Annotated in this window: 39 protein-coding genes; 32 read left to right on the forward strand and 7 right to left on the reverse strand. The window is 63.6% G+C overall.

Annotated features, from left to right (window positions below; all coding sequences use genetic code 11):
• The 5 genes from KGZ40_04000 to KGZ40_04020 all read left to right on the forward strand — a co-directional run.
• On the forward strand, positions 1-290 hold a 290-nt coding region (locus tag KGZ40_04000), incomplete at its 5' end, for a hypothetical protein (GenBank protein MBS3956677.1).
• Positions 291-488: 198 nt separating this feature from the next.
• Complete coding sequence (locus KGZ40_04005; GenBank protein MBS3956678.1) at positions 489-1,631, forward strand: 4Fe-4S binding protein; 1,143 nt, start codon at positions 489-491, stop codon at positions 1,629-1,631.
• 43 nt (positions 1,632-1,674) lie between these two features.
• The gene (locus tag KGZ40_04010; protein ID MBS3956679.1) at positions 1,675-2,337 is read left to right on the forward strand and encodes a tetratricopeptide repeat protein; all 663 of its coding nucleotides are present in this window, start codon (positions 1,675-1,677) and stop codon (positions 2,335-2,337) included.
• Positions 2,338-2,375: 38 nt separating this feature from the next.
• Positions 2,376-3,461, forward strand: coding sequence for an NHL repeat-containing protein (locus KGZ40_04015; GenBank protein MBS3956680.1), 1,086 nt, complete (start codon positions 2,376-2,378; stop codon positions 3,459-3,461).
• Entirely contained in the window at positions 3,454-4,002 is a 549-nt protein-coding gene (locus tag KGZ40_04020; protein ID MBS3956681.1) for a hypothetical protein, read from the forward strand. The genes KGZ40_04015 and KGZ40_04020 overlap by 8 nt, the downstream gene beginning before the upstream one ends.
• 976 nt (positions 4,003-4,978) lie before the next feature.
• Here the strand turns inward: KGZ40_04020 and KGZ40_04025 are convergent.
• On the reverse strand, positions 4,979-5,194 hold the full coding sequence (locus KGZ40_04025; protein MBS3956682.1) for a hypothetical protein: 216 nt from the start codon (positions 5,192-5,194) through the stop codon (positions 4,979-4,981).
• Positions 5,195-5,372: 178 nt separating this feature from the next.
• Here KGZ40_04025 and KGZ40_04030 point away from each other — a divergent pair, with 178 nt between their 5' ends.
• The 11 genes from KGZ40_04030 to KGZ40_04080 all read left to right on the forward strand — a co-directional run bounded on the left by KGZ40_04030 (position 5,373) and on the right by KGZ40_04080 (position 16,709).
• Positions 5,373-6,155 (forward strand): hypothetical protein, encoded by a 783-nt coding sequence (locus KGZ40_04030; GenBank protein ID MBS3956683.1) that lies wholly within the window; start codon positions 5,373-5,375, stop codon positions 6,153-6,155.
• Positions 6,156-6,159: 4 nt separating this feature from the next.
• Positions 6,160-8,226 (forward strand): cell wall-binding repeat-containing protein, encoded by a 2,067-nt coding sequence (locus tag KGZ40_04035; GenBank protein MBS3956684.1) that lies wholly within the window; start codon positions 6,160-6,162, stop codon positions 8,224-8,226.
• Between the two features lie 59 nt (positions 8,227-8,285).
• Positions 8,286-8,801 (forward strand): nitroreductase family protein, encoded by a 516-nt coding sequence (locus KGZ40_04040; protein ID MBS3956685.1) that lies wholly within the window; start codon positions 8,286-8,288, stop codon positions 8,799-8,801.
• A 14-nt stretch (positions 8,802-8,815) separates the two neighbouring features.
• The gene (locus KGZ40_04045) at positions 8,816-9,400 is read left to right on the forward strand and encodes a uracil-DNA glycosylase (GenBank protein MBS3956686.1); all 585 of its coding nucleotides are present in this window, start codon (positions 8,816-8,818) and stop codon (positions 9,398-9,400) included.
• Positions 9,397-9,906: a tRNA (adenosine(37)-N6)-threonylcarbamoyltransferase complex ATPase subunit type 1 TsaE gene (gene tsaE / locus KGZ40_04050; protein MBS3956687.1), complete on the forward strand. Its 510-nt coding sequence runs from the start codon at positions 9,397-9,399 to the stop codon at positions 9,904-9,906. Before KGZ40_04045 ends, tsaE begins: the two co-directional genes overlap by 4 nt.
• Positions 9,903-10,682, forward strand: coding sequence for a tRNA (adenosine(37)-N6)-threonylcarbamoyltransferase complex dimerization subunit type 1 TsaB (gene tsaB / locus KGZ40_04055; GenBank protein ID MBS3956688.1), 780 nt, complete (start codon positions 9,903-9,905; stop codon positions 10,680-10,682). The genes tsaE and tsaB overlap by 4 nt, the downstream gene beginning before the upstream one ends.
• Positions 10,679-12,196: a tRNA (adenosine(37)-N6)-threonylcarbamoyltransferase complex transferase subunit TsaD gene (gene tsaD, locus KGZ40_04060; protein MBS3956689.1), complete on the forward strand. Its 1,518-nt coding sequence runs from the start codon at positions 10,679-10,681 to the stop codon at positions 12,194-12,196. Before tsaB ends, tsaD begins: the two co-directional genes overlap by 4 nt.
• 173 nt (positions 12,197-12,369) lie before the next feature.
• Positions 12,370-13,911: a cell wall-binding repeat-containing protein gene (locus KGZ40_04065; GenBank protein ID MBS3956690.1), complete on the forward strand. Its 1,542-nt coding sequence runs from the start codon at positions 12,370-12,372 to the stop codon at positions 13,909-13,911.
• Positions 13,912-14,250: 339 nt separating this feature from the next.
• Positions 14,251-14,538: a co-chaperone GroES gene (groES, locus tag KGZ40_04070; protein ID MBS3956691.1), complete on the forward strand. Its 288-nt coding sequence runs from the start codon at positions 14,251-14,253 to the stop codon at positions 14,536-14,538.
• Positions 14,539-14,595: 57 nt separating this feature from the next.
• Positions 14,596-16,221, forward strand: coding sequence for a chaperonin GroEL (groL, locus tag KGZ40_04075; GenBank protein MBS3956692.1), 1,626 nt, complete (start codon positions 14,596-14,598; stop codon positions 16,219-16,221).
• A 152-nt stretch (positions 16,222-16,373) separates the two neighbouring features.
• The gene (locus KGZ40_04080; GenBank protein MBS3956693.1) at positions 16,374-16,709 is read left to right on the forward strand and encodes a hypothetical protein; all 336 of its coding nucleotides are present in this window, start codon (positions 16,374-16,376) and stop codon (positions 16,707-16,709) included.
• 6 nt (positions 16,710-16,715) lie between these two features.
• Here the strand turns inward: KGZ40_04080 and KGZ40_04085 are convergent, their stop codons facing one another.
• The gene (locus tag KGZ40_04085; GenBank protein MBS3956694.1) at positions 16,716-17,969 is read right to left on the reverse strand and encodes a glycosyltransferase; all 1,254 of its coding nucleotides are present in this window, start codon (positions 17,967-17,969) and stop codon (positions 16,716-16,718) included.
• Between the two features lie 87 nt (positions 17,970-18,056).
• Positions 18,057-19,718: an N-acetylmuramoyl-L-alanine amidase gene (locus tag KGZ40_04090; GenBank protein ID MBS3956695.1), complete on the reverse strand. Its 1,662-nt coding sequence runs from the start codon at positions 19,716-19,718 to the stop codon at positions 18,057-18,059.
• Positions 19,719-19,924: 206 nt separating this feature from the next.
• Here KGZ40_04090 and KGZ40_04095 point away from each other — a divergent pair, with 206 nt between their 5' ends.
• The 8 genes from KGZ40_04095 to KGZ40_04130 all read left to right on the forward strand — a co-directional run bounded on the left by KGZ40_04095 (position 19,925) and on the right by KGZ40_04130 (position 30,034).
• Complete coding sequence (locus KGZ40_04095; GenBank protein MBS3956696.1) at positions 19,925-21,100, forward strand: GuaB3 family IMP dehydrogenase-related protein; 1,176 nt, start codon at positions 19,925-19,927, stop codon at positions 21,098-21,100.
• 9 nt (positions 21,101-21,109) lie between these two features.
• Positions 21,110-22,663: a glutamine-hydrolyzing GMP synthase gene (guaA, locus tag KGZ40_04100; protein MBS3956697.1), complete on the forward strand. Its 1,554-nt coding sequence runs from the start codon at positions 21,110-21,112 to the stop codon at positions 22,661-22,663.
• Between the two features lie 46 nt (positions 22,664-22,709).
• A complete protein-coding gene (locus KGZ40_04105; protein ID MBS3956698.1) occupies positions 22,710-23,750 on the forward strand; it encodes a YchF family ATPase in 1,041 nt (346 codons plus the stop codon).
• Between the two features lie 206 nt (positions 23,751-23,956).
• Positions 23,957-24,244 carry a chorismate mutase gene (locus KGZ40_04110; protein MBS3956699.1) on the forward strand — a complete coding sequence of 96 codons (288 nt, stop codon included), beginning with the start codon at positions 23,957-23,959 and terminating at the stop codon, positions 24,242-24,244.
• Entirely contained in the window at positions 24,241-25,050 is an 810-nt protein-coding gene (gene aroF, locus KGZ40_04115) for a 3-deoxy-7-phosphoheptulonate synthase (GenBank protein ID MBS3956700.1), read from the forward strand. The genes KGZ40_04110 and aroF overlap by 4 nt, the downstream gene beginning before the upstream one ends.
• A 357-nt stretch (positions 25,051-25,407) precedes the next feature.
• Positions 25,408-27,675, forward strand: a complete 2,268-nt coding sequence (locus tag KGZ40_04120; protein ID MBS3956701.1) for a UvrD-helicase domain-containing protein — start codon at positions 25,408-25,410, stop codon at positions 27,673-27,675.
• A 37-nt stretch (positions 27,676-27,712) separates the two neighbouring features.
• On the forward strand, positions 27,713-29,338 hold the full coding sequence (locus tag KGZ40_04125; GenBank protein ID MBS3956702.1) for a putative manganese-dependent inorganic diphosphatase: 1,626 nt from the start codon (positions 27,713-27,715) through the stop codon (positions 29,336-29,338).
• 9 nt (positions 29,339-29,347) lie between these two features.
• The gene (locus KGZ40_04130; GenBank protein MBS3956703.1) at positions 29,348-30,034 is read left to right on the forward strand and encodes a phosphatase PAP2 family protein; all 687 of its coding nucleotides are present in this window, start codon (positions 29,348-29,350) and stop codon (positions 30,032-30,034) included.
• Between the two features lie 51 nt (positions 30,035-30,085).
• On the opposite strand, the gene KGZ40_04135 is transcribed toward KGZ40_04130, so the two are convergent.
• Positions 30,086-31,450: a hypothetical protein gene (locus tag KGZ40_04135; protein ID MBS3956704.1), complete on the reverse strand. Its 1,365-nt coding sequence runs from the start codon at positions 31,448-31,450 to the stop codon at positions 30,086-30,088.
• An 8-nt stretch (positions 31,451-31,458) separates the two neighbouring features.
• A complete protein-coding gene (locus tag KGZ40_04140; GenBank protein ID MBS3956705.1) occupies positions 31,459-32,187 on the reverse strand; it encodes a response regulator transcription factor in 729 nt (242 codons plus the stop codon).
• A 212-nt stretch (positions 32,188-32,399) separates the two neighbouring features.
• Here KGZ40_04140 and KGZ40_04145 point away from each other — a divergent pair, with 212 nt between their 5' ends.
• Genes KGZ40_04145 through pstB form a run of 4 tightly spaced genes read left to right on the forward strand, consistent with a single transcriptional unit; the run spans position 32,400 to position 35,877 of the window.
• Positions 32,400-33,284, forward strand: a complete 885-nt coding sequence (locus KGZ40_04145) for a phosphate ABC transporter substrate-binding protein (GenBank protein ID MBS3956706.1) — start codon at positions 32,400-32,402, stop codon at positions 33,282-33,284.
• Positions 33,285-33,287: 3 nt separating this feature from the next.
• A complete protein-coding gene (gene pstC, locus KGZ40_04150) occupies positions 33,288-34,220 on the forward strand; it encodes a phosphate ABC transporter permease subunit PstC (protein MBS3956707.1) in 933 nt (310 codons plus the stop codon).
• Positions 34,221-34,231: 11 nt separating this feature from the next.
• The gene (gene pstA / locus KGZ40_04155) at positions 34,232-35,080 is read left to right on the forward strand and encodes a phosphate ABC transporter permease PstA (GenBank protein MBS3956708.1); all 849 of its coding nucleotides are present in this window, start codon (positions 34,232-34,234) and stop codon (positions 35,078-35,080) included.
• Positions 35,074-35,877 carry a phosphate ABC transporter ATP-binding protein gene (gene pstB, locus KGZ40_04160; protein ID MBS3956709.1) on the forward strand — a complete coding sequence of 268 codons (804 nt, stop codon included), beginning with the start codon at positions 35,074-35,076 and terminating at the stop codon, positions 35,875-35,877. Before pstA ends, pstB begins: the two co-directional genes overlap by 7 nt.
• 169 nt (positions 35,878-36,046) lie before the next feature.
• On the opposite strand, the gene KGZ40_04165 is transcribed toward pstB, so the two are convergent.
• Entirely contained in the window at positions 36,047-36,811 is a 765-nt protein-coding gene (locus tag KGZ40_04165) for an SDR family oxidoreductase (protein MBS3956710.1), read from the reverse strand.
• Between the two features lie 92 nt (positions 36,812-36,903).
• Between KGZ40_04165 and KGZ40_04170 the strand changes: the two genes are divergently transcribed.
• The 3 genes from KGZ40_04170 to KGZ40_04180 are packed head-to-tail and all read left to right on the forward strand — an operon-like array spanning position 36,904 to position 40,636.
• Complete coding sequence (locus tag KGZ40_04170; GenBank protein ID MBS3956711.1) at positions 36,904-37,704, forward strand: N-formylglutamate amidohydrolase; 801 nt, start codon at positions 36,904-36,906, stop codon at positions 37,702-37,704.
• The gene (locus KGZ40_04175) at positions 37,701-39,596 is read left to right on the forward strand and encodes a DUF1704 domain-containing protein (protein ID MBS3956712.1); all 1,896 of its coding nucleotides are present in this window, start codon (positions 37,701-37,703) and stop codon (positions 39,594-39,596) included. The genes KGZ40_04170 and KGZ40_04175 overlap by 4 nt, the downstream gene beginning before the upstream one ends.
• On the forward strand, positions 39,593-40,636 hold the full coding sequence (locus KGZ40_04180) for a glutathione synthase (GenBank protein MBS3956713.1): 1,044 nt from the start codon (positions 39,593-39,595) through the stop codon (positions 40,634-40,636). The genes KGZ40_04175 and KGZ40_04180 overlap by 4 nt, the downstream gene beginning before the upstream one ends.
• A gap of 12 nt (positions 40,637-40,648) precedes the next feature.
• Here KGZ40_04180 and gdhA read toward each other — a convergent pair whose 3' ends face one another.
• Positions 40,649-42,010 carry an NADP-specific glutamate dehydrogenase gene (gene gdhA / locus KGZ40_04185; GenBank protein ID MBS3956714.1) on the reverse strand — a complete coding sequence of 454 codons (1,362 nt, stop codon included), beginning with the start codon at positions 42,008-42,010 and terminating at the stop codon, positions 40,649-40,651.
• A 127-nt stretch (positions 42,011-42,137) separates the two neighbouring features.
• Here gdhA and KGZ40_04190 point away from each other — a divergent pair, with 127 nt between their 5' ends.
• On the forward strand, positions 42,138-43,466 hold the full coding sequence (locus KGZ40_04190) for a glutamine synthetase (GenBank protein MBS3956715.1): 1,329 nt from the start codon (positions 42,138-42,140) through the stop codon (positions 43,464-43,466).
• Positions 43,467-43,559 lie beyond the last annotated feature (93 nt).

Below are 43,559 nucleotides of genomic sequence, written 5' to 3' on the forward strand. Positions count from 1 at the left end.
GCTGTCGTCGCTGCGAGTGGGCGTGTCCGTACGGTGCCATGGTGCTTCAACCGGACACCAAGAAAATGGATAAGTGTGACGCATGCGCTGGGTTTAGCGTTGCTGCGGGCGTGCCATCTGGCCCTCGTTGCGTTGAGGCGTGTCATGCGAAAGCGCTTGCCTGGGTTGACAAGGGCAGTGATTTTACAGTGGACGCAGCGGAGCTACGGGTGGGCGGTGAGCACCTTGTGGCGAGGAGCGTGCTGACCAAGCCCAGTGTCAAGTTCATCAAAGTTCCAGGAGTTGACTGATCTCGATAGGTCAGCGGCACGGGTACACCCGGTTGGCAGAACCTGCGGGCCGGGTGTACCCGCTCCCGTCACTGATCGGATAGGCGGAATGTTCGGTTGATCTGGAAGAGCACCGACATAATGTCACGAACCTTCGATCAGGCATCGATGCGGATCGATCGTTCTCGGTGCCTGAATCTTGGTTCCCGTGTGGAGTGCATGCGCTGCAGAGACGCATGTGTCGAGGGGCTCCCCGATCCTCAATCGCTAGAGATCGTCGGCGAGCACCATAGGGCACGGTGCGACAGATGCGGTGCGTGCGCTTCTGAGTGCCCGACGGGAGTCATAGAGCTACCGGATGATGGGTATGCTCGACGGTTGCCTCGATTGTCGCGATCTCTCATGCAGTGCTTGAGCGGAGATGGGGACGGAAACGACACGCCGCTGATTGTCTCGTGTGGCGAATCGAGTTCGAGCGGGGAGCCTGGCGCTCACGGGGGATGCGTCTCATGGCTCGATCGGTCAGCTCTGCTGCACCTGCTTGCGACCGTCGGCCGTCCGCTTCGCGTTGAGATTGGAGCCTGCGCCGAGGTTCAAGGCGTGAGGGCACGTGCGTGTGCTGAGAGGCTTACGCGGTATGCGGATTCGTGCAACACCCTGATGGAATCAATCGGGGTCCGATCAAGAATCACGGTGTCCCAAGGCGTGTTCTCGGCCCACTCACCGGCAGTTGATCTCGGAGAACGCCTGGATCGCGCCACGGCCATCCGTGAGGTGTTGCGGTGGGGTGTGACTGTACTGGACTGGAGAGGCGATCGCGATCAACTCACGAGCGCGCTGGGGGACGGGCATCGCGGGTCTGACAAGGTGAATAGACGGTTTGTCGCTGTGCTGGCCGTACGAAACCTGCTCGAACGAACAGGCGGGAGGGTCGCAACGGGTGATGGCCGTGAGGAATCCTCCGTCGGAGTGCTTTCCACCAGGGGGCCAAGAATCAACAGTGAGTGTTGTGTGGCCTGTGGTGCGTGTTCCCTTCTCTGTCCCACCGGCGCCTTACGCAGGATCGAAACAGAGGGTGACGCTGCGAGCGACTGGATGCTCACGCTTGATGTGAGGCAGTGTGTAGGCTGTGGTATTTGTGAGAAACAATGCGAGACTCCCGGCGCGATACGTCTGGCGGATCGTGGGACATCTGGAATGTGGAGAGATAGACCCATCATCTTGATTCGACGCGATCGCGTTGTCTGCGACACTTGTGGTAGCGCGTTTCCGATCAGCCATGCGCCAGTAGACTCACCCGCCAAGGCAGCCCGATGTCCATCGTGTAGTGCGCGGGAGTCTCGGTTCAATGGATTTTACTAGTCGAGCGCGCGAACGTTCTCGCGCACGTTTCACGGAGCGGGGCATGGAAGCGAGACAAAAACATGGCCGCACATATGCGCTTTCGAGCACGTCATCGAAGGTGGCGGCGGTTCTGCTTGTGCTGATAGCGCTGAACGCGGCTCTCCTAGCCTGGCGTTGGGCGTCGGAAGCCAATCTGCCGCCCGGAAGCTACCATGAGTTTCACATCTCCGAGTGGCAACAAGCCAGCATCGCACGTCCCGACGATCCGATAGTCTGGTCAACATTGGGCGGCCTTTATGCAGCCGCTGGTCAACCGAGTAAGGCGCGGGCTGCGTTCACCAGGGCGGTGGAGCTTGACCATCGGAATTCGGCGGCGCAGATGTACCTGGCAGAGGTCGACATGCAAAACGAGGACTACGAGAGCGCACGTACTCGTCTACTGATTGCGGCCGAAGCTTTGCCTGATGGGGGCGCTCACCTGGCGTACTATCGACTGGGAGAGCTCGAAGAAGCGACCGGAGACTTCGAGAAGGCGCTCGAACACTATGAGGCATCCATCTCGCAAAGTTCCACATACTGGAACGCGCACTTCCGGGTAGCTGTGCTTCATGAGAGGGCCGGCAGGGAATCTGAGGCATTGGAGTCTGCGCAAAGAGCCGCACGTCTGGTACCGGACAATGACGAAGTGCGTGAGATGCTGTCCCGACTTCGAACAACCCCGTGATGCATTCGATGGGCGGCCGACACCGATCAGGAGACTGAATGAGTACTGAGGATCAAGCCGACATACAAAAACGGCCGGAAGCTGCACTTCAGGACTCACGCCAATCACGGAAACGCGCACGTGGCTGGATCATCGTCTTGCTGCTACTGCTGTTGCTGCTCACTTGCGTGTTTATGCAACTCTTGTTTCCTAGCAGACGCGGGCCGCTGGTGACCACGCCCGCCGAGGGACTCGTCCCGGTCTTCAGCATCTATGGACTCAACGAACCCAGAGGAGTCGCATCGTTGCCGGACGGACGGGTCTTGATATCTGATACTGGAGCCCAGCGGGCGTATATCTACGACTCAAACGGAGTGCTTGTGACACGCCTGGGAGGAGAGCTTCCGGCAAATCGTGTCTTCTCGGTCACGGGGTCGATGTATCAAGACGGCGTGGCGTACATATGCGACTGGGGTCTCAGGCGGGTATGGATGTTCGCAGAGGATGGCTCTGTAATCGGACACTTTCCGGAAGACCCATTGGCATCCGTCTATGGCGAAGGGGGATTCTTTCCCTATGACATCGATCGCATGGGCGATGAGTATCTCGTCGCCACTAGGACAGGGGTATTCCGGTTCGACCAGGCTGGAGCGTTGATCGGAAGATTCGACAGGGGCGAAGTGGATGGCTTCGCTCCGAGACACATCACTGGACTGGAAGTCGATCCGCACGGGGAGTACGTGTGGGTCGCTGATTCGTTCAACAGGCGAGTGATCGCGTATGACCGTTCTGGAAATCCGGTGTGGTCGCTGGGTCGTCCGGACGTTGACGGGGAGATCGTCAGCTTCTTCGGTCTACCCCGCGACGTAGCGTACACAGACAGGGGACTTCTCGTAGCCGACGCGTTCCGGCACGAGCTTTATCTGTTCGACAGAGCGGGTTCCCTCATCGGCGTATATGGTAGACGGGGGACGGCGGACGCAGAATTCAACTTCCCGGAATCGATCTCGATTGCGTACGACGGTTTGCTGAACGTCGCTGATCGTGCCAACGATAGGGTACAGGTGTTGAGGCTAGGTGACCCGCTCGTTCCTGGGTCCGAGCTGGTCGAGAAGTGGAAACAGGGAATCACCCGGTATGAATGAGCCGCGGAAGCGTTTGGGTACCAACAGGCGGGGCACGCATCCATGGCTGAGGACGCTGCTGGTCTTGTTGGTGGTCTTGCTTGTGACGTCCTGCGGTTTGGCGCTGTTGTGGCCTGTCCCGGTAGAGATGCAGGCCGATAGACGTGGTGAAGCGCGTCCGATCGCAGGCACCGGAACTGTGAGCATCGTCGAAGCACAGGTGCGAATCGCGGAAGAGGTCCCGCTCAGCAGCCGAGCGCTTCCGCTTGCGGTGTCAGTAAGGCTCAACAATGCTGGCGCGGTTCGCGCCTTCGACTCCAACTGGGTTCGAATCGAGATTGATGGCACGACGTTGCTCCCGCTCTCGGAGGGCCGGGACGGAGTCTCCCTGGTTGCTCGGGTGCCATCTAGCCTGAAGGAGGGCGTGTCCGAGGCGATCACCGTGGTGTTTGCGGTTCCCGCAGGTTCCACCGAAGCAACCGTCGTCGTGCAGCCAGGGGAAGTGCGGCAGGCCGATGCGAGTAGAGTCGCTGTGAGCATTGTGGCGGTGACCGGGCGATGAGCGTGATAACGGTTAGGGCCCTGTCCGCCACAGTCTGGGCTGCGATTGGCATTGCGGCGGTCGCATCGCTGGTCGTCACCTCTTGGTATGCGGTGGCCGAACAGCGTCCCGAGAACCATACGTCGCAGTGGCAGTGGCTTCATGGTCGAGAGGCCGTTCGAAATCTGGAAAGCTGTAACACGTGCCACGATTGGTTCTCGTGTCAGACATGCCACTTGGCGCAGTGGCCACACGAAGAGGACTGGCAGGAGGTGCACGGACCGGAGGCGCAAAGGCTCGAAGGGCGAGGCTGCTACATGTGCCACAGGGAGTCGTACTGCAACCCGTGTCACGGCGGGGTGAGAATGCCTCATCCCGACTCTTTCCTCAGCACACACCCGGATTCCGGCTATCCCGAACAGGCGTGTCAAGTCTGTCATCTCCAGCGGGAGTGCGAAACATGCCATCGGGAGCATGACGCGCATCGTTCAGGGGGCGTGAAAGGACCATGAGCCAAGGGCGTACGAGGACCCTATACGCAGTGGCCGGGATACTGGGGCTCTTCGCGCTCATTCTCGGTGTTGCCCTGGCTATGGCCATCGCGTATCCGAAGGCATCCCGAGCATTGTTCGCTGAGGCCGTGGCGATTCACCCATCGCTCACGTTGGCCGTCGCGAGGGTGAATGAAATTGGAGACGCGCTACTCCTGCGGGCACAAGAAGGATGGGAGTACAGGTTCGTTGGAACATATCGGAGCGTGATTGGCGTGCCGGTGACGGTGATAGACGAACAAGAGCCGCACGATACATTCCCGGAACAGGAGTGTCTTGAGTGCCACCCGTACTTTCGTGAGCGCCCATTGTTCTCCGTGGTCTACTTCTCCCACGAGTCTCACGCTCCCGGCGGATCGCGTTGTACGAGCTGCCACGTTCTTGACGGCCCGTTGCGCTGTGTTCCTCCAAAGATGTCTGGTTGCGGCGAATGTCATATCGAGGTCTCAGACGGGGAGTCGTGCAACACGTGTCATCCGTACGGCAGTCTCTTCCATGGAGCTGCGCTGGCGGGAGACCGAGAGATCGGCACGCAGTGCGTGACGTGCCATCTTCCGGCTCGGCTGGTGGACGGTGCCCGAGAGATGGGTCTGCCCGCGCTCGATGCGCCCCAGGAGTCCTGCCGCCACTGCCATCAGTCCGCCTTCTGTGGCAGTTGTCATCCCTCAGGTCACCAGAGGACATACGCAAGAAGTCACGCCGCGGAGATGCGCGAGGGTGAAACGACTCCTACGCAGTGCTACGGGTGTCACTCGCCGAGAGGCTGCGTGAGTTGTCACTCTGGGATCAGACGGTGATGTTTTACTTGGTTTGCACGGTTATGACAGGGAGCGATAAGTGATGCGACAGTCGTGTGGACGTGGATTACTCAACCGGCCGATTCTGTACGCGGGTCTGGTGTTGCTCTTTCTGGGCGGCCTTGGGGTGGGATGGCTGGTGTTCTGGAATGCAGACGAGAGGGCGACGGACGGTTTGACACGCGAGGGGGGGCTTGCCGAGGGGAATCAGGCGAACCGTGTGCAGGGCTCGGAAGGTGGGCCCGATGAGCCACCAGATCGCGGCGCGGCGGCCACCGGTACTACTGAGGAGACGCCGCAGGGTTCGGCGACAGGCGCCCCCGCTGAGGTGTCGAGTGACCAGGAGCAGGCAGCTGAGCCTCCGGCCGGAGGCGGCAGTCCCCGGCGGCCAGCTCCGTCTGGCTTCTTGCAGACGGGGTTCGGACCTGCCGCGGCGCAGTCGAACCTTGCGGGGGCGACTCGCATTGGCGAGGTGTCGGTCGATGGCGACACGCTGACTGCGGAGTACTCTGGGGGAGAGGCGGTAGGATTCGACATGCTGTTCTTATCGGTGAAACGAACCGCTTCGGCGGCTGACGCATCGTCCGAAGCAGAGACGCTCATCCACTCGTTTCCGGTGAAACAGCTGTCATATACGTGGGGAGGCAGGAAGATTCGCCAGGCCATGAATGACGAAGGAAGACCGACCCAGTTTCCGCCGCTGGTCTGTTTCGTGTGGACTGAAGGGCGCTTCGCAATCAGGGTGGTCGTTGCGCCACTCGCGCCGGATCGGGTCGTCGACGCACGGCAATCCGCCCTAAAGTTCATCGACGCGTTGCCGTACTAGGGAGGTGAGAGGGCTGATTTCTCAGCGGTTTCCCAAGGCGTACAGCGTTGCGCGGATCACCCTTGCTTTGGCTCTCGCTACTCTGCTGCAAGTAATACTAGTGCCTGAGTCAACATATGCGTTTCTGGCCGAACCAACAGTGACCCCGCTTCTCAATCAGCAGACTAATCCGGTGCTCGGCGACGGATTCATACTATTCGAGCAGCGGATACGCTCCGATGAGCCCGCCGATCTTTGGGCGCTATGGCCCGCAACAGGGGTTCGCGCTGTCGTCGCGGACGGCCCCGGAAGTCAATATGCGGCGACCGCGTTCGATCGCTACGTCGTGTTCATCGATGAGCAACAAGTCGGTCAAACCAACACGTTTCGGCTCAATATTGTCGATATGACGAACCGGTCACGCCGGGCTACGATCGTATCGGCAACTACCACGCCCTTGTGGACCCCTTCGATCAGCGAGGGCATTCTGACGTGGGCGCAGGGTCCATTGGGAAGCCGAGCGATCTATGGCTTGCGGCTCGATCTGGATGGGAACGGGGTTCCTGACGTACTGGAGGGTGGTCCCGTATCCACCGCCGTCGTGTTGGCGGCCGATCCCGGCGCCGATGTTTTTTCTCCGGTCCTCGGGCCAGGCCGCTTGGTGTTCGCAAGTCGACTGAGCGTAGGAAGCGCGAGGATCATCAGCATGTCGGTCAGCGCGGATTCGACGCGGATTGTCGATCCGGGTGGTACCGCTACGCTATCCGAGGACACAGCCAACAGGGATCCCGACCCCGCGACTGCAGGTGTTCTTGCGGTTTGGAGGCACTCGGCTGATAGGGTTCGCATCTATGATTTTGTTGCCGGTACGAGCGTCGACGCGACATCGGGGCCTGGATGGAGCATCGTGGTCTCCCCTTCGACCGACGGCGTTCACGTGGCATGGCAAGCGTTCGGCCTTCCTCCAGGCAGTCAGGGCGACCCGATCCACCAGGTTTTCATGCGCGACACTACCGGCGCGATCTTCAGGGCGTCTCCTGTGCTCGCTAGTCAGCACGCTCCGGCTCTTGGTCGCGGAATACTGGCCTGGGGCGACTCGCGTCAGACGCACACGGGGCAGACCCCGAACCTTGCATTTGTATCTCTTGCCTCACGCAGGGTTCAAGGAGCCGACAGATTCGAGACGGCGGCGCGCTCCTCGGAGCTCGCCTTTCCGCAAGGTTCTGAGCACGTGCTCATAGCCACTGGACACAACTGGCCGGACGCGCTTGGCGGCTCAGCCCTGGCGGGGGTGCTCGACGCACCCATTCTCTTGGTGGAACGGGACTCGGTTCCAGCGGCAACCAGGGCCGAGATTGCTCGACTGGGTGCGAGGAGAGCATTGATCCTTGGAGGGACAGGAGCGGTTGGCGCTCGGGTTCAGTCCCAACTTGAGGGGATGGGTGTGGTCGTCGATCGCCTTGGAGGCGACAATCGCTATCAGACCGCCGAGAGAATCGCCACACGGGTGATCTCCCTCCTGGGAACTCGGCATGACGGCACTTTGTTCCTGGCCACAGGGCGTGATTTTCCCGATGCGCTTTCGGCCGCTCCGATTGCGGTTAGGCAGCGATGGCCCGTGGTGCTTGTCGATCCAGGGGCGACTCGGCTTGGCGATGGTGTAAGAGGGCTCGTGAGGGACTCTAGCTTGGTCATCGTCCTTGGTGGACTCGGCGCTGTGCCCACGAGTGTCGAGGATGAGGTCCGTGCACTTGGCGTGCCGGATGTCGTTCGGCTGGAAGGCCCCGACCGTTACGACACCGCGGTCGCCATCGCCAGGTTCGCCACCACACACACTGCCGTGAGAGAGAGGCATCGATGGGATCGTGTCGGGATCTCTACAGGCACGCGCTTTCCAGATGCGCTTAGTGGGGGGGTGCTTCAGGGCAGGACCGGCAGCGTCATGATGCTCACCCGTCCCGACGTATTGCCCGAGTCGGTTGCGGTGACTCTGAGAGACAATGCGCTCGCGATTGACACCGTTGTCTTTTTCGGGGGCACGGTTGCTGTGAATCAGAATGTTCGCGATTCGGTCTTGGGCAACGTGCGCTAACATTCAGGGTGAGTATCCGGCGGCCATCGCGCTCGCCGTCCCTGATGAAAGGTATTCCCATGGAGTTCACGGAAGTCATCGCGTCCAGACGCAGCGTGCGGCATTTCTCCAACCGCCTGGCCGTCAAAGACGAGGACATCCGCGCACTGCTTCTCGCGGCGATCAGCGCCCCCACAGCGGGAAACATCCAGCCGTGGCGCTTTACCGTGGTGCGTAGCGCGAACGCGCGGGAGCGTCTTGCTGCCGCGCTCGCGCAGCGGTGGGCCGCGGCGGCGCCTGTGGTGATCGTTGTCTCTGTCGATCCGCGGCCGTGCGCGGCGCGCTACGGTGATCGGGGCGAGATGCTCTACTCTATCCAGGACACTGCTGCGGCTGTGCAAAATATGTTGCTTGCCGCGGTCGACAGGGGACTTGCCTCATGCTGGATCGGCGCGTTTGACGAGCGCGCGGTTCGCGCCGCACTTGACATTCCTGACGCGATCACGCCGGTGGCCATCTTGCCGATCGGCCACTGTGCCGAGTCAGGTGCGCGCCCCAAAAGGCGTCCCTTAGAAGAGGTCACCACGTGGCTGTGAGCCGTTTTGCAGCGCTGGCCGAGCTCCGCGAGCATATCGGAGAGTGCCGCCGCTGTCCGCTCGGCGAGACACGCACGCACATCGTATTCGGGGTGGGCCGAGAAGACGCCGACGTGATGCTCATCGGTGAGGCGCCGGGGCGAAACGAAGACCTCAAGGGTGAACCGTTCGTCGGTGCCGCGGGCAGAGTGCTCGACGAGCTGCTTGCCTCGATTGGCATGAGGCGCGCCGATGTCTACATCGCCAACATTCTCAAATGTCGGCCTCCGGGCAATCGCGATCCCCTGTCAGACGAGATCGAGACGTGCACGCCATTCCTGCGCGACCAGGTCCGGCTCGTTGAGCCACGCGTGATCGTCCCCCTGGGCAACTTCGCGACGCGATTCGTGCTGCGGACCGAGGAGGGCATCACCGGACTGAGGGGCACGGTGCGCCACGCGGGCGGCTTCACGGTGTTGCCGATCTTCCATCCGGCAGCGGCGCTCTACGATGGCTCCAAGCATGAAGCGCTTACGGCCGATTTCGCGCTTCTCGGCCGGCTCCTTGCCGAGAATCCCGGCGAGATACCCGCACCGCCAGCACGAGCGACACCGCCGTGAGCGGCATCATCGACAGCGCGGGTTCGAACGCGACGCGAGCGGCTGGTGAGGCGTTGGGGAGAGTAGTCTCGCCAGGCGACGTGATCGTGCTCACCGGCGACCTGGGAGCCGGCAAGACAGTGCTCGCCAAAGGCGTGGCCGACGGACTTGGCGTGGCCGAGGAGGTCACGAGCCCCACATTCAACATCCTGATCGTGCACCGCGGTCGGCTCGAACTCGCGCACTTCGATCTCTACCGGCTCGAGCGGGAGGACCAGCTTGAAGATCTGGACTTCTGGGGAGTGCTCGAGAGTGGCGCGGTATGTCTCATCGAGTGGGGAGACCGTTTTCCGCAGGCGCTCCCCGCTGATGTGCTTTCGGTGGCGCTTCACATCAGTGGTGATGAGTCACGCACGATCAGTGTCACGCCATCGGGTCCGGTGAGCGCGGCGCGCGCTTCAAAGTGGCTCGCGGCGTGCGACGCGATAGCCAGTCTCGTGGTTGTCGGCGGCAAGGGAGGGCGGTGACGGTGGCGTTCGTGCTCGGCATCGACACCGCAACTGAGCGGACCGTGATCGCGCTCGGCGAGCGGGAGCGTGACGGCGCGCGGATCGACATGCGCGCCGCTGCCGACATCGACGCGCCGCGCGCCGCGCTCGGCCGCCTGCTTCCGGCGTGCGACGAGATGCTGCGCCGGGAAGGGCTTGCGGTGAGCGACATCACGGAGGTCGTCGTCGGACGAGGACCGGGCTCGTTTACCGGGGTGCGCATCGGTGTCGCTACGGCGAAAGGGCTCGCGCACGGGCTCGGCGTCCCGCTGTACGGCGTGGGCACGCTCGATGTTGTCGCGTGGGGATACGCACGCGCCCCGAGCGCCTACGTGGCGGATGAAACTTCGCACGGCGGGCTGCTTGGCGTGGTGGGCGATGCCATGCGCGGTGAGGTCTACGTCGCGCTCTTCGAGGTGGTTGAGGGAGCTGTCTCGCGCCTCGAGCCGGACCGGGTCACGACGCCAGCTGAGGCGGCCTGCGAGTGGGCTTCGCTCGGACGGCCGGTCACACTCGCTGGTGACGGGCTCGCCAAGCACGGAGCGGTGTTCGCCGAGGCGTTCGGTCCGCGCCTGCGGCTATCCGCCGAGTCACACTGGCTCCCGGCGGCATCCGGCCTGCTCGCCGCCTTCGAGCACGCGTGGGCGGCAGGGGAGGCTGGCAGCGGCGACGTCGGCGCCCTGCTGCCGACATATCCGCGCCTCTCCGACGCCGAGGAGGCCGAGCGGGCACGAGGGGAGGCTCCGCCGCGATGAGCGTCACGGTCCGCGCGATGGCCCACCGTGATCTCGATGCGGTATGCGCGCTCGAGGAGGCGACGTTCCCGCGACCCTGGTCGCGAGCGTCCTTCGCCGGTGAGCTCGCCAGGCCGGGGTCGCGAGGTTGGTTCGTCGCCGAGGAGGGCGGCGCGTTCGCTGGTTCAGGTGGCGTGATGGTCGTGGGCACCGAGGCCCACGTGATGAATCTTGCGGTCGCCGAGGAGTACCGTCGTACCGGAGTGGCGTCGGCGCTCATGGCGGCGATAGTTGAGCGCGCCGTGGCACTCGGGGCATACACGCTCAAGCTTGAGGTGCGGGAAACGAGTGGAGAGGCGGTCGCGTTTTACCGGGCGCTCGGTCTTGTGGTGACCGGCCGCCGGGTCGACTACTACGGTCCAGGAGAAGACGCGATCATCATGTCCGCGCCGCTTGCGGACGTGGAGCGCGTGCTCACACAGCGCGCAGCGGCACGTACGGCGAATGGTCCGTGGCCGCGCGGCACAAACGAGATCGTGCTTGCCATCGAGACCTCATGCGATGAGACAGCCGCCGCTGTCATGCGCGGCGGTACCGAGTTGCTCTCGAACGTGGTCGCAAGCCAGGTTGATTTCCACTCGCGCTTTGGCGGTGTCGTGCCCGAGATTGCGTCGCGCAAGCACATCGAGGCAATCGTGGGAGTCGTCGAAGAGGCGCTCGACCGCGCGCAGGTGACCGTGCGCGATCTTGACGCGATCGCGGTCACGTACGGCCCCGGGCTTATCGGCGCGCTCGTGGTGGGAGTCGCGTACGCCAAGGGGCTCGCGATGGCCACCGGGGCGCCTCTCGTGGGCGTCAATCACCTCGAAGGCCACATCTTCGCCGCCGTACTCGATGATCCCGCTGTGGCACCGCCGATCATCGCGCTTGTCGTCTCGGGCGGGCACACCTCCCTCGTGCACGTACCAGAGTGGGGTGTCTACCGAACGCTCGGCCAGACGCTCGACGACGCGGCCGGCGAAGCGTTCGACAAGGTCGCCAAGGTGCTCGGCCTCGGCTATCCTGGCGGCCCGGCCATCTCGAAGCTCGCCGCCACCGGAGATCCGGCCGCCATCGACTTCCCTCGCGCGATGATGCGATCCGGTGACTACCGCTTCTCGCTCTCCGGTCTCAAGACCGCGGTCATCAACCACATTCGTCACGAGCGTGAAGCGGGTCGCGAGATCGACGTGCCTGATCTCGCCGCGTCGTTCCAGGCGGCCGTGATAGACGTGCAGGTCGCCAAGACCGTCCGTGCCGCCGAGGAGTACGGTGTGCGCACCGTCTGTCTGGCTGGCGGTGTGGCCGCGAACCCGTCGCTGCGCGAGTCGCTTCGCTCCGCGCTTGACGAGAAGGGCATTGCGCTTGCGGTACCCGCACCTGCGCTGTGTACCGACAACGCCGCAATGATCGCGGTCGCTGGCACCTGGCTGCTAAGGCGCGGCGATCGGCTCGGGCTTGCCGCGGAAGCGGTCGCTGACCTGACGCTCGGCTGATTTGCGCGGTACGCACTCTCCCGTTTTATGGAGCACCCCTCGAGGGCGATCCGGTTGTGTCCGTTTATCCGCGATGGGGAATATCCCGTTTTGGCACGCGCGTGTCAGTAGCGGGCTTTGCACCGGTTGGGAACGGGGAGTATGCCCGCGTAGATGAGAGGAGTGTGGAGCATATGAGGGGCAGACAACGGTGGGCAAGGACATCGCTCGTTGTGATGTTAGCGGTGTTCATGCTCGCGAGTATGCCGGGGCTCGGTGCGGCCGGGGGTACGAAGGACGGAGGTGCGACCATCCAGCCGCAGGCCGCGGTCGTGTACGCGGATGCCTACGAACCTGACGACACGTTCGCCACAGCGTACGAATTCGATCCGGCACTCGACGGGAACACGTACTCTTCGTACCGCTCGTTCCACGGCATGAACGAATCGGAAGACCAGTGGGATACCGTCAAGGTGACGATCGATGAGACAGGGACCCCGATCTGGGTGGAGGCCGTGTACGCCTCCGGGTTCTCAGACACTGAGATCTATCTCTACGACAGCGAGGGGACTTTTCTCAGGTACGCTGACGACAACGATTTCTGGAACAGCGGGTACTCGGACTCGATGTATTATCGCGCGCCCTCTCCGGGGATCTACTACATCCAGATCGGCGGCCGTGGTCATCTGTGCGAGTATGAGCTCCACATCACCTTAGGCGACGCTCGTCGCGTGTGGGGCGAGAACCGGTTTGCGACAGCCGCTGAGGTTTCGCGGCTGCAGTGGGATGACACACAGAACCCAGTTCCCGGGACGGGCATCGGCCCCTCAGACATCGTGATCGTGAATGGGAGCAATCCCGCTGACGCCTTAGCTGGCGGCCCGATGGCGACTCAGCTCGGCGGCGTGTTGCTTCTCACGCACAAGGATCACCTGCCGTATGAGACGTGGGACGAGATATGGCGTGTGACTGAGTCGAGGTACTGGGACGAGGACGACGTCAAGATCTGGGTGCTCGGCGGCGAATCCGCGGTGAGCGAGGAGGTCTTCGACGAGCTTGCGAACATCCGCAATATCTCTGAGATCGAGCGCATCGCTGGGGCCGATCGCTTCGAGACGGCGGCCGCTGTTGCGACCGCGACAGCCGAGGCGGGACACATAGGCGGCACGGCGTTCATCGTGAACGGCCACTCGTGGGCGGACGGCCTGGCGGCTGCGCCGGTCGCGGCCAACGAGCGGAGCCCTGTGCTCATGACCCACAAGGACCATGTGCCTCAAGTCACCATGGACTGGCTCATGGGTAACGCGATCACCAACGTCGTAGTGGTCGGCGGCGAGGGTGCCGTCAGCTCAGCGGTCTTTGATGAGCTCGCCACTGAGTTTGTTGTCGAGCGTGTGGCGGGTGCCAACAGGTATGAGACCGCGCTTGCTGTCGCGCGGTGGGGGGTGGCCAATGCGGGCATGAGCCCGCATCTCGCGACCGTCGTGTCGGGCGAGAACTTCCCCGACGCGCTTGCGGCGGCTCCGATCAGCTGGTGGACGGGCGCACCCGTGCTGTTCACATCGAAGAATTCGTTGCATCAAACGGTAGTCGACTACTTCCACACAAACGGAGCTATCGGTAGCATTATAGGGGACGGGATCGGTTGCTACCTGATCGGCGGCCCAGGCGCGATCAGCGAAGCTGTCTACGAGGCGTTCCGCGACCTTTGGCAGACGATTCCTCCACCGGATTAGCGGCCCGTAGTCTCATTCTTGCGCCGTTCGAGGGCCGGGCCAACTGTCCGGCCCTCGTCGCGCTTCCTGGTATACGTTTTTGACCTATGCGGCCCGCACTCACGTGCGTCGGTAAAATGCCTGTGAAACGGGGTTGAAAGCCGAGAGCGGGAGGGATAGAATCCCTACGTGTTGGCACTCGGATAAGGAGAGTGCTAGCAGGCGGCATATCCGGCTGCGAAGTGGGGTACATACCTGTTCGCGGTTCGCCGCGCGATGGGGTGCTGCATCAAGCGTCGTAATCCCGTCAGCACAGTAGGAAGTAAGTCATGCCGGTTCGATAACACAGGAGGGCAGCACATGAAGCTCAAGCCGCTGGGCGACCGAGTGGTCGTCAAGGCCGCCGAGGCCGAGGAGCAGACCAAGAGCGGTCTGTACATTCCCGACACCGCCAAGGAAAAGCCGCAGAAGGGTACCGTCATCGCGGTGGGAGAAGGTCGTTTCGAAGACGGCGCGCGCGTGCCGCTCGACGTCAAAGAGGGCGACACCATCATCTACAGCAAGTACGGCGGTACTGAGATCAAGCTTGATGGCGAGGAGTACATGATTCTTTCCGAGCGCGATATCCTCGCGGTCGTCGAGGGTTAGTCGCAAACGCAAAGCCCCCGCCAGTCCACCCACCGATCCAAGGAGGAGATATCTTAGATGGCTAAAGAGATCCGGTTCGACGAGGAGGCCCGACGCGGCCTCGAGGCCGGCGTCAACAAGCTGGCCGACGCGGTCAAGGTCACTCTCGGCCCCAAAGGCCGCTACGTTGTGCTCGAGAAGAAGTTTGGCGCGCCAACTATCACTAACGACGGCGTTACCATCGCAAAGGAGATCGAGCTCGACGACGCGCTCGAGAACATGGGCGCTCAGCTCGTCAAAGAAGTCGCGACTAAGACCAACGACGTCGCGGGTGACGGTACCACCACCGCGACCCTGCTCGCACAGGTTATCGTTCGCGAAGGCTTGCGCAACGTTGCCGCTGGCGCAAATCCGCTCGCCATCAAGCGCGGTATCGAGAAGTCCGTCGAGGTCGTCGTTGAGGCGATCAAGTCCAACGCGAAGGAAATTGAGGACAAGGAGGAGATCGCCCACGTCGGCGCCATCTCCGCGGCCGATGAGGTCATCGGCAGCAAGATAGCCGAGGCGATGGAGGTCGTGGGCAAAGACGGTGTCATCACTGTCGAGGAGTCGCAGACCTTCGGTATCGACATTGAGACCGTCGAAGGCATGCAGTTCGACAAGGGCTACATCTCGCCGTACATGGTCACCGATCCCGACCGCATGGAAGCGGTGCTCAACGACCCGCTCATCCTCATCGCAAACAGCAAGATTGGCTCGATCCAGGATCTGCTTCCTGTCCTTGAGAAGGTCATGCAATCCGGTAAGCAGCTTCTCATCATCGCCGAGGACGTCGAGGGTGAGGCGCTTGCCACGCTCGTCGTCAACAAGCTTCGCGGCACGTTTACCTGCGTCGCGGTCAAGGCGCCGGGCTTTGGCGACCGCCGCAAGCGCATGCTCGAGGACATCGCTGTCGTCACGGGCGGCAAGGTTGTCTCCGAGGAGCTGGGCATGAAGCTTGAGGGCGTGACCCTCGACGTCCTCGGTCGCGCGAAGACCGTCAAGGTCAGCAAGGAAGACACCACGATCATCGATGGCGCTGGCTCCGAGGACGATATCAAGGCCCGGATCAATCAGATCAAGGCTGAGATTGACAACTCCGATTCTGATTTCGATCGCGAGAAGCTCCAGGAGCGCCTTGCGAAGCTCTCCGGCGGCGTGGCGGTCATCAAGGTGGGAGCCGCGACCGAGGTTGAGCTCAAGGAGAAGAAGCACCGCATCGAAGACGCGCTTCAGGCGACTCGCGCGGCGGTCGAGGAGGGCATCGTCGCCGGCGGTGGCGTTGCGCTTGTTGACGCGATGGGCGCACTCGACGGGCTTGAGCTTCCCGAGGAGGAGATGCTCGGCGTCAAGATCATCCGCAAGGCTCTCGACGAGCCCCTCAAGACCATCGCGTCCAACGCCGGATTCGAAGGCTCGGTCGTGGCCGAGAAGGTCAAGGCTCTCGACAAGGGGCACGGCCTGAACGCCGCTACGGGCGAGTACGGCGACCTCATGGCGATGGGAGTCATCGACCCGGTGAAGGTGACCCGTTCCGCTCTGCAAAACGCGGCGTCGATCGCGTCGCTTATTCTCATCACCGAGACCACGGTGACAGACGCTCCCGCCAAGGAAGACGGCGCGTCTGCGATGGGCGGCATGGGCGGCATGGGCGGGATGATGTAGGCTCCGCACGTTTCCCACGCAGTGCACTTGATGACGGGGTCCCGGGCTACCAAGCTCGGGACACCGTCCTTTTCTTGCCTTTCTGCCTCTCTAGCCGGCGGGGTCCCGGTCCGATACAGTAAGCGAGACCACCCCGGACCTGGAGGGATCCGATGAATGCGGAGTTCATGCGTGAGTGGACGCGACTGAAGTCCGAGCACACGCACGATCGAGACCCGGCCAACAACTATGGCTGTTTCAACGTGGAGGCGTGCCGGAACTGTAACTACGTCTACAACTCCCGGGCGTGCATCAGCTGTCACAACAGCGATTCGATAATCGAGTGCGTGCAATGCGTCGACTGCCGGGATTGCGCATTTTGCGTGGGACTCAATGGCGCGCGCTTCCACATCCTCAACAAGGAGTACTCCGAGGCTGAGTACTACGCGAAGCTCGCCGAGTACGGCATCGACTGGAACGTCGAAGCGTTTGACGATTTTGCGATGTAGAGTGAATTAGCCGAGAGCGACTCGGGAACGCGCACGTCGCGCGTCGATGATTTCCCTGTACAGGTCGAGCGTTATATCGGCGGCCAGCGTGATGTCGTAGCTGGCGGCCGCGTCTTTCGCTTGCTCGCTCAGCCGCAGACGGAGCACCTCGTCGCTTGCCATTCTTTCGATGCAGTCGGCGAGTGCGGGAGCACTATCATCGCTGAGCAGCCCGGTTGAGCCGTCAACGACGACGTCGCCGACGCCGGGCGACCGGACGCCCGCCACAGGCAGACCGGCGGCGGCGGCCTCGAGAACGACGAGCGGGTACGTCTCAGATGTCGACGCCGTGACGAAGAAATCACACGCGGCAAGGTACCCGGGGACCAGCTCGTACGGTGTCTCACCGACGAAGTTCGCTCGATGGGCAAGACCGCGCTCCGCGAGCGTCCTTTCGGCGCTGCCTCGTTCCGGCCCTTCACCAAGCAAAAGCACGTGAAGCTCCGGGCAGCGCTTAGCCGCGATTGCAAACGCCTCGATCAGGGTCTCGATACTCTTCTCCTTGCCCATGCGGCCGAGATAGACCATCACCGTCGCGTGTTCAGGGAAGCCGAGCTCAGTCTTAGTGCGAGGATCGCTCGGCTGGGAAAACGGGCGCGTGTCGATAGCGTTATGAACGATGACCGCTTGATTCGTGACGCCAAAATCGGCGAGCCAATCAGCCAAGCCCTTTGACGGGGCGAACACGCCGTCTGTCTTCTCGGCGAACCAAGAGAGGTAGCGCCTGAGGTAGGCCATCCTGACGGTACGGGGAACAAACCCCGCGTACGCGTCCGAGTAAAGGTCGTAGCGTGTGTGATTGGTGAACACCACCGGTACACCAGCGGGTGAGCAGTACTTAAGGGCGAGACGTCCGCTCACGAACGGGTGGTGCGCATGGGCGATGTCGAGAGTAGGGATCAGCCGCTTGATGTCGGAGCTGTGGTCGACACCGAACTGGTAGCCGGTATCACCGAACGCGAGGCCCCATGAGCGCATGACGTTAGGCTCGTCGTCGTGGTGATCACGGTTGCCGAAGGTGATGACGAACACCTCGTGCCCGCACTCCTCAAGTCGGCGCTTGTGAAGTGCGATGCAGTTGGTGACGCCGCTGATGTGCGGCTTGTACATGTCAGCGAACATGCCGATACGCACGAATCGGTCCTCTTCGTGTGTGGCGGCGGCGAGCGCCGTCCAGTAGAGTACGTACGGTGTTTCCCCCGGCAACTCTATCAGTATCAATCCGAGGAGTCATCCCGTGTCGCGGCGAACTACCCCTTCGCTACCATCGAGCCCAATGTCGGGGTCGTGCCGATCGCAGGCGCGCGCTCACCGTTCGAGGGACTTGCGGATCATCCAGTCGGTCTGATGCGCGATGCTCGCGGGTCCGCCCACAACAGTAGGATCTGCGACGCGCGCGGCGTTGTTGACAAGGAAGCGCCGCGTATGGGGCGAGATCAGGCGATCCCCCACAAGTAGGAGCGGGCGGCGTTGTGTGGCGGCGAGCGCACCGGCTGTAAGCGCGTCGGGGAAGAGCTGGCCTGTCGCCACGAGCGGGTTTAGCGATCCTGCACCGGCGTAGCGCTCCACCACGCGGACGTTCGTCGCCCAGCGGTCGGTGCCGGCGACGCGAATGACCTGCGCGGTCTGACCGAGTTCGGTGGCGACGGCAGCGCTCACGGCGCCTGTGCCGCCGATGATTTCGAACCGGGTGATCCGTGCGGCGTTCTCGGTGATGAATTGCCTGGTGGCTTCAGGCACCGCGCTGGTTTCGACGAGGAGTATCGGCATGCCGGCCATTCCCGCAAACGGGGCGATCGAGAGCGCGTCGGCGTAGCCCTGGCCCGACGCTATGATCACGCGTCCATCAGCTGGCACGCCCACCTGGCGGGCTATGGCGGCCGCGGTCTCGTAGCGCGTCTGGCCAGCGATGCGGTCGACTGTGACGTCAGCCGGCTCGCGACCGGTCGCTTCCACGGCGCTCGCCACCGCTGTCGTGCTAACCGCCGCCTCCCCTCCGAGCACCACGATGCGCGTGGGTGCTTGAGCGGCGATTCTCGTGCGTGCGCTGGGGTGGAGGTCTTCTGGCGTGGTCAGCAAGACGGGCGCGCCCAGCCTTCGCGAAAGGGGGACGCCTGATAGCGCGTCGGGCCACGACGTGCCCGACGTGAGAATGACGGTGTTCGTGCTGAGGGGCCACCCGGCATCGGCTATCGCGCGCGCCGTGTCAAAGCGGTTCTCTCCGGCGATGCGTGGATAGACGCGGGTGAACGGTTCAGAGGCCAAGAACAGTTCGATGCCGCGTGCGATGCCGCGTGCGGCGCGGCGCTGGAACGCGGGATCCCTGAGACGCTTGAGGTCACTTGAGTTGCTCATGAAACCGGTCTCGACAAGAATGGCTGGCATGTTCGACCAGCGCAATACGTAGAACTGCGCGGTCTTGACCCCTCGGCTTGCGAGTCCCGTCTCCGCGATGTACTCCCGCTGCACGAACTCTGCGAGCCGGGCCGAGAGGAGCCGGTCGGTTGTGCTCTGGTTGCGCCAGAACGTCTCCGCGCCGTTGGCCGAGGTCGCTACCGCCGCGTTCGCGTGGATCGACACGAAGACGTCAGCACCCCAGCGGTTGGCCGTGTCGCAGCGTGCCTGCAAGTCGTCGAAGACGTTGAATACGCCGTTCGTCGCGTAGACGAGGCGCGAGTCCTCCGTGCGCCACGTGGGGATGTCTGCGCGCGTCGTGTTGACATCAGCGGTGCGGCTCAGAGCGGTTTGGTGTCCGCTCTGACGCAGGATCGTGTCGAGTTCGCGCGCGATCGCAAGGTTGATGTTCGCCTCGGTGACGCCGCCGTAGACCGCGCCCGGGAACGAGCCGCCGTGACCCGGATCGATGAAGACGCGCCCAGCCCAGGCGAGATCAGCGGCACCGAACAGGGCACCGGCAGAGAGCGCCACGACGCAGAGCGCCCGCGTTAGACGGCCGAGTTGCTGTGACATTGGCTGCATGGCTCCGGTCGTCTGGTTCTCGGAAGGTGTCCGCTTGTCCCGCTGGGCGGCACACGAACGCCTCCGGCCGAAAAGGTTCAGCTTCTATTTTGCAGCGGTTCACGCGCGCGGTCAAACCGCATAGAATACAGGGACTCCCGAGCCAGAAGAATCCGGGGCATACGCGTACACGTGACACGAGAAGGCGGCGAGAGCTCATGGAGATCGAGATCGGACGTGGCAAGACTGCCCGCAGGGCGTACGGATTCGATGACGTGGCCATCGTGCCTTCCCGTCGTACGCGTGATCCGCGTGACGTCGACATCTCGTGGACGTTTACCTTCCGCGGCGCCGACTACTCGTTCCCGCTTCCGGTGCTCGCCTCTGCGATGGATGGCGTCGTCGACCCCGCGTTCGCGGTCGCGATGGGCAAGCTCGGCGGACTTGCGGTGCTGAATCTCGAAGGTATCCAGACCCGCTACGAGGACCCCGCGCCGCAGCTCGACGCGATCGCGTCTTTCGATGACGAGGTCGCGACCGCCAAGATGCAAGACATCTACGCCGCCGAGCAGGTCAAGCCGGAGCTCATCACCCAACGTGTCAAGGAGATCAAGGACGGCGGAGTCATTGCCGCCGCCTCACTCACCCCGCAAAACGTCGAGCGCTACATTGAGCCCGCGCTCGCCGGCGGTCTTGACATCCTTGTCATTCAGGGCACGGTCGTCTCGGCGGAACACAAGTCGAGCTACGATGAGCCACTCGACCTGAACACGTTCGTGCGCGACCTCGGCATTCCGTCCATCATCGGGGGGTGTTGCAGCTACCAGGGCGCGCTTCACCTCATGCGCGCGGGTGCCGTCGGAGTCCTCGTGGGTGTAGGCCCGGGTCACGCGTGCACGTCCCGGCGGGTACTCGGTATCGGGGTTCCGCAGTGCACCGCAATCGCGGATGCCGCCGCTGCCCGGATGCGCCACCTCGACGAGACGGGCGTCTACAGCCACGTCATTGCGGACGGGGGGATGCGTACCGGCGGCGATCTCGCCAAGGCGATCGCTGTGGGCGCGGACGCGGTCATGATCGGCTCGCCGCTCGCCGCGGCCACCGAGGCTCCCGGCCGGGGTTACCACTGGGGGATGGCGACGTTCCACCCGGATCTGCCGCGCGGTACTCGCGTGTACGCTGGCGAGAAAGGCACGCTGCAAGAGGTTCTGCTAGGCCCAGCGCGTCAGAATGACGGCACGTTGAACCTGCTCGGGGGCTTGCGCACTTCCATGGCGACGACCGGATACGAGAACCTCAAGACGTTCCAGAAGGCCGAGGTCATGGTGGCGCCGGCGCTTCAGACCGAGGGTAAGGCCCTCCAGCACTCTCAGCGCGTGGGTATGGGCCGGTAGGCGAGACGCGTGACAGCCACCTACCATGAGCGCCAACCCACCGTCATCGTGCTCGACTTCGGGGCCCAGTACGCGCAGCTGATTGCACGTCGCGTGCGTGAAGCCCGCGTTTTCAGCGAGATACTCCCGTACGACATCTCCGCCGAGGAGGTCGCGCGGCGCGCACCTGCGGCGATCATCCTTTCGGGCGGGCCGGCGAGTGTGTACGCCGAGAACGCTCCGCACATGGACCCACGCGTGCTCGAGCTCGGAATCCCGGTGCTCGGCTTTTGCTATGGCATCCAGGAGATGGCGCTGCATCTCGGCGGCGATATCCCGCTCACCGGCGTCGGCGAGTACGGGTTTGCTGAGCTTGAGGTGCTCGAGTCGGCGAGCCGTCTGCTTGCGGGCGTGCCGGCTCGCAGCCAGGTATGGATGAGTCACCGCGACAGCGTGGGCGAGGTGCCCGCGGGCTTCTCGGTCACGGCACGGACCGCAACGACCGCCGTGGCCGCTATGGAGGATCCGGAACGCAACCTCTACGCCACCCAGTTTCATCCCGAGGTCGCGCACACCGAGTATGGCCAGCGAATCATCAAGACCTTCCTTTACGAAATCGCGGGTATCCCACCGGTTTGGACGATGGTCAACATCATCGACGAGACGGTCGAGCGGGTGCGCGAGATGGTCGGGAGTGACCGCGTCATTTGCGGGCTTTCCGGCGGCGTGGATTCTAGCGTGGTCGCCGCGCTGCTGCATCGCGCGATCGGTGATCAGCTCACGTGCGTCTTTGTCGACCACGGCCTGCTGCGCTTGAACGAGGCCAACGAGGTCGCACACGTCTTTCGCGATCAGTTCCACATCGACCTCGTGCATGTCGAAGCCGAGCAACGTTACCTTGCCGCGCTCGCCAACGTGACCGATCCAGAGGAAAAGCGCCGCATCATCGGCGAGGAGTTCTGGAAGGTATTCTTCGAGGAAGCCGAGCGGCTTGAGGGCGTCAAATGGCTCGCGCAGGGTACGCTCTACCCTGACGTCATCGAATCCGGCTCGAAGACCGCAGCCAAGATCAAGAGTCACCACAACCTCATCCCGTTTCCGGAAGGCGTGCACTTCGACCTCATCGAGCCGCTCAAGGCGCTCTTCAAAGACGAGGTGCGCGCGGTGGGCGCCGAACTTGGCCTGCCCGACGAGATAGTCCACAGGCAGCCGTTCCCAGGTCCGGGCCTTGCGGTTCGCATCATCGGTGAGGTCACGTACGATAAGCTTGAGCTGTTACGTGCGGCTGACGCGATCGTGCGCGAGGAGATCCTCGCGTGGGACCGTGACCGTGAGGTCTGGCAGTACTTCGCCGTGCTGCCCGATATCCGCAGCGTGGGCGTCATGGGCGACGAGCGCACCTACGGGCACCCCATAATCGTGCGCGCGGTCGCCTCGGCAGATGCGATGACCGCGGACTGGGCGCGACTGCCGCACGACCTGCTCGCGCGCATCTCCAACCGCGTCATCAACGAGGTCGACGGCATCAATCGCGTCGCTTACGACATCACGAGCAAGCCGCCCGGCACCATCGAGTGGGAGTAGGCCGGGCGGGCGTGCCATCTCCGCAGGACGGACAGGTGAGACAGGGATGAAGATCGGGCTCGTCGGCTTCGCCGGCTCGGGCAAGACCACAGTGTTCAACACGATGACCGGCTTCGACGTGCCGGTCGGGTACGGCGGCGAGGTGCGCCTCGGCACCGTGCGTGTGCCCGACGAGCGGATCGACCGGCTCTCAGCGATGTTCAGTCCTAAGAAGACCACGTACGCCGAGATGACCTTCTGCGACATCCCCGGCGAGCACGGAGCGGAGCGTGCGGGTCTCTCGACGCGCGCGCTCACGACCATCCGTGAGCAGGAGGCCCTCGCGCTCGTGCTCCGCGACTTCGACAACCCGGCGGTCGAGGGTCACGCCGACCCGCTGCGGGACCTGAACGCGTTCTCCGACGAGTGCATCCTCGCGGACCTCGGGATCGTCGAGGGGCTGCTCGTTCGGGCGCGCAAGGAGAATCTGTCGCAGACCGACCGCGACCGCCTCGAGCGAATGCAGGGCGTGCTCGAAGACGGCAGGCCGCTGCGTACCCTCTCGGCCAGCGAGCTCGATCGCGGCCAGCTCAAGGGGTACCAGTTGCTCACGGACCGACCGCTGCTCGTGGTTGTGAACCGGGACGAGGACCGCGCCGCCGAGCCGCTGCCGGGCGACCTGGAGCCGCGCATCGACGAGTTGGGTGCTGCCGGCCTCGCACTCTCGGCGAGCGTGGAGGCGGAGATCGCCGCGCTCGACCCCGGCGATCAGGCCGCCTTCCTCGAGGATCTCGGCCTTGCCGAGCCAGCGCTCGCTCGCTTCATTCGGACCGCGTACGGGCTCCTCGACCTCATCAGCTTCTTCACGGTAGGCGAGGACGAGGTGCGCGCCTGGACGATAGCGCGCGGCATGACTGCCCGCGCAGCCGCCGGCAAGATCCACTCCGACCTTGAGCGGGGCTTTATCCGGGCCGAGGTCATGCCCTACGACGTGTTCATCGCCCACGGGAGTGAGCACGCCGTCAAAGAGGCGGGGTTGCTGCGCGTCGAGGGCAAGGACTACATCGTCGCGGACGGCGATATCCTTCACGTGCGCTTTAACGTGTGAGACACCCTGGTCCAGAGGTAAGAGGGCGGCACCGATTGCGGATCGCGTGCTGGTGAAGGAGCGGTCATCCGGCCCCGACTACGCGATTAGTGAGTGTATCGTAGTCGCGGCCAGGTCAACGCTGCGACATGCGCCGTGCTTCGTCGTACAATACCCAGACACCGCAAGCCCGCGGTACGGTTCGACCACGCAAGGGGGAACCCGAGATGACCGACCAGCCATCGGCCGAGGCCACCGAGCAGATCGCGCAACACCGTGAGCGCATCGACGCGATCGACTGCCAGATCGTGCGGCTCTTAAACGAGCGTGCCACTGAGGCACTTGCCATTCGCAGCCTCAAGCCCCACGTGCACTGGAGCTTGTACGACCCCAAGCGCGAAGAGGAGATCTTTGCCAACCTCGCGCGCTGCAACGAGGGCCCTCTTTATGGCGAGAACCTTCGCGAGATCTACGAGGCGATACTTCACGTGATGAAGGAGTTGAGGGACCGATGATCGCCGAGGAGGCTCCAGGACTCGCGCGCGCAGTAGGCGCGATCGCTCGAGATAGGGGCATGACGATCATTGCCGGCCCGTGCTCAGTGGAGAGCCGCGAGCAGATGCGCGAGGTAGCCTCGACGCTCATGGAGCTCGGCGTGCGGGTGATGCGCGGTGGCGCGTACAAACCGCGCACGTCGCCCTTCTCGTTCCAGGGCCTTGAGGAAAAGGGCCTAGAGCTCATGCGTGAGGCCGCCGATGAGTTTGGCTTGCTCGTGGTGACAGAGGTCGTGGACTCGGCGCACATCGAGATCGTAGACGCGTACGCTGATATCCTTCAGGTGGGCACGCGAAACATGGCGAATTTCTCACTCCTCAAAAAGATCGGTGAGGTGACCGCGGAGTCGCGCAAGCCGGTAGTGTTCAAGCGCGGCATGGCGGCGACGATCGAGGAGTGGCTCCAAGCGAGCAACTACATCACGATGAGCGGCAACGAAAACGTGATCCTGTGCGAGCGGGGAATCCGCACGTTTGAGACGGCGACCCGCTTCACGCTTGACATAAGCGCGGTTCCGGTGGTCAAGAAGCTCTCGCTCCTGCCGATCATCGTGGATGTGTCACACCCTACCGGCTCTGCTGATCTCGTGCCAGCGGTCTCCCGTGCTTCGGTAGCGGTGGGGGCCGACGGCATAATGGTCGAGGCGCACCCCAACCCGCGCGAAGCGCTCTGTGACGGTCCGCAATCGCTCGACATGGCGGGACTTCGCGCACTCGTGGATGATCTTGCTGGTATCGCGAACGCGGTTGGCAAGGCGCTCACTTAGTTGAGTTTGGCCGCCGTGGCGTCCATGCGTTCGCGGCAGGATGGCGCGTGCGACTCGGGAGCTGAAGCGTGATGGCAAGCGGCACCGCGAGGTTCTGCGCGCACTGCGGCGCGGTAGGTGCGCGGCGGTGCGGCGCGTGTCATGTGTGCGGGCTGTCCGTGTGCGACCGGTGCGGCAACATCCAGTTCACCAAGGGTGAGAGACGCCCCGTGCATGACTCGTGCCTCAAGGAGACCAGCGACTCGTTCTCGATGATCAAATTCGTGAAGTAGCGAGCGCGGTGCGTGGAAGCCCATCGCACAATGGCGTACGGCAGCCCTTCCGTGCCTCACCTCTACCCGCTACACTGGCTCTCCCATGACCATCGATCTTCTCACTCTCAACCCTGCCCAGCGTGACGCGGCGCTCACGACGGAAGGCCCCCTTCTCGTGCTGGCCGGCGCTGGCTCGGGAAAGACGCGCGTGCTCACGCATCGCATCGCGCGCCTCGTCGGAGAACTCGGCGTCTCAGCTGCCGAGATCCTCGCCATCACTTTCACCAACAAGGCAGCCGAGGAGATGCGTTCGCGCCTGGGCGCGCTCTGCGGTCCGTGCGTGCGGGCAATGTGGGTACTCACGTTCCACGCGATGTGTGTGCGGATGCTGCGCGCGGATGCCGCACGGGTGGGCCTCATTCGCACGTTCACCATCTACGACACTGACGACGCGAAGCGCATGATCGCGGCCGTGATGGCCGAGCTTTCCTACGATCCCAAGCGGTACCCCGCCAACGCGATCATGAACCGAATCTCGGCCGCGAAAAGCGAACTTATCGAGCCCGCACAGTTCGCCCAGGCGGCGGTGAGCCCGCTTGACAAGGCGGCGGCGAAGGTCTTCCCGCTCTACCGCGCGCGAATGCGCGAGGCAAACGCGCTCGACTTTGACGACCTGCTCGTCGAGGCGCACCGTCTCCTCGCCGAGCACCCTGATGTTCTCTCGGCGTACCAGAAGCGCTTCCGCTACCTCCACGTCGACGAGTACCAGGACACCAATCACGCGCAGTATCGCATCGTGAACCTGCTCGCGGCGCGCCATCGCAATCTCATGGTGGTCGGCGACGACGACCAGTCGATCTACGGTTGGCGAGGTGCGGATATCGGCAACATTCTCGATTTCGAGCGCGACTACCCGGAAGCGACCGTCGTCAAGCTCGAGCAGAACTATCGTTCGACGGCGACGATCCTCGCCGCGGCCAACGCGGTAGTCGCCAACAACGCTGGGCGCAAACCCAAGACGCTGTGGACCGCGAACGTCGGCGGGGAGTCGATTAGCCGCTACCACGCGAGCGATGAGCGCGATGAGGCCCGTTTCGTCGCGACCGAAATCGAGCGCTTGCTGCGCGAAGACGGCCGCTCCTACGCCGATGCGGCCGTCTTCTATCGCACGAACGCCCAATCGCGCGTGCTCGAGGACACGTTCCTGCGCGCCGGCGTACCCTACCAGATCGTGGGCGGTACACGATTCTTCGACCGCGCCGAGATCCGGGATGTCATGGCGTACGTGCGCGCGGTGGTGAATCCCGCCGACGAGGTTGCGCTCAAGCGCGTCGTGAACAAGCCCAAACGCGGCATTGGGGCGTCGACGATAGACAAGATCGAGTACGAGCGGATACGCACCGGCATGGGGTTTGAAGACGCGATGCGCACCGCGGTGACCGCCGAGTGGCTCGGAACCGGTCCGCGCAGCAAGCTCGCGGCATTCATCGAGCTCATCGAAGGGATGCGTGCGCTTGTGGCCGACGGCGGCGACCTGCGCGACTTAGTCGAGGCGATCATCGAGCGTTCCGCGCTCATCGGCGCGCTGGAGGCGGAGCGCACTATCGAAGCCGAGGGACGTATCGAAAACATCCGCGAGTTCTTTGGGGTGGTAGGAGAGTTTGCCGAGGCTCACCACGAAGCCGACTTGGCAGCCTTCATGGAGTGGGTCGCGCTGCGCACAGACATCGACACGCTCGTCGACGGCGAACGGGCGGTCACGATGATGACGATCCACTCGGCCAAAGGCCTTGAGTTCCCGGTGGTGTTCATCGTGGGCCTCGAGGACCAGATCTTCCCGCACGCCAACTCCATGCATGACGCTTCCGGTCTCGAAGAGGAGCGACGTCTCGCATACGTGGGCATCACGCGTGCCCGCGAGCGTCTCTACCTCACCCACGCGTACGCGCGTAACCTCTACGGTGCCACGCAGCACAACCCGCCGAGCCGCTTCATCGCCGAGATACCCGAGGAGCACGTAACCGCAAGCGGGCTCGGCTCTGCGGGCTTGAGTGGGGCCGGGTACGGACGCCGGGGCGCGGGCTCGCGCGGTTCCGGGCATGGCTTCGGGCCATCTGGCGCTTCTCGCGGGCTTGGTGCGGGCGAGGCCGGAGGCGGTCGTGTCTTCGGGAGCGGTCATTCCGTGCGTGCTGAGGCCGCTGCCGCGAACCCCGCGGAGTCCTTCGAGCCCGGTACCACCGTCGAGCACAAGATATTCGGACTCGGCCGCATCATCTCAGTCGACGGCGACAAGCTCACGATCGCCTTCGAAAAAGCGGGTACCAAGAAGTTACTTGCTGGTTTCGCGCCGCTGCGCAACGTGCGAGACTAGACCCCACGACCGCATCAGATCGGAGGTAGACTGACCGATGGGTCCCGTGCTTGTCTTTGGCCACAAGAACCCAGACAACGACTCCATTTGCTCGGCGGTCGCGTATGCACACCTGAAGAACCTCACCGACGCGCACAACGTTTACGTCCCGGTGCGCCTCGGGGCGGTGGCCCCGGAAACGGAGTGGGTGTTCGCGCGCTTTGGTGTGGCGCTGCCCGAGGAGATCATCCACGTGCGTACCCGCGTTCGTGACGTCATGACCACGGATGTCGTCACGGTCGGCGCGGACACGACGATGCTCGACGTCGGCCGCATCATGCGCGAGCACAATGTCCGTGCGTTGCCGGTGGTGGAGGACGGAGTCGTCCGCGGCCTCGTCAATCAGCGGATCCTCGCGGAAGCGTACCTCAGCGAGACCGAGATGCGCGGCTTCGCGGATGTGTCCGTGACCGTGGGCCACCTCGTCGATGTACTCGATGGCGAGTTGCTTGCAGGTGATGCCGCAGCGACCCTTTCGGGCAACGTGCTGATCGGGGCCATGGAGCCGGAGACGATGCGCGGATACATCAGCCCTGGCGACACCATCATCGTGGGAGACCGTCGCCGCACCCAGCCTATGGCTCTCCAAGCGGGCATTGCATGCCTCATCGTGAGCGGGGGCCACAGGCCTGCCGCCGACGTGCTCACCCTCGCCGCCGAGAAGGGCGCGGCCGTCATCGCAACGCACCACGACACGTTTGGTACCGCCCGGCTCGTCAATCTCTCGCACACCGTCGCCGACATCATGGACACCGACATCCTCACCTTCCATCCCGACACACTCCTCGCCGAGGCGGTCGAGGATTTGTTTGGCTCGACGCATCGCGAGGCCCTCGTGCTCGACACGGAGCGCCGTGTCGCCGGCATTCTGACGCGCACTAACGTTGTGCGGGGCGATCGCCGGCGTGTGGTGCTTGTCGATCACAATGAAGTCGCGCAGTCGGCGCCTGGGGTCGAGGAGGCGGCGGTCATCGAGGTCGTCGATCACCACCGGATCGGTGACATCCAGACGACCGGCCCCATCCTGTTCCTCAACATCCCGGTGGGGGCGACCGCGACGATCGTCGCGCTGCGCTACGAGGAACTCGGCGTGAGCATACCGGTCGCTATGGCCGGGATCCTGCTCGCCGCCGTTCTCACCGATACGGTCCTGCTCAAATCACCCACCACCACCGATACAGATCGTGCTGTGGCCGAACGGCTCGCGCGCAGGGTCGGGGTTGACGCGGCGGAGTTTGGGATGGAGATGTTTCGCGCTCGGGGGGCCGGGCGGGCGTTTTCCGCAGAGCGCGTGGTGAAGGCCGATCTCAAGGAGTATCGTGCCGGCGACAATCTGACGGCGATCGGCCAGATCGAGACGGTCGACATCGCCGAGGTGATGGAGCACGTAGGTGAGGTCAGGCGCGTGATGGAGTCACTTCGCGAGGCGCGCGGATACGACCTCGTACTGCTCATGGTGACCGATGTGGTGCGCGAGGGTAGCGAGATCATTGCGGCCGGGAATATCCGGCTAGCCGAGCGCGCGCTCGGCATCTCGCTCGATGGCGGCTCCGCATGGATGGAGGGCGTGCTCTCCCGGAAGAAGCAGGTCGCGGCCCGGCTCGTCGACGCCGCCGGAGCGTAGGAGGCTACGATGAACGGTCGTCCGCGCTCACTCAAGGGAGTCAACCCGTGGAGTCGCGACCTGGGGCCGGGCTTGGCCGTCGTGGCGGCTGGCGTGGCGTTAGTGCTTTTCCTTGGGCTGACTGCGGCGATTCTGCTATTTCCCGCATTCCAACAGACCGATCAGCGCATCTCGGCGGCAGTGCGCGACGTGCAGGTGCCGGGGCTCATCGCGTTTGCGGAGTTGCTCACCACGCTCGGGGACGTTGTGGTGATGGTGTTGCTCACTGTCGTGGGAGTGTTGCTCCTGCTGCTGAAACGATGGCGAGCGGAGGCTGTGTTGCTCGCGGTGACGATGGCCGTAGGCATGGCGGCTGGCACGGTGCTCAAGGAGGTTGTTGAGCGCGCCCGGCCGGGCATCGAAATCGCACGGATACCAGTGCCGGAGTGCTACTCGTTTCCCTCGGGGCACGCGCTCGCGGCGATTCTGTTCTTCGGAGTGATCGCCTTTGTTGTGTTCGTGCGTGCGGAGCGGGTCAGCGTCAAGTTCGGCGGAATCATCGCGTGCACCCTGCTCGCGGTCGGCGTGGCACTCTCGCGCGTCTACTTAGGCGTGCATTATCTCGGCGACATCGTCGCGTCGTGGTTGCTCGGTTCAGCGTTCCTCACGGTGTTTGTGGCCGGGTATGTCTGGCGGGTTACCGCGCGCGACCGATGATAGTGGCGGAGGCCTCGGGCGCGAAGGCGGCTGTGCCGACCGCCGCGGCCCTCATCGTGCCCGCAGCAAGGTGAGGGTGAACGCCGATCCCTGGTCCGGCTCGGAGGCGACCTCTACCGATCCCGTCGAGCGTTCCGCCACGTGGCGGACGAGCGCGAGCCCGAGTCCGGTGCCGCCGCTGTTGCGCGAGCGAGCCCGATCCACGCGGTAGAAGCGTTCGAAGATTCGCGGCACGTCCTCGGAAGGAATTCCGATCCCGGTGTCTGTCACCGTCAGCCGTACGACGTCGGCGTCAGCTCCGATCGACACAGTAACCGAGCCGCTCTCTGTGTAGGTGATCGCGTTATCGAGCAGGTTGTCGAGCGCGACCGCGACGTCGGTTGGATCCGCTTTCGCGAACACGCCCTCATCACTCACCTCGGTGTCGTCGACGAGAAGCGCGAGACCCCGCTCGCTCGATGCCGCGCGGTGCCCGGCAATGGCGTTATCGACGACCGCACGGATGTCGGTCACGCTTTCCGGGGCGGGGGTAGATTCGAGCCGGGAGAGGTCGAGGAGGTCGGTCACCAGGCGGCTGAGACGGGCTGACTCCTGTTCGATCCGGCTCGCAAACGTGAGCGCCTGGTCGGTATCGCCATCCTCGGCGGCGTGCATCGCGGATTCGGCGAGCAGGTGAATCGCCGCCACGGGGGTCTTGAGCTCGTGACTTGCGTTTGCCACGAAGTCGCGGCGTACGCGCTCGAGCCGCGTGCGCTCCGTCGTGTCGCTCACGACCACGAGGGTTCGGCCGTGGCGCTCGGTGGGATTGAGGGGCATCACGACTACTCGCACGGTGCGGCCGGAAGGGTCGGGCAGGCATTCCTCGGTGGTCGCCTCGGTCGAATCGAGGTGGCCCAAGATGATGCCGCGCACGGGTGCCGGGAGCTCAGTTTCGGAAAGCTGGCGGTCACGCCATCCTCGAGCAGGCGGCCGGAACATGAGGCTCGTCGCGTTGTTCGCAAACACGATGCGATCGTCGTGGAGCAGGAGCACGGCGTCGGTAAGGCCGTCGAGGACGGCTCGAAGGTTGGCTTGCTCGGCTTCTGACTCGGCCAAACGGTCGCGCATCTGGGTTCTCAGGTCTGTGAGCGCGTCCGCGAGTTCGGCGAGTCCACCGCCGTCGAGCGGTACCGCGACCCGGAGGTTTCCCTCGGCAATCGAACGTGCTGCGGCAGAGAGGCGTTCGACGGGACTCGCCGCTCGTGCGGAAAGCCGGATCGTGAGCGCGAGCGCGCAGACGAGGGCCGTTGCGAACACGAGCCAGAAGTGTCGCGGGGACGTGACGGTCGTCAACACCCAGCCCGATACGAGCACACCCGCGACCGCGAGGATGCCGGCCGTCAGACGCGCCCGGTACGAGCCGATACGGCGGCGCACAGTGGTGATCACCCTCCGGCGTCGATTGCGTCCGTGGAGACGTCTCCTTTGGGAACCGGGTCGAATCGGTATCCCATACCATGGACGGTGTGGATGTAGTCGTACGCGCTCGGTTCCTCGACCGCTTGGCGGAGTCTGCGGATATGTACGTCGATCGTGCGCGAAGAGGGCAGGAATTCGTAGCCCCATACGTGCCGCGCCAGCCTCTCCCTTGTCTGCAACGTGCCTTCGTTACGGGCGAGCGCTACGAGCAGTTGGAACTCTTTCAACCGTAGCCTGGCGGGCTTTCCTGCCACGCTTACGCGAAGCTCGCTCGGCTCGATGTAGAGGTCCCCTGTCGCGATGGGCTCGTCGGCTGTCAGGACGGCGCGCTCGCGGACGCGGCGAAGGTTTGCCCGGACACGGGCGAGAAGCTCTTCCATCGAGAACGGCTTGGTCATGTAGTCGTCAGCTCCCGCGTCGAGACCGCGAACCTTGTCGCGTTCCTGGTCGAGCGCGGTGACCATTATGATCGCCGTCTGCGAGTCGACTTTACGGAACTGCTCGGCGAAGGAGTAGCCGTCTGTGCCGGGCAACATGATGTCGAGGATGATTACGTCAGGTGGCTCCTCGCGGGCGATCTGCAACGCTTGATAACCGTCGGGGCAAAGGGTGGCGTCGAACCCCGCGCGCCGCAATGCGTACTCGACCGTCTGGCCGATGATGGGATCGTCTTCAACGACGAGGACTCGTGCCATGCTCTGGTCGGTCCTTCCGGTAGGGGGCGGACACGCACATCTTTGCACGGCTTGCGCACGATACAATCCAGTGTAACAATAGTTTTACTCATTGCTTACCGGAGTTTACAAAGGTGCAACCAAACCACCCCTCTTTTCACCATAGCATTCATGTAACCGCCGGACCGATTCCGGTGGGGTGCGTGGCATACTACGGTAAGGAGAGGTATTAAGTGAAAGCGAAGAAGCTATTTTCGTTCGCGCTTGTCGCGGTGCTCTCACTCGGAGTGATGGGCCTCGCGGGGTGTGGCACTGGCACTACGAATGAGCCCGCAGGAGACACTTCGGCCGAGGAACTCACCGGCTCGATCACCGTGGGCGGCTCGGACACGATGGTAAACCTTGCTCAGGCACTCGCCGAGGTCTTCATGGATGAGAACGCTGGTGTCGACATCTCGGTAACCGGTGGCGGCACCGGTACGGGTATCGCCGCGCTTATCAACGGCACCGTTGATTTCGCGAATGGCTCCCGCCCGATGAAGGACGAGGAGAAGGTCGAGGCCGAGGCCGCCAATGGTAGCGCGCCGGTCGAGTACACCGTGGCCTACGATGGTATCGCCGTGATTGTGAACCCCGCGCTCGGTGTCGACGGTCTCACCCTCGCTCAGCTCGGCGCGATCTACCGCGGCGAGATCGTCAACTGGAGCGAGGTGGGCGGTCCCGATAAGGAAATCGTGGTGCTCTCGCGTGATAGCGCGTCAGGCACGTATGAATTCTTCCTCGAGACGGTCGTACAGGCCGAAGACGAGGAAGCCCTATACGCCACGACCGCGCGCCTCCTGCCCTCCACGCAGGCTATCGTCGATGAGACCGTCGCCAACGACGGCGCTATCGGATACGTGGGACTTGGCTACGTTGTTCCGGAGGTGGAGGTGCTCGAGATCGATGGTGTCGCGGCGAGCGCCGGCGTTGTCAAAGACGGTAGCTACACGATTGCCCGTCCGCTGTTCATGTATGCCGCCGTCGAACCGGATGGCGCGGCGCAGGTGTTCATCGAGTGGATCCTCGGTGATGGTCAGGCGGTCGTTGAGGAGCTCGGCTTTGTGACGGTCCAGTAACTGATGAAATCGCCCTTCTTCGAGAAGCGGCGCGGCGGCCGTGTCGGCCGTCCGGTTTCAAGCCGGGCGGCCGACGGGCTTGTCAAGCGCTTGATTGTAATAAACGGGTGGGTTGCGATCGTCATCCTCGCCGCGATATTCGTATTCCTCGCCTTAAACTCGCAGCGGGCTCTTGGCGAGACGGGTTTTCTCACGATGATTACCGGGACGCAGTGGTTTCCGACCATAGACGTACCCCGATTCGGTTTTGTACCTTTGATCGCGGGCTCGGCGCTGGTGACCTTTACCGCGCTTTTCCTGTCCGTGCCAGTGAGTCTTGCGGCCGCGGTGTACATCTCGGAGTTCGCGCCCGGCACCGTAAAAGAGGTCGCAAAGGCGATAACTGAGTTCATGGCGGCGGTGCCCTCAGTCGTCTACGGGTTCATCGGCCTTGCGGTTGTTGTTCCGTGGGTCAAGGAGACGTTCGAGCTCGCCAGCGGGTTTTCCGCGCTTTCCGCAGGCATCGTGCTCGCCTTCATGATCGCACCCACGATCGTGTCGATATCGGAAGACGCGCTGCACGCGGTCCCCGATTCCCTTAGGCAAGGTTCGCTTGCGCTCGGCAACACACGCTGGCAGACGACGTACAAGGTTGTGCTACCCTCGGCGTCTTCCGGAGTGCTCGCCGCCGTGATGCTCGGCATGGGCCGCGCTATCGGCGAGACGATGGCGGTTCTCATGCTCACCGGAAACGCGGCCGTGATTCCGGGTTCGGTGTTTGACTCGGTGCGCACCATCACCGGTACGATCGCCGCCGAGATGGGCAACGCCGTTCAGGGCGGTCTTCATCAATCGGCACTCTTCAACCTCGGCCTCGTGCTGTTCTCGATGACGTTCGTGATCAACCTCATCGCCGACCTGGTGCTTGAGAAGCAGCGCAGGAGGTGGCAGCGGTGAGGAGTGAACGGATCAGGAACGCCCGCATCATCCAGACGCTCGCTATCGGGATTACGGGGGCGGCCGCGGCGTTCATCGTGGGCGCCGCACTCTTTCTCCTTGTGACCATCATCATGCGAGGTGCTCCGGCTATCAGCTGGGAGTTTCTCACCGAGGCCCCCAGGGGGCAGATGAAGGAAGGCGGCATCTTCCCGGTCATCGTGGGGACGCTCGCACTCACCCTCGGGACCGCGGCGATCAGCCTCCCGATTGGGATATCGGCAGGGATATTCCTGTCCGAGTACGCCGGGCGCGGGAAAACCACGCGGCTCGTCCGCCTGGCGATCAGCAACATGGCCGGCGTGCCGTCGATTGTCTACGGTTTGTTTGGCCTTGCGCTCTTTGTCAACCTCGCCGGCCTCGGCAAGTCAATCATCGCCGGTGCCCTGACCCTTGCCTGTCTCACGCTCCCGGTCATCATCACCGCGACTGAGGAGGCGCTCAGGCAGGTACCGTCGGACTTGCGCCAGGCATCGCTCGCGCTCGGTGCGACCCGGTGGCGTACCATCTACAGGATCGTGCTTCCCGCCGCCGCGCCTGGTATTGTGACTGGCTCGATACTTGGGCTGTCACGTGCCGCGGGGGAGACGGCACCGATCCTGTTCACCGCTGTGGCATATTACAAGCGGCAGTTGCCCGAAACGATCTTCACCGACGTGATGGCGTTGCCGTATCACATCTTCATACTGGCTACCCAGGTGACCGGCCGACCGGTCGACATCGTGTGGGGCACCGCTCTGGTGCTCGTGGCGGGCGTGACGGCGGTCAGTGTCGTGGCGGCAGTGTGGCGCTCCAATCAGCGAAGAAGGGTGAGATGGTGACCGATTCCCCACGAAACGACGCGCGCGCGGGCAGTTTCGAACTGTCGGACGTGTCCGTCACGTACGGTCGCGAGACGGCGATCGCGGGTGTGACGATGCACATTTCGCCACGGGCGGTCACCGCGCTCATCGGTCCGTCTGGATGTGGCAAGTCGACACTTCTGCGATGCCTCAATCGCATGAACGACGAGATCAGTAGCGCCTTGGTGGATGGCGTCATCTTGCTCGATGGCAATAACATCTACGCCAAAGAGATGGATCCGGTGGAGCTCCGGACTCGCGTGGGCCAGGTTTTTCAGAAGCCCAACCCGTTTCCGATGAACATCTACGACAATGTCGCGTATGGTCCGCGGACGCAGGGTATTCGCAAGCGTTCAGAGCTTGACGAGGTGGTCGAGCGGTCGCTTGTGCGCGCGGCGCTCTGGGGCGAAGTGAAGAAGGACCTCCGCAAGCATGCGTTCGAGCTCTCTGGAGGGCAACAGCAGCGCTTGTGCATCGCGCGGGCACTTGCGACGCAACCCGATGTGATCTTGATGGACGAACCGGCGTCATCGCTCGATCCGATCTCGACTCAACAGGTTGAAGACACCATCGAAGAGCTCAAGACGTCGGTCACGATCGTCATCGTCACGCATAACATGCAGCAAGCGGCGCGTATCTCGGACAAGACAGCGTTCATGCTCAGGGAGAGCATGGACGAGCCCGCGCAACTTGTTGAGATCGGCGACACGCGCGCGATGTTCACGAACCCTGGCGACAAGAGGACCGAGGCGTACATCACCGGACGCTTTGGCTGATCTGAAGTCACTTTCCAAAACGACAACAGGACGCGCCGAGGGGGGAAGGCGCGTCCTGTCATGTCGTGAGCCGCGTTGCCCGCCTCCGAGGGGGGGAGGAGGAGACGGGTCGCAGTGCTCTGAACGTACGATACAGCAAAGTATGTGCCGGTTCAAAAGTTCGCGTGAGTTACAGAGCCGTGAATCCGCCATCAACCGTGAGCACCGAGCCGGTCACGAACGATGCCTCGTCTGAAAGGAGCCAACTGACCGCGTGAGCGATCTCCTCGGGCGTGCCGAGGCGGTTCAACGCATGCTTGGCCGCGACGAATGAGTGTGCTTCGGATCCGGGCATGACACCGGCGTGCGCTAGCATGTCGCTGCCCACGAAGCCGGGGCTGACAGCGTTCACGCGGATGCCGTGCGCCGCGTACTCAACCGCGGCAGCCCGTGTCACACCGATGACCCCATGCTTTGCTGCCACGTACGCCGGCGCCTGAGGTATCGCCACGAGCCCGAGCACTGAGGACAGGTTCACGATCGCGCCGCCGCCAGCCGCGACCATCGCGGGGAGTTCGTAACGCATGCAGTGAAAGACGCCGTCCAAGTTCACGCTCAGCACCCTGCGCCACTCCTCAGGGTCATACTCACCCGTGATCCCCGCGCTGCCAGGGATACCGTGGTTGTTGACCGCCAGGTGCAGCGTCCCAAACGCCCCGACTGTCGCCGCAACTAGGGTTTCGCACTCCTCGGCGACAGAGACGTCGCACCGGGTGAAAGCGGCGGTGCCACCAGAGTCCAGGATCTCGCGCACCGTCCGCTCGCCACCTGGCTCGTCGACATCGGCGAGCATCACGATCGCGCCTCGCGAGGCGATCTCGAGCGCGACCGCTCGTCCGATGCCGATTGCCGCTCCGGTGACGAGGCCGACCTTACCTTCGAGGGAAGCGCTCATGGTTGTCCCTCCCAGAGTTTGCGCGAAACGTGTTGAGACCGACACCCGCCCGATGCGGACAACGAGCGACCGGTGAGGAGTATCATCGCACTATGGGTCGATTCACGCACTCTCTCGTAACGGATGGCTACGTAACGGTCGACGTCGCGCGCGGGCCTGTGGTTGCGTGCGCGATTCACGCCGGACAGTCGCTGCGTCCGTCGCTGCGTCCCTATGTCGCACTCGACCCCGCCGATCGGCTTCGCGAAGAGGACCCGCACACCGATACGATCGCACGTATCGGGGTTACGCGCGTAGTCGCCCGGCACTCCCGGTTCGAGGTCGATCTCAACCGGCCGCGTGCGGGCGCGGTCTATCGCACGCCCGAAGAAGCGTGGGGGCTCACGGTGTGGAGCGAGTCGCTCCCGGAGACCGAGATCGACCGCTCGCTGCAGCTCTACGACCGCTTCTACGACCTCATGGGGGCCCTTCTCGGCGGGATAGTGGCGCGCCACGGTGCCGCCGTCGTCTTCGACGTGCACTCGTACAACCACCGCCGAGAAGGGCCGGGGGCACCTGTCGACAGCCCGGAGTTTAACCCAGAGGTCAACATTGGGACGGGTTCGCTCGACACAGCGCGCTGGGGTCCTCTCGTAGAGGCGGTGACGAAGCGCTTTGCCGCGCGCGGCCACGACGTGCGCGAGAACGTTAGATTTCGCGGAGGGCACTTCTCGGCGTGGGCGCACGAGATCTTTCGAGGGGACGTGGCCGTTCTCGCGTTTGAGTTCAAGAAGGTGTTCATGGACGAGTGGAGCGGCGTTTGTGACCCCGCGGCCATCGAGCGAACACGCGCTTCGCTCGCTGAATGCGTCGAGTGCGCCGAGCGAGCGGTGACGGGCGGGAATGCCACGTGAGGAGGCCGCGGGAGCTCGGGGGGGAACGGATCGCGCAGATCGTCTCACGCCTCGCCTCTGAATCGCCGGTGCGCCGCTCGCTGCCGGGCTGGGGCCGTGTGCACATCGACAGGCAGCTGCCGTTTCTTGTTGTCTACCGCAAGCCGCACGATCGTCCCGACCCTGGTACGGCCCGTCTCGTGGTCGGCGGCGGGTCGTTTCTCCAGGCGAGCGGTTCACCTGCCGAGCGAGAGACGGTCGCGCAGCTCGCCGAGGCGATCGCCGCGCTCATGGGCGACATCTTCGACGCGTTCCTTATCGTTGAGGTATGGGCCGCGTCCGAGGGCGGAACGCCACCGGGAGACACGCCCGAGCCCGCGTATCGCGTCATGCATTCCGGCTCAGGCGCGCTTGATCCCACGGTCGAAGAACTCGCATCCGCACTGCGCGAGTCCCGCATCGGCCGCCGCGCTCCTGATGTCGCCACGCAGGTCCGCCGTGCTATCGCGCCACCGGGCATGCGGCCGCTCCTCGACGCGGCCGCGCTGCGCCGTGCGCGCGCGAGCATCCTCGGCCTCCAGGTCGCGCCGGTCTACCGTGCGCCTGAGGGTGGCGACCTGTACCCAGCGCTCGTCCGCCAGGTCGCTCGGCGAGTCACCGTCTCGACCGATCGCGCGGCGTACCGGTTCACCCGGACGTGCACCACCGCGCGCCCCGTGCACTATCACCAACTCGGCAGACGCGCGGTCGTCAAAGCGGTGTTCGACGTCGACGCCCGCCTCGCGGCGGTAGGCGAGAGGTTCGACGTGCTACTGCAGGTTACGCCGGTCGACACTGAGCGCGCGTTCGCCGAGTTCAAGCGTGTGCGCTTCGAGCGGGCTCCGTCCTTTCACTACCGGCCGCTTCCCGTGGACCCGGGGCGGCTCAAACACCAGTTGTGGTCGGTCCGCCCGGAACGTGTCGAGGATCCGACACTCATGCACCTGTTTCGTCGCAAGCAGATCGAGATCGACCGTCAGATCACGCTCCTCGCTGACGTAGGCAGACCCGAGTTCTTGCCGGGCAGTCTCCAACTCTACGGTGGCGTCGAGCCGGGCCTCTTCGCGCTCGCCGAGCGGCTGCTTGGTTTGCTTCCTCCCGGCCGCAAAAGGCGGGGACCGTTTCTTTCCGCCGCGGAATTCTGCGGTCTCGCCACCGCCGAGGTCCTTGCGTACCGGAGACAGACGCCCGGTTTCGGCGTGATGCCGGTCGTGCGCGACGACATCTACGCCGGACTTCTCGTGAGCAAGGGCAAGCTGCTCGTGGGTGCGGGAGCGCGCGTGCCGGTGTCGCGGGCCGACGCGCTCATCCAGCACGAGATCGGCACTCACATGGTCACCTATCACAACGGACGCGCTCAGCCGTTCAAGATGCTCTCGATCGGGCTTCCCGGCTACGAGGGATTGCAGGAAGGGTTGGCGGTCCTCGGCGAGTACCTGTGCGGAGGGCTTGACCGCGACCGGATGCGGGTACTTGCGGCCCGCGTCGTCGCGGTGCGAGCCATGGTTGATGGTGCCGGGTTCGTAGAGACGTTCCGTCTCCTGCGCGGCCACGGATTCACCCAGCGGGCCTCCTTCACGATCGCGACGCGAGTTTTTCGGGGCGGAGGGCTTACCAAGGATGCGGCGTATTTGAGGGGACTCGCGGGGATACTCGACCATATCGCGGAGGGTCGTGATCTCGATCGGTTGTTCCTCGGCAAGGTGGCCGAAGATCACCTTCCGATTATTGATGAGTTGTTACTGAGAAAAGTACTCGCACCGACGGCCATTCTACCGCGATACTTACACAGGCCGGACGTACAGACGCGGCTGGCGGACGCCGGTCGCGGAGTGACCGTGATCGACCTCGTGAAAGGGCAGAACCTCAGATGAAGATCGGCTTCCTCGTCAACGACATAGAGACCGAGCAGGCGGGGTACACGACCACGCGCATGGCGATGGCCGCGATCAATCGCGGGTGCGAGGCGTGGATCATGACGCCGGGAGACTTCGCGTACGATCCCGATGAGAAGATCAGGGCGCGCGCGAAGCACGCTCCAAAAGACAAGTACAAGTCTGGGGCCGCGTATCTGTCAGGACTCAGGGGTCCCAAGGCGCGTACCCGCCGTATCACCGTTGATGATCTCGACGTGCTCATGCTGCGAAACGACCCGGCGCAAGACGTTGCGGCTGGTTGGAGGCAGGGGGCGGGGATCGACTTCGGTCGGGTCGCGCTTCGCAACGGGGTCATCGTGCTCAACGACCCCAACGGCCTGGCGAAAGCCGCGAACAAGATGTACTTCCAGCTCTTTCCCGAAGAGGTCAGACCGCGCACTCTGATCACTCGGGACCGGGACGAGATCAAAGGGTTCATCAAGGAGGAGGGTGGCAGGGCGGTCATCAAGCCGCTGCAGGGCTCCGGCGGGCAAGGGGTGTTCCTGGTCGACCACGCTTCCGCCAAGAACGTGAACCAGATGGTTGACGCGCTCACTCGTGACGGCTACGTGATCGTGCAGGAGTACCTTGAGCAAGCCGAGGAGGGCGACACGCGACTGTTCATGATGAACGGCCAGCCGATGCGCTACAAAGGCAAGTATGCGGCGTTCCAGCGCATCCGGCAGGGCGATGACATCCGCTCCAACGTTCACGCGGGTGGACAGATCGCTCCGGCGCGTATCACCGAGGCGCACCTGCGCATTGCCGAGATCGTGCGCCCGAAGCTCGTCGCTGACGGCATGTTCCTCGTGGGCCTCGACATCGTGGGCGACAAGCTCATGGAGATCAATGTCTTTTCTCCGGGCGGGTTTGGCAGCGCGATGAAGTTCGAGAAGGTGAACTTTGCCGCGGCGATCATAGACGCGCTCGAGCGAAAGGTCGACTACATGAGCTTTTACCGTCGCCGGTTCTCCAACATCCAGATGGCGACGTTGTAAGACGCTTGGCCGCTACACGAGACCCTGATCGAGCATCGCGTCGGCGACTTTGAGGAAACCGGCGATGTTCGCGCCGGCGACGTAGTTGCCGGGCGCGCCGTACTCCTCGGCGGCGCTTACGCACGCCGCGTGGATACTCTTCATGATCGTGTGGAGGCGCTCGTCAACCTCTTCACGGCTCCAGCTTAGGCGCATGCTGTTCTGCGTCATCTCGAGCCCAGAGGTGGCCACACCGCCCGCGTTGGCCGCCTTGCCGGGGGCGTAGAGAATCCCAGCGTCGACGAAGCGGCGGATGGCGTCGGTGTTCGAGGGCATGTTCGCCCCTTCCGCGACGACCGTCACGCCGCCGGAAAGCAACTTCTCGGCGTCGGCGGCGTTGATCTCGTTTTGCGTGGCCGAGGGAAACGCGCACTGCGCCGGGATCGCCCACAGCGGGTTGTGGTCGAGTGCCGGGTCGAGAGGCGTGTAGTGTGCTGCCGGGTACTTCTCGGCGTACTCGCTGATACGCCCGCGGCGAACGTTCTTGAGCTCCATCAGGAATGCGAGCTTTTCACGGTCGATGCCCGCTTCGTCGTAGATGAAACCGCCGGAGTCGGACGCGGTGACGGCGGTACCGCCCAGGTCGAGGATCTTCTCAATAGTGTACTGGGCGACGTTGCCGCTACCCGAGACGAGGCATGTTTTGCCTTCGAGGGAGTCACCCTTTGTCGCGAGCATCTCGGCTGCGAAGTAGACGCAGCCGTATCCCGTCGCCTCCGGCCGGATGAGCGAGCCGCCCCACTTGAGTCCTTTTCCGGTGAGAACGCCGGTGAACTCGTTGCGGAGCCGCTTGTACTGACCGAACATGAAGCCGATCTCGCGGCCGCCAACACCGATGTCGCCGGCGGGCACGTCAGTGTCAGGGCCGATGTGGCGTGCGAGCTCCGTCATGAAGCTCTGGCAGAACCGCATCATCTCTGAGTCGCTCTTGCCCTTGGGGTCGAAATCCGAGCCGCCCTTGCCGCCGCCCATCGGCAGTGTGGTGAGCGCGTTCTTGTAGACCTGTTCGAAGGCGAGGAACTTCAAGATGCCGAGATTGACGGAGGGATGGAAGCGCAGGCCGCCCTTGTACGGACCGATCGCGCTGCTCATCTCGATTCGGAAGCCGCGATTGACGTGGAAGGCACCTAAGTCGTCTTGCCACGGCACCCGGAACATGATGACGCGCTCGGGCTCGACCATGCGCTCCATGATTCTTGCGTCCCGGTAGACCTTGTGACGCTCCAGCACCGCGCCGCACGATTCCACGACCTCTTCCACCGCTTGATGGAACTCGAACTCGCCGGGATCCTTCGCTTTCACGGCGGCCATGAACTCGGCAGCGTATCCAGACATCTGGAAGCCTCCTTGTATTCTTGGAAGATGCGTGCAGATTTGGGCTAGTTTAGCGTAGTGTGTTTGCGTCACGATAGAGCGTATACACAGCGAATCTCGAACGTGCTTCGACCCCCAGGGAGGGATCATGCCCCAGCAGCTCCGCCACGATGTCATCAAGACGATAAAAGACCGCAAGATCGAGTTCATCCACTTGTGGTTCACCGACGTCCTCGGTTTTCTTAAGAGCTTCACCATCGATGTCGAAGAACTCGAGATCGCGGTTACCGAGGGGATGGGCTTTGACGGAAGCTCCATCCAGGGCTTCGCGCGCATCCAGGAGTCCGACATGATCGCGCTGCCCGATCCCACAACGCTACAGATACTGCCGTGGCGACAGAAGGGTATGTTGGTGGCGACGATGTACTGCGACATCGTGCGCCCCGACGGCACGCCGTACGAGGCGGACCCGCGTCACGTTCTCAAGCGCAATCTAGCCCGCGCCGCCGAGATGGGCTTCACGATGTACGTCGGACCCGAACTTGAGTACTACTACCTCAAGAGCGACCGCGAGCCCGAGGTCCTCGATCTGGGCACGTACTTCGACCAGACCACCCGCGACCTCGCGGTAGACTTGCGAATGGATACGGTGCGCGCTCTCAAGCGCTTTGGGATCCAGGTCGAGTACAGCCACCACGAGGTCGGGCCGAGTCAGCACGAGATCGACCTGCGCTACGCGGAGGCGCTCGAGATGGCCGACAAGGTCATGACGTACCGCGTCGTGGTTAAGGAGGTCGCGCAGGAAAACGGCGTGTACGCGACGTTCATGCCTAAGCCGCTCTACGGTGAGGCAGGTAGCGGGATGCACGTTCATCAGTCGCTGTTCAAAGACGGGAAGAACTCGTTTTACGACGCGAACGACCCGCACCACCTCTCGGCAACCGCAAAGTCATATATTGCCGGCATCCTGCATCACGCTCGCGGCATGTGCGCGGTGACTAACCAGTGGGTCAACAGCTACAAACGCCTTGTTTCCGGCTTCGAAGCGCCTGTGTACGTCTGCTGGGCGCACCGCAACCGTTCGGCCCTGGTTCGCGTGCCGATGTATAAGCCTGGCAAGGAGAACGCCACTCGCATCGAGCTGCGCTCGCCGGACCCCGCATGCAACCCCTACCTCGCGTTTTCGGTGATGCTTGCGGCGGGTCTCGATGGCATCGCGCGCGGACTTGAGCTGCCGCCAGATGTCACCGACGACGTATACGAGATGAGCGACGCGCAGCGCGCCGAGCACGGCATCACGCAGCTGCCGGGCGACCTTGACGAGGCGATTGTCGAGATGGAGGCGAGTGAGCTCGTGCGCGAGGCGCTCGGCACGCCGGTCTTCGAGTGGTTCTTGCGCAACAAGAAGGCCGAGTGGTACGACTACCACACACGCGTCACGCCTTTCGAGCACGAGCGCTACCTGCCGCTGCTGTAGGGGTGGTGATGCGGGAGCGCCGGTTTTCCAGGTGGTGGCGCTAGCCGAGCCACTCACTAATCGCGCGCTCGATGCCTTCGCGGCTCGCGTCGA

It is taken from the genome of Clostridiales bacterium (genome assembly GCA_018333995.1).
In the GTDB taxonomy this organism is placed as follows: Bacteria; Actinomycetota; Coriobacteriia; order Anaerosomatales; family SLCP01; genus JAGXSG01.

Coding starts and splice junctions, on each gene's coding strand:
- pstC (MBS3956707.1), top strand. CDS start 33,288: ATGAAATCGCCCTTCTTCGAGAAGCGGCGCGGCGGCCGTGTCGGCCGT.
- KGZ40_04065 (MBS3956690.1), top strand. CDS start 12,370: ATGAGGGGCAGACAACGGTGGGCAAGGACATCGCTCGTTGTGATGTTA.
- KGZ40_04040 (MBS3956685.1), top strand. CDS start 8,286: ATGGAGTTCACGGAAGTCATCGCGTCCAGACGCAGCGTGCGGCATTTC.
- KGZ40_04080 (MBS3956693.1), top strand. CDS start 16,374: ATGAATGCGGAGTTCATGCGTGAGTGGACGCGACTGAAGTCCGAGCAC.
- gdhA (MBS3956714.1), bottom strand. CDS start 42,010: ATGTCTGGATACGCTGCCGAGTTCATGGCCGCCGTGAAAGCGAAGGAT.
- groL (MBS3956692.1), top strand. CDS start 14,596: ATGGCTAAAGAGATCCGGTTCGACGAGGAGGCCCGACGCGGCCTCGAG.
- aroF (MBS3956700.1), top strand. CDS start 24,241: ATGATCGCCGAGGAGGCTCCAGGACTCGCGCGCGCAGTAGGCGCGATC.
- KGZ40_04020 (MBS3956681.1), top strand. CDS start 3,454: ATGAATGAGCCGCGGAAGCGTTTGGGTACCAACAGGCGGGGCACGCAT.
- KGZ40_04165 (MBS3956710.1), bottom strand. CDS start 36,811: ATGAGCGCTTCCCTCGAAGGTAAGGTCGGCCTCGTCACCGGAGCGGCA.
- KGZ40_04110 (MBS3956699.1), top strand. CDS start 23,957: ATGACCGACCAGCCATCGGCCGAGGCCACCGAGCAGATCGCGCAACAC.
- KGZ40_04125 (MBS3956702.1), top strand. CDS start 27,713: ATGGGTCCCGTGCTTGTCTTTGGCCACAAGAACCCAGACAACGACTCC.
- KGZ40_04105 (MBS3956698.1), top strand. CDS start 22,710: ATGAAGATCGGGCTCGTCGGCTTCGCCGGCTCGGGCAAGACCACAGTG.
- KGZ40_04025 (MBS3956682.1), bottom strand. CDS start 5,194: ATGACAACTGCCACAGAAGGCGGACTGATGGCAGTGGCGGCAGGACTC.
- KGZ40_04095 (MBS3956696.1), top strand. CDS start 19,925: ATGGAGATCGAGATCGGACGTGGCAAGACTGCCCGCAGGGCGTACGGA.
- KGZ40_04140 (MBS3956705.1), bottom strand. CDS start 32,187: ATGGCACGAGTCCTCGTCGTTGAAGACGATCCCATCATCGGCCAGACG.
- KGZ40_04090 (MBS3956695.1), bottom strand. CDS start 19,718: ATGTCACAGCAACTCGGCCGTCTAACGCGGGCGCTCTGCGTCGTGGCG.
- KGZ40_04190 (MBS3956715.1), top strand. CDS start 42,138: ATGCCCCAGCAGCTCCGCCACGATGTCATCAAGACGATAAAAGACCGC.
- KGZ40_04005 (MBS3956678.1), top strand. CDS start 489: ATGCGCTGCAGAGACGCATGTGTCGAGGGGCTCCCCGATCCTCAATCG.
- KGZ40_04170 (MBS3956711.1), top strand. CDS start 36,904: ATGGGTCGATTCACGCACTCTCTCGTAACGGATGGCTACGTAACGGTC.
- KGZ40_04120 (MBS3956701.1), top strand. CDS start 25,408: ATGACCATCGATCTTCTCACTCTCAACCCTGCCCAGCGTGACGCGGCG.
- pstB (MBS3956709.1), top strand. CDS start 35,074: ATGGTGACCGATTCCCCACGAAACGACGCGCGCGCGGGCAGTTTCGAA.
- KGZ40_04180 (MBS3956713.1), top strand. CDS start 39,593: ATGAAGATCGGCTTCCTCGTCAACGACATAGAGACCGAGCAGGCGGGG.
- KGZ40_04030 (MBS3956683.1), top strand. CDS start 5,373: ATGCGACAGTCGTGTGGACGTGGATTACTCAACCGGCCGATTCTGTAC.
- KGZ40_04015 (MBS3956680.1), top strand. CDS start 2,376: ATGAGTACTGAGGATCAAGCCGACATACAAAAACGGCCGGAAGCTGCA.
- KGZ40_04130 (MBS3956703.1), top strand. CDS start 29,348: ATGAACGGTCGTCCGCGCTCACTCAAGGGAGTCAACCCGTGGAGTCGC.
- groES (MBS3956691.1), top strand. CDS start 14,251: ATGAAGCTCAAGCCGCTGGGCGACCGAGTGGTCGTCAAGGCCGCCGAG.
- tsaD (MBS3956689.1), top strand. CDS start 10,679: ATGAGCGTCACGGTCCGCGCGATGGCCCACCGTGATCTCGATGCGGTA.
- KGZ40_04010 (MBS3956679.1), top strand. CDS start 1,675: ATGGAAGCGAGACAAAAACATGGCCGCACATATGCGCTTTCGAGCACG.